General features: G+C 73.1%; 46 protein-coding genes and 1 pseudogene (1 of these 47 running past the window's edge). 19 read left to right on the top strand and 28 right to left on the bottom strand.

Annotated features, from left to right (window positions below):
* Nucleotides 1-1,851: pseudogene (locus AB0J72_RS45720) on the top strand (ABC transporter permease); the annotation flags it as partial.
* 152 nt (nt 1,852-2,003) lie between these two features.
* On the opposite strand, the gene AB0J72_RS45725 reads toward AB0J72_RS45720, so the two are convergent.
* Nucleotides 2,004-2,279: a hypothetical protein gene (locus AB0J72_RS45725; protein ID WP_363411771.1), complete on the bottom strand. Its 276-nt coding sequence runs from the start codon at nt 2,277-2,279 to the stop codon at nt 2,004-2,006.
* 20 nt (nt 2,280-2,299) lie between these two features.
* On the opposite strand from AB0J72_RS45725, the gene AB0J72_RS45730 reads away from it, so the two are divergent.
* Both AB0J72_RS45730 and AB0J72_RS45735 read left to right on the top strand, forming a co-directional pair.
* Complete coding sequence (locus tag AB0J72_RS45730; protein ID WP_363411773.1) at nt 2,300-5,335, top strand: FtsX-like permease family protein; 3,036 nt, start codon at nt 2,300-2,302, stop codon at nt 5,333-5,335.
* Between the two features lie 714 nt (nt 5,336-6,049).
* Complete coding sequence (locus AB0J72_RS45735) at nt 6,050-8,359, top strand: NB-ARC domain-containing protein (protein ID WP_363411775.1); 2,310 nt, start codon at nt 6,050-6,052, stop codon at nt 8,357-8,359.
* A gap of 87 nt (nt 8,360-8,446) precedes the next feature.
* Here the strand turns inward: AB0J72_RS45735 and AB0J72_RS45740 are convergent, their stop codons facing one another.
* Genes AB0J72_RS45740 through AB0J72_RS45750 form a run of 3 tightly spaced genes read right to left on the bottom strand, consistent with a single transcriptional unit; the run spans nt 8,447 to nt 11,497 of the window.
* Entirely contained in the window at nt 8,447-9,097 is a 651-nt protein-coding gene (locus AB0J72_RS45740) for a 4'-phosphopantetheinyl transferase superfamily protein (protein ID WP_363411777.1), read from the bottom strand.
* 12 nt (nt 9,098-9,109) lie between these two features.
* Complete coding sequence (locus AB0J72_RS45745) at nt 9,110-10,384, bottom strand: PLP-dependent aminotransferase family protein (protein ID WP_363411779.1); 1,275 nt, start codon at nt 10,382-10,384, stop codon at nt 9,110-9,112.
* Nucleotides 10,385-11,497 (bottom strand): alpha-hydroxy acid oxidase, encoded by a 1,113-nt coding sequence (locus AB0J72_RS45750; RefSeq protein ID WP_363411781.1) that lies wholly within the window; start codon nt 11,495-11,497, stop codon nt 10,385-10,387.
* 64 nt (nt 11,498-11,561) lie between these two features.
* Here AB0J72_RS45750 and AB0J72_RS45755 point away from each other — a divergent pair, with 64 nt between their 5' ends.
* The 4 genes from AB0J72_RS45755 to AB0J72_RS45770 are packed head-to-tail and all read left to right on the top strand — an operon-like array spanning nt 11,562 to nt 14,805.
* Complete coding sequence (locus AB0J72_RS45755; protein ID WP_363411783.1) at nt 11,562-12,260, top strand: SGNH/GDSL hydrolase family protein; 699 nt, start codon at nt 11,562-11,564, stop codon at nt 12,258-12,260.
* Between the two features lie 2 nt (nt 12,261-12,262).
* Nucleotides 12,263-13,198, top strand: coding sequence for an alpha/beta hydrolase (locus AB0J72_RS45760; protein ID WP_363411785.1), 936 nt, complete (start codon nt 12,263-12,265; stop codon nt 13,196-13,198).
* The gene (locus AB0J72_RS45765; protein ID WP_363411787.1) at nt 13,183-14,070 is read left to right on the top strand and encodes an aminoglycoside phosphotransferase family protein; all 888 of its coding nucleotides are present in this window, start codon (nt 13,183-13,185) and stop codon (nt 14,068-14,070) included. The genes AB0J72_RS45760 and AB0J72_RS45765 overlap by 16 nt, the downstream gene beginning before the upstream one ends.
* A gap of 30 nt (nt 14,071-14,100) precedes the next feature.
* On the top strand, nt 14,101-14,805 hold the full coding sequence (locus AB0J72_RS45770) for a hypothetical protein (RefSeq protein ID WP_363411789.1): 705 nt from the start codon (nt 14,101-14,103) through the stop codon (nt 14,803-14,805).
* Between the two features lie 209 nt (nt 14,806-15,014).
* Here AB0J72_RS45770 and AB0J72_RS45775 read toward each other — a convergent pair whose 3' ends face one another.
* The 16 genes from AB0J72_RS45775 to AB0J72_RS45850 form a co-directional block, all read right to left on the bottom strand.
* Nucleotides 15,015-15,794, bottom strand: a complete 780-nt coding sequence (locus AB0J72_RS45775) for a 2-hydroxy-acid oxidase (protein WP_363411791.1) — start codon at nt 15,792-15,794, stop codon at nt 15,015-15,017.
* 2 nt (nt 15,795-15,796) lie between these two features.
* A complete protein-coding gene (locus tag AB0J72_RS45780) occupies nt 15,797-16,081 on the bottom strand; it encodes an acyl carrier protein (RefSeq protein ID WP_344502406.1) in 285 nt (94 codons plus the stop codon).
* A 25-nt stretch (nt 16,082-16,106) separates the two neighbouring features.
* On the bottom strand, nt 16,107-17,033 hold the full coding sequence (locus tag AB0J72_RS45785; RefSeq protein ID WP_363411793.1) for a 3-oxoacyl-[acyl-carrier-protein] synthase III C-terminal domain-containing protein: 927 nt from the start codon (nt 17,031-17,033) through the stop codon (nt 16,107-16,109).
* Nucleotides 17,030-18,415 (bottom strand): hypothetical protein, encoded by a 1,386-nt coding sequence (locus tag AB0J72_RS45790; RefSeq protein ID WP_363411795.1) that lies wholly within the window; start codon nt 18,413-18,415, stop codon nt 17,030-17,032. The genes AB0J72_RS45785 and AB0J72_RS45790 overlap by 4 nt, the downstream gene beginning before the upstream one ends.
* Nucleotides 18,408-20,048 carry a class I adenylate-forming enzyme family protein gene (locus AB0J72_RS45795; RefSeq protein WP_344502403.1) on the bottom strand — a complete coding sequence of 547 codons (1,641 nt, stop codon included), beginning with the start codon at nt 20,046-20,048 and terminating at the stop codon, nt 18,408-18,410. Before AB0J72_RS45795 ends, AB0J72_RS45790 begins: the two co-directional genes overlap by 8 nt.
* Before the next feature lie 4 nt (nt 20,049-20,052).
* Nucleotides 20,053-21,045 carry a transketolase C-terminal domain-containing protein gene (locus AB0J72_RS45800; RefSeq protein WP_363411797.1) on the bottom strand — a complete coding sequence of 331 codons (993 nt, stop codon included), beginning with the start codon at nt 21,043-21,045 and terminating at the stop codon, nt 20,053-20,055.
* Nucleotides 21,045-22,010, bottom strand: a complete 966-nt coding sequence (locus tag AB0J72_RS45805; RefSeq protein WP_363411799.1) for a thiamine pyrophosphate-dependent dehydrogenase E1 component subunit alpha — start codon at nt 22,008-22,010, stop codon at nt 21,045-21,047. The genes AB0J72_RS45800 and AB0J72_RS45805 overlap by 1 nt, the downstream gene beginning before the upstream one ends.
* A 31-nt stretch (nt 22,011-22,041) precedes the next feature.
* Complete coding sequence (locus AB0J72_RS45810) at nt 22,042-22,842, bottom strand: DUF3050 domain-containing protein (protein ID WP_363411801.1); 801 nt, start codon at nt 22,840-22,842, stop codon at nt 22,042-22,044.
* Nucleotides 22,843-22,862: 20 nt separating this feature from the next.
* Nucleotides 22,863-23,780 carry a phytanoyl-CoA dioxygenase family protein gene (locus AB0J72_RS45815; protein WP_363411803.1) on the bottom strand — a complete coding sequence of 306 codons (918 nt, stop codon included), beginning with the start codon at nt 23,778-23,780 and terminating at the stop codon, nt 22,863-22,865.
* Nucleotides 23,781-23,817: 37 nt separating this feature from the next.
* The gene (hppD, locus tag AB0J72_RS45820; RefSeq protein WP_363411805.1) at nt 23,818-24,912 is read right to left on the bottom strand and encodes a 4-hydroxyphenylpyruvate dioxygenase; all 1,095 of its coding nucleotides are present in this window, start codon (nt 24,910-24,912) and stop codon (nt 23,818-23,820) included.
* Between the two features lie 59 nt (nt 24,913-24,971).
* Nucleotides 24,972-26,222: a beta-ketoacyl-[acyl-carrier-protein] synthase family protein gene (locus AB0J72_RS45825; protein WP_363411807.1), complete on the bottom strand. Its 1,251-nt coding sequence runs from the start codon at nt 26,220-26,222 to the stop codon at nt 24,972-24,974.
* A complete protein-coding gene (locus AB0J72_RS45830; protein ID WP_363411886.1) occupies nt 26,219-26,731 on the bottom strand; it encodes a beta-ketoacyl synthase N-terminal-like domain-containing protein in 513 nt (170 codons plus the stop codon). Before AB0J72_RS45830 ends, AB0J72_RS45825 begins: the two co-directional genes overlap by 4 nt.
* Nucleotides 26,732-26,817: 86 nt before the next feature.
* Nucleotides 26,818-27,978 carry a beta-ketoacyl synthase N-terminal-like domain-containing protein gene (locus AB0J72_RS45835; RefSeq protein ID WP_363411809.1) on the bottom strand — a complete coding sequence of 387 codons (1,161 nt, stop codon included), beginning with the start codon at nt 27,976-27,978 and terminating at the stop codon, nt 26,818-26,820.
* An 8-nt stretch (nt 27,979-27,986) separates the two neighbouring features.
* Nucleotides 27,987-28,190, bottom strand: coding sequence for a phosphopantetheine-binding protein (locus AB0J72_RS45840; protein ID WP_344502797.1), 204 nt, complete (start codon nt 28,188-28,190; stop codon nt 27,987-27,989).
* 38 nt (nt 28,191-28,228) lie between these two features.
* Nucleotides 28,229-28,507 carry an acyl carrier protein gene (locus tag AB0J72_RS45845; RefSeq protein ID WP_344502394.1) on the bottom strand — a complete coding sequence of 93 codons (279 nt, stop codon included), beginning with the start codon at nt 28,505-28,507 and terminating at the stop codon, nt 28,229-28,231.
* On the bottom strand, nt 28,504-30,030 hold the full coding sequence (locus tag AB0J72_RS45850) for a fatty acid--CoA ligase family protein (protein ID WP_363411811.1): 1,527 nt from the start codon (nt 30,028-30,030) through the stop codon (nt 28,504-28,506). The genes AB0J72_RS45845 and AB0J72_RS45850 overlap by 4 nt, the downstream gene beginning before the upstream one ends.
* Before the next feature lie 703 nt (nt 30,031-30,733).
* Here AB0J72_RS45850 and AB0J72_RS45855 point away from each other — a divergent pair.
* From AB0J72_RS45855 to AB0J72_RS45875, 5 genes are read left to right on the top strand one after another with little or no spacing between them, the layout of a single operon-like run.
* Nucleotides 30,734-31,642 (top strand): methyltransferase domain-containing protein, encoded by a 909-nt coding sequence (locus AB0J72_RS45855; RefSeq protein WP_363411813.1) that lies wholly within the window; start codon nt 30,734-30,736, stop codon nt 31,640-31,642.
* 5 nt (nt 31,643-31,647) lie between these two features.
* A complete protein-coding gene (locus tag AB0J72_RS45860) occupies nt 31,648-31,902 on the top strand; it encodes an acyl carrier protein (RefSeq protein WP_344502390.1) in 255 nt (84 codons plus the stop codon).
* On the top strand, nt 31,899-33,065 hold the full coding sequence (locus AB0J72_RS45865) for a glycosyltransferase (RefSeq protein ID WP_363411816.1): 1,167 nt from the start codon (nt 31,899-31,901) through the stop codon (nt 33,063-33,065). Before AB0J72_RS45860 ends, AB0J72_RS45865 begins: the two co-directional genes overlap by 4 nt.
* 14 nt (nt 33,066-33,079) lie before the next feature.
* Nucleotides 33,080-33,844 (top strand): ABC transporter permease, encoded by a 765-nt coding sequence (locus AB0J72_RS45870; RefSeq protein WP_344502388.1) that lies wholly within the window; start codon nt 33,080-33,082, stop codon nt 33,842-33,844.
* A 12-nt stretch (nt 33,845-33,856) separates the two neighbouring features.
* Nucleotides 33,857-34,810: an ATP-binding cassette domain-containing protein gene (locus AB0J72_RS45875; protein WP_360561347.1), complete on the top strand. Its 954-nt coding sequence runs from the start codon at nt 33,857-33,859 to the stop codon at nt 34,808-34,810.
* Between the two features lie 59 nt (nt 34,811-34,869).
* Here the strand turns inward: AB0J72_RS45875 and AB0J72_RS45880 are convergent, their stop codons facing one another.
* Nucleotides 34,870-36,126: a condensation domain-containing protein gene (locus tag AB0J72_RS45880; RefSeq protein ID WP_363411819.1), complete on the bottom strand. Its 1,257-nt coding sequence runs from the start codon at nt 36,124-36,126 to the stop codon at nt 34,870-34,872.
* A gap of 992 nt (nt 36,127-37,118) precedes the next feature.
* Here AB0J72_RS45880 and AB0J72_RS45885 point away from each other — a divergent pair.
* Nucleotides 37,119-38,423: a condensation domain-containing protein gene (locus AB0J72_RS45885; RefSeq protein WP_363411821.1), complete on the top strand. Its 1,305-nt coding sequence runs from the start codon at nt 37,119-37,121 to the stop codon at nt 38,421-38,423.
* 3 nt (nt 38,424-38,426) lie between these two features.
* On the top strand, nt 38,427-39,752 hold the full coding sequence (locus tag AB0J72_RS45890; RefSeq protein WP_363411823.1) for a condensation domain-containing protein: 1,326 nt from the start codon (nt 38,427-38,429) through the stop codon (nt 39,750-39,752).
* Here AB0J72_RS45890 and AB0J72_RS45895 read toward each other — a convergent pair.
* The 3 genes from AB0J72_RS45895 to AB0J72_RS45905 all read right to left on the bottom strand — a co-directional run bounded on the left by AB0J72_RS45895 (nt 39,739) and on the right by AB0J72_RS45905 (nt 43,596).
* Nucleotides 39,739-41,139 (bottom strand): FAD-binding oxidoreductase, encoded by a 1,401-nt coding sequence (locus tag AB0J72_RS45895; RefSeq protein ID WP_363411825.1) that lies wholly within the window; start codon nt 41,137-41,139, stop codon nt 39,739-39,741. The two genes, AB0J72_RS45890 and AB0J72_RS45895, sit on opposite strands and share 14 nt — an antisense overlap.
* 12 nt (nt 41,140-41,151) lie before the next feature.
* Entirely contained in the window at nt 41,152-41,877 is a 726-nt protein-coding gene (locus tag AB0J72_RS45900; RefSeq protein ID WP_363411889.1) for a hypothetical protein, read from the bottom strand.
* Between the two features lie 174 nt (nt 41,878-42,051).
* On the bottom strand, nt 42,052-43,596 hold the full coding sequence (locus tag AB0J72_RS45905; protein WP_363411827.1) for a CYTH and CHAD domain-containing protein: 1,545 nt from the start codon (nt 43,594-43,596) through the stop codon (nt 42,052-42,054).
* Between the two features lie 482 nt (nt 43,597-44,078).
* Here AB0J72_RS45905 and AB0J72_RS45910 point away from each other — a divergent pair, with 482 nt between their 5' ends.
* Nucleotides 44,079-46,481: an alkaline phosphatase family protein gene (locus AB0J72_RS45910; protein WP_363411829.1), complete on the top strand. Its 2,403-nt coding sequence runs from the start codon at nt 44,079-44,081 to the stop codon at nt 46,479-46,481.
* Between the two features lie 522 nt (nt 46,482-47,003).
* On the opposite strand, the gene AB0J72_RS45915 is transcribed toward AB0J72_RS45910, so the two are convergent.
* Together AB0J72_RS45915 and AB0J72_RS45920 are read right to left on the bottom strand one after the other, a co-directional pair.
* Entirely contained in the window at nt 47,004-47,594 is a 591-nt protein-coding gene (locus tag AB0J72_RS45915; RefSeq protein WP_363411831.1) for a VTT domain-containing protein, read from the bottom strand.
* Nucleotides 47,591-48,343: an MBL fold metallo-hydrolase gene (locus tag AB0J72_RS45920; protein ID WP_363411833.1), complete on the bottom strand. Its 753-nt coding sequence runs from the start codon at nt 48,341-48,343 to the stop codon at nt 47,591-47,593. Before AB0J72_RS45920 ends, AB0J72_RS45915 begins: the two co-directional genes overlap by 4 nt.
* Before the next feature lie 101 nt (nt 48,344-48,444).
* Between AB0J72_RS45920 and AB0J72_RS45925 the strand changes: the two genes are divergently transcribed.
* On the top strand, nt 48,445-49,224 hold the full coding sequence (locus tag AB0J72_RS45925) for a methyltransferase domain-containing protein (RefSeq protein ID WP_363411835.1): 780 nt from the start codon (nt 48,445-48,447) through the stop codon (nt 49,222-49,224).
* Here the strand turns inward: AB0J72_RS45925 and AB0J72_RS45930 are convergent.
* Both AB0J72_RS45930 and AB0J72_RS45935 read right to left on the bottom strand, forming a co-directional pair.
* Nucleotides 49,203-50,579 (bottom strand): condensation domain-containing protein, encoded by a 1,377-nt coding sequence (locus AB0J72_RS45930; protein WP_363411837.1) that lies wholly within the window; start codon nt 50,577-50,579, stop codon nt 49,203-49,205. The genes AB0J72_RS45925 and AB0J72_RS45930 overlap by 22 nt on opposite strands.
* 28 nt (nt 50,580-50,607) lie before the next feature.
* The gene (locus AB0J72_RS45935; RefSeq protein ID WP_363411838.1) at nt 50,608-52,878 is read right to left on the bottom strand and encodes an EAL domain-containing protein; all 2,271 of its coding nucleotides are present in this window, start codon (nt 52,876-52,878) and stop codon (nt 50,608-50,610) included.
* An 85-nt stretch (nt 52,879-52,963) separates the two neighbouring features.
* On the opposite strand from AB0J72_RS45935, the gene ileS reads away from it, so the two are divergent.
* The 3 genes from ileS to AB0J72_RS45950 all read left to right on the top strand — a co-directional run.
* Entirely contained in the window at nt 52,964-56,098 is a 3,135-nt protein-coding gene (ileS, locus tag AB0J72_RS45940) for an isoleucine--tRNA ligase (protein ID WP_363411840.1), read from the top strand.
* Between the two features lie 190 nt (nt 56,099-56,288).
* Nucleotides 56,289-56,525: a hypothetical protein gene (locus AB0J72_RS45945; protein WP_344502370.1), complete on the top strand. Its 237-nt coding sequence runs from the start codon at nt 56,289-56,291 to the stop codon at nt 56,523-56,525.
* Nucleotides 56,526-56,536: 11 nt separating this feature from the next.
* Nucleotides 56,537-57,671, top strand: partial view of an SPFH domain-containing protein gene (locus AB0J72_RS45950; RefSeq protein WP_363411842.1) — the 5' portion only. 5 nt of this gene lie beyond the right edge of the window; 1,135 of the gene's 1,140 nt are visible here — the first part of the coding sequence; it begins with the start codon at nt 56,537-56,539; its stop codon lies beyond the right edge, outside the window.

Consider the following 57,671-nt stretch of genomic DNA (forward strand, 5'->3'; position numbering starts at 1 on the left):
CCCGGCCGGGCCCGGCTCGGGGGCGCCGACGCCGTGCTCCGCGCGGAGCTGCCCGTGCTGGGGGCGCCGGTCGCGGCGCGGGTGCGCGAGGTGCCGGGCCGCCGGCGCGGCTGGCGGCGCGGCGCGGCCGACGCGGTGCTCGTGGTCCTCGCCGCCGTCGGCGCGTTCCAGCTGGGGCGCAACGGCTTCGCCGCCGCCGTCCCCGTGCTCGTCGCGGTGCTGCTCGCCGTGCCCCTCGCCCGGCTGCTCGGCGCCGCCGCCGACCGGGCCGGCGCGAGCGCGCTGCGCGGCGGGCGGCTGCGGCTCGGCCTCACCGCCGTGCAGGTCTCCCGCCGGCCCGGCGCCGACCGGGTCTTCGCGCTCGTCGCCGTCGCCGTCGCGGGCCTCACCGCCGCGACCGCCGCGCAGGTCTTCGGCGACACCGCCCGCGCCGACCGCAGCGGCCAGGAGCTGGGCGCCGACCGGGTGCTCACCGTCCAGGCCGCCAACCCGACCCTGCTGCTGCGGGCGGTCCGGGAGGCCGACCCGAGCGGCCGGTATGCGATGGCCGCCGTCGTCGACGACACCAGCCGCCCCCGGATCCTCGCCGTGGACGCGTCCCGGCTCGCCGCCGTCGCCCGGTGGCGCACCGCGTACGGTCCGCTGCCGGCGCTCGCCGCGCCGCCCGCCAGCTCTCCCGTGGCCGTGGCCGCCGGGCCGCTCGTCCTGCGCGCCCGCAACACCGGGGAACGGCCGGCGGCGCTGGCCGTGCACCTCCAGGACACCGCGACCGGGGCACTGAGCACGGTCACGTTCGAGCCCGTCCCGGCCGGCGAGCACGAGGTCACCGCCGCCGTCGAAGGCTGCGCCGGGGGCTGCCGCGTCACCCGCCTCGACCTGGTCCGCGCGGCCGCCGGCGACGCGCTCACCGTCGAGGCGCTGCGGCAGGCGGACCGGGCCGTGTTCGACAGCGCCGCGCTCGGCGACCCGAGGCTGTGGCGGGCGGCGGCGAAGGGACCCGCGATGTCCGTCGTCGCCCGGCAGGGGACTCTGACGCTCGCGCAGGCGCCGGCGCCGTACCGGGGCGACAGCAGCGCCTACCCGATCGCCACCGGCCTGCCGCTGCCCGTCGTCGTCGCCGGCGAGGCACCCGAGGCGTGGCGGCTCGGCGACCCGGCTGTCGACGTGTTCGGCAGCGGCGCCGTCCCGGTCCGCGTCGCCGGCACCACCGGCGTCCTGCCCGCCGTCGGCTCCGGCGGCATCCTGCTCGACCTCGACGCCGCCCAGCGGCTCGGCACCGGCGGCACCGGCGGCCGCACCGAGGTGTGGCTCACCGCCGGCGCACCCGCGTCCGTCGTCGCCGCCCTCACCACCGCCGGCCTGGTCGTCCTCGCCGACGACACCGTCACCGCCCGCGCCGACCGGCTGGCCGGGCAGGGCCCCGCCGTCGCCGCCCGGCTGCAGCTGGTCACCGCCGCGCTCGGCCTCCTCGCCGCCGCGACCGCACTCGCCGTCGCGGTCGCCGTCGAACGCCGCCGGCGCCTCACCGAGCTGCGCGCCCTGCGCCGGCAGGGCCTGCCCGCGGGCGTCGCCGTCGCCGCCGGCCGCGCGGGCTACGCCGCCGTCCTCGTCCTCGGCGCCGCCACCGGCCTGCTCGCCGCCGTCGCCGCCCGGCTCGCCACCGGCCCGCCCGGCCGCCCGTTCGTCGACGACTGGCAGGTCATGCCGGCGCCTTCCGCCCTGCCACCGCAGGCCCTGGCTGTCACCGCGGCGGTCGCACTGTGCGTCCTCGGCCTGTCCTGGTGGCTGACCGCACTCCCGCTCACCCGCCACCTCGACGCCCCCGACACCGCCCATGGCCCGTCCCGATGACACCGCCGTCGCCACCCGCCTGCCGCCCTTCGTGCTGCCGCCGCCTCTCACGGTGCCGGGGGTCCGCGCACTGTCGGTGGCTCTCGCGTTTGCCGGTGAGGTCGATCGGGGTTCGCTGCGATGATGCCGTCGTTGCTGGGCATGTCGCCTGCTCACCTCGGGCAGCCCATGGCCCTCAAGTTGCCGGCGGCCCATGCGTTGCCGGTGGTCCTCGCGTTGCCGATGGCCGTCACGCTGTCGGTTGCTGTCGGGCTGTCGATGGTGCTCGCGCGGCCGGTGATGTCCGCGGCTGCTGTCGCCGTGTGGCTGGGGATCCGGGCGTTGGGCCGGTCGGTCGGCGAAGGATGGAAGGTCTTCACCGCGGCGGTCGTCGGTGTCGTGGCGGTCGCGGTGGTGGTGTTCGGCGGATTCGGGTTGATGCGTGGCACGTTGATCGGGGTTGGTCGCGATGATGTCGTTGTTGCTCGGCATGTTGCGTGCCCGTCGGGGGCAGGCGGTCACGCTCGCGCTGCTGGCGATGTTCGCGGTCGCGGCGGCCGTTGCCGCGCCCGCCTACCTCCAGGCGGTCGACCGTGCCGTGGTGGCCGGGCAGGTGGCCACGGCCAGCCCCGCCGAGCTGTCGCTGACGGTCCAGGCCACCGTCAACGAGCAGCGGGAGCCCGGCGGGGTCTCGTTCGCGGACGTCGGTGGGGCGCTGGTCGCGGTGCCCGGGTTCACGCAGGTGTACGCCGAGGAGTTCGCCGCCATCGGGATCGAACCGGATCCCCGGGTGGCGTCGCGGCTGCTGTACCGGCAGGGTGCCTGCGCCCACCTGACGATCGTCACCGGCCGGTGCCTCGCCGCGGCGGGCGAGGTCGTCGTGGGGGAGCAGACCGCCCAGCGGCTGCACCTCGCCGCCGGTGACCTGATCACCCTCACGTACGCGGTGATCAGCACCGACCCGACCCGGCCCATCTACGTCGCGGACGGCGACGCCACGCCGCTGACCGTCGCCGGGACGTACCGAACGCCCGAGCCCGACGGGCAGTACTGGGGCGCCCACGGGTACTTCCGGCTGGACCACACCGCCCGCCCCGGCGAGCCGGTCTTCACCGGCGCCGAGACGATCCGCACCATGTCGCACGGGCCCAGCGACGTCTCCATCGACGCGACCGCCATCCCCGGCACGATCACCGAGGCGAGGCTGCCCGCCCTGCGCCGCGACCTCGCCGGGCTCGACGCCCGCGGGGAGAACCTCGGCCGGGCGCTCACCCTGACCACCGCGATCCCGCACCTGCTCGACCGGATCGACCGCAGCCGCGACCTCGCCCGCCGCAGCATTCCCGTCGGCGCGGCGCCGCTGCTGCTGCTCGCGTACGCCGTCATCTTCATCGCCGCCGGTTACGGCACCGAAGGCCGGCGACCCGAGCTCGCCGTCATCGCGCTGCGCGGCGCCCGCTGGTGGACGCGGTGGTGGCTGACCAGCGGTGAGAGCCTCGCCGCGCTCCTCGCCGGTGGGGTCGCCGGCTGCGTCGCCGGGCAGCTGCTCGTCGCCGCCGTCGTCGCGTGGCGGTTCCCCGGCGTCGACCCGCCGGTCCTCGGGCTCGACGCGCTGCGGTGGGCTCCGTGGGCGCTGCTCGGCGCGGTCGTGGCGATGCTGGCCGCCCAGCGCCGGCACCTCGTCAGCGGCGTCGCGGACCTGATGCGGCGGGTCCGGGCGCAGCTGACCGGGTGGCGGCTCGTCACCGCCGAGATCGTCGTCGGGTTGCTCGCCGTGACCGCCACCGCGCAGCTGTTCCTCACCGGCGGCACGCTGTCCGGGGTAGCCCTCGCCGCGCCCGCGCTCGTGATCGTCGCGCTGGCGGTCGGTGCCGCCCGTGGCGTCGTCCCGCTCGCCCGCGTCGCCGGTGACCGGGCGCTGCGCAGGGGCCGGCTCGGTGCCGCGCTCGCCGCGTTTCAGCTGGCCCGCCGCCCGGGCGCGCAGCGGCTGCTCCTGCTGCTCGTCGCGGCCGTCGGCGTGCTCGGCTACGCGGTCACCGCCGCCGACGTCGCCGCCCGCGACCGGGACCTCGCCGCGCAGATCGGCACCGGCGCGCCCCGCGTGCTCAGCGTCGCCCCGCTCACCCGCCAGCAGCTGCTGCACGCCGTCCGCGCCGCGGACCCGGCCGGTGACTACGCGATGGCCGTCGCCGAGCTGCCCGCCGGCGGTCCGGGGGAGGCACCGAAGCTCGCCGTCGACGCGACCCGCCTCGCGTCCGTCGCCACCTGGCGCGACGAGTACGGCGACCTCGACGCGGCCGGCACGGGCCGGCTGCTGCGGCCCGCCGCCCCGGCACCCGTCGTCGTCGCCGGGCAGGACGTGTCCGTCGACGTCACCGTCAAGGGCGCCGACGCGGCGAAACCGGTCGGCTTCAGCGTCGTGCTGTCGTCGGTCACCGGCCGCGGTACCGCCGTCGTCGGCTTCGGGGTGCTGCACGACGGCCCCTACACCTTCCAGCAGCGCTCGGCCGTCTGCGTCGACGGGTGCCGGGTCGCGGGCCTGCACCTCACCCCCGACACGACGGCCACCGGCGTGAAGCTCACCGTCGTGCTGCGCGCCATCGGCAGCATCAACCCGGTCGCCGTCGCCGCGGGCCGGGCCGACCTCGCCGACCCCTCCCGCTGGCGCTCCGACGGCGCCACGCTCACCGCCGCGCCCGACGGGCTCCGGGTCACCCTCGACGCGCCCGAAGGCCTGCCGCACGGCGCCTGGGTGCAGGCCGCCGACGTCCCCGCGCCGCTGCCCGTGGTGACGACCGCCGCCCTGCCCGACGGCACCGGCGTCGCGGGCCTCGACGGCCTGCCCGTCCAGGTGCGTGCCGCCGCCCGCCTCACCGCCGTGCCGCGGCTGGGCACGCGGGGGACGCTGGTCGACCTCGAGTACGCGGACCGCGCCGCCACCGACGCCGGCGAGGCGAAACGCCCCGAGGTGTGGCTCGGCGCCGCCGCCCCGCCCGACGCCGTCGCCCGGCTCACCGCGCAGGGGCTCGTCGTCACCGGCGACAACGGCGTCGCCGCGGCCCAGGCACGGCTCGCCGCGCAGGGTCCCGCGCTCGCCGTCTGGTTCCACGTGCTGGCCGGCATCCTGGCCGTCGTCCTCGGCGCCGGCGGTCTCGCCCTCGTCATCGCCGTGGACCGCCGCGAACGCCTCGCCGACCTCGCCGCCCTGCGCGCCCAGGGCCTGAGCCGGAGGGCGGCCGCGCGGACCCAGCTGTGGACGTACCCGGTGCTGGTCGCCACCTCCGGCGTCCTCGGCCTGGCCACCGCCCTCATCGCGTGGCGGCTGACGGGCTGGGCGCTGCCCGTGTTCGGGGAGGACATGCCGGGCTTACCCCTGCCGCACTGGCCGGGCCTCGTCCTCGTCCCGTCGACGTGGCTGCTCGCGGTGGCGCTGCTGACGACGGTTGCCGTCACCGCCGCCCGCCCCCGGCCCGCCGCACCCACGGTCGCCGCGTCCCGCCCCTGACCGCCCCCTGACCGCCCCCTGACCGCACCCTGACCGCACCCTGACCGCCCCCTGAGCGACCCAGGCCGCCCTGCCCGCGGCCGCGTGCGTCGCCGGCTTGTCCGCGTCATGGGATGGAGTGTGGTGCCAGGACGGGCCGCGCTGGCTGGTGTGTGTCGGCTGCTGGTCGCGCGCGTCGCCGTCTGGTCCGCATCGTGCGGTGGAGTGCGGTGTCAGGGCGGGTTGCCGTGGCTGGTTGCCGGTCGCCGCGGGGTTCGTCGATTGGTCCGCGCTGTGGGGCGGAGGTGGCAATAGGGCGGGTTGCCGTGGATGGTGCGTTGGCTGATGGTCGCGCACTTCGTGGATGTGGTGGTAGGGCTGGTCGCTGGTCGCTGGTCGCTGGTCGCTGGTCGCTGGTCGCTGGTCGCTGGTCGCTGGTCGCTGGTCGCTGGGTGCTGGGTGCTGGGTGCTGATCGCCGGTCGCCGGGTGCTGGTGCTGGGTGCCGATCGCGTGCGTCGCCGTGTGGCCCGCATTGTGGGGTGGAGTGTGGTGCCAGGACGGGTTGCGCTGGCTGGTGTGTGTCGGTTGCTGGTCGCGTGCGTTGCCGGTGGTCCGTGTAGTGGGGTGCCAGGATAGTTGCAAGGCCTGGTGTGTCGGTGGTGGTTGCGGGCTTCGATGGGTGGGTGTGCCGGGGCGGGTTGGTGGCGCGGCGGCGTATCGGCGAAGATCCCTGCATGCGGAGTCGGGTGGGCATCCTGCTGGCGGTCGTGTCCGGCCTGTTCTCGGTCCTCCTTGCCGTCGCCGTCAACGTGGCGACCGGTGGCACCCTGCCCGCGCCGATCGACGCGGTGGCCTGGCTGGCGTGGCCGGCCGTCGGGGTGCTCGGGGTCGCCGGGGCGGGCCTCGCGTTCTGGCAGCAGTCGGCGCAGACGCCGTCGCCGCCGCCGTTGCCGGCGCCGCCGCCCGAGCCGCCGCCGGTCCCGGTGCCCGACCCGGTCCCGGCCGAGCTGCCCGCCGCGACCCCGCTCTTCGGGCGTGACGCCGAGGTCGCCGAGATCGTGCGGGTGCTGGGCGGCGGGTCGGCGGTCGTGACGCTCGCCGCCGCGCCGGGCACCGGCAAGACGTCGCTGGCGCTCGGGGCCGCGCACGCGCTGCGGCCGAGCTTCCCGGACGGGCAGCTGTTCGCGACGCTGCGCGGTGCGTCGGCGGAGCCGGTCGCGCCCGAGGCGGTCCTCGGCCGGTTCCTGGCCGCGCTCGGCGTGCCCGAGGACGAGCGGCGCGGCGGGGTGGAGGAGCTCGCCGCGCGGTTCCGGTCCGCGGTGGCCGACCGGGCGGTGCTGGTCCTGCTCGACGACGCCCGCGACTCCGCCCACGTCGCCGCGCTCCTGCCGGGCGGTGCGCGGTGCGCGACGATCGTCACCAGCCGGCGGCAGCTGACCGGGGTCGCCAACGCGCACTCGGTGCCCCTTGCCGCGCTGCCCGAGGACGCGGCGATCGAGCTGCTCGCACGGGTCGCCGGCGCGGACACCGTCCACAGCGACCCCGAAGGCGCGCGGGCCCTCGTCGAGGCGTGCGCCGGGCTGCCCCTCGCGGTCCTGATCGTCGCCGGCCGGCTCCGGGCACGTCCACAGTGGACGCCGTCGGCGCTGGCGGAGCGGCTCGCCGGGGAGCACCGCCGGCTCGACGAGCTACGCCAGGGCGACCTTGCCGTCCGGTCGACGTTCCAGGCCGCGTACGCCGAACTGTCCGAAGTGGACCGACTCGTGTTCCGGCGGGTCGGCTCGCACCCCGGGCAGGTGTTCACCCTCGAGGCGGCGGCCGCCCGGGCGGGCGTCGACGTGCCGAGGGCGGAGGCGTCGCTGGAGCGGCTCGTCGACGCGTTCCTCGTCGAGTCGCCCGGACCCGAACGGTTCCACCTGCACGACCTGCTGCGCCTGTTCGCCACCGAGACCCTGACCGGCGACGAGCACGCGGACGCGTCGGAGCGGCTGCTGCGGTGGCTGGCGAGCAGCCGGTCCGCGGCGGACAGGGCGAGCCTCCCCGCGGTGCTTGCCGAGGGGGTCGGCACCGGCCGGCACGACGCCGTCAGTGCGCTGGTCGACGTCGTACACCAGGAGATCATCGACCCGTTCGACCGGCTCGCTGTGTGGACCGCCGCCGCGGACGCCGCCGGTGACCCGGTGGCCCGGGCCCGGGCGCTGCGCGGGGTGTCGCACGCGTGGGCGACCGCGGGAGAGGTGCAGCGGGCGCTGCCACCCGCCGACGAGGCCCTGGCACTGGCCGCCGGCGACCAGCGGGAGACCGCGCAGGCCTTCCGCCGGCGCGGCGAGGCGCTGCGCGACCTGCACCGCTTCGCCGAGTCGGAGGCGGCGCTGCTGCAGTCCCTGGACCTGTTCGTCGAGCTGGGCCCCGTCGAGGATGAGATTGAGGTACGGACGGCGCTCGGCACCCTGTACAACAACTTCCGCCGCCACGACCTGAGCCTGCCGATGATGGAACGCGCCCGCGAGCTGCTCCCCCCGGGTGAGTCGCTCCAGGGCGGCTGGGTGCGGCTGGCGCTCGGCCTCGCCTACCGGTTCGCCGGGCGCCGCGAGGAGGCCGACGCGATCACCGCCGAGGTCCCCGGCATCGCCACCCGCGCCGGCGACGACTACCTCCTGGCGTATTACCACCAGGAGGTCGCGTGGGCCGCCGAGCAGAGCGGCCGCCTGGACGACGCCGAACGCCACTTCGAGCAGATGCGCGTCCTCGCCGAACGCGTCGGCAACGGCGCCGCGGTCGCCGGTGCGCTGCAGGGCTTCGCCCAGGTCGCCGAGCGCCGCGGGGAGCCCGACGCCGCGGTCGCCCGCTACCGGGAGGCCGCCGACCGGTACCACCGCCTCGGCGACCGGATCCGCGAGGGCGAGGCACGGTTCAGGGCCGCCGCCGTCCTCAACATGCAGGGTCTGGTCGATGACGCCGTCCGTGAACGCGCCACCGCCGACGCCCTGATCGGCGATATCGACTTCCCGTGGGGCGAGGGCCTGCTGTCCCGCCTGCCGTGACGCGGACTCAGTCGCCCGCGAGAGTGCTCAGCCGTCCGTGAGGGCGTTCAGCCGTCCGTGAGGGTGCTCAGCCGTCCGTGAGGGCGTTCAGCCGTCCGTGTGCTGCGTGACGGCGAACGGCGCCGCGCCCGCGAGGGCGACCGCGGCCCGGAACCCGTCCGGAGCGACGAGGTCCTCGATCCGGAACGGCCCGTCGTGGTCGACCACCACCGGGGCGGGCCCGGCGACCGGCGTGGCCAGCCCCCGGGTCAGCCGCGCGCCGGCCGCCTTGACGAGGGACTCCTTGCGGGCCCACAGCTCGGCGAAGCGCTCATGCCCGTCGGCGCCCGTCACCAGGGCGGCCTCCGCCGGCGGGTAGAAGCGCCGAGCCATCGCGGCGCAGTCGAGGGCCGGCACGACCCGCTGCAGGTCGACCCCGACGGGGCGGTGCGGCGACACGGCGACCATGACGAGGTCGCCGGAGTGTGACAGGTTGACCTCGACGCCGGTGTACGGGCCGCTCAGCGACGGCTTGCCGTTGGCGTTGTGGGACCAGCGCAGCTCGGACGGCGGGGCGTCCAGGACCGCGCCGACGAGACGGCGGGTGACGGCGTGCGCGACGATGAACCGGCGGCGGTCGATGGCGTGCACGATCGACGCGTGGCGGCGCCGCTCGTCGGGGTCGAGCAGCGCGAGCATGGCCGGCAGCGCGGGCTCCGGCACCCGCGCGTCGGCCAGCCAGACGTCGACGGCGTCCACGATCGGAGCGGGTCAGACCGAGGCGAGGAAGCCGGCGAAGCGCCGCACGCCCTCGTCGACCTGCGCCGGTTCGAGGGCGCTGCACGACAGCCGGATCGCGTGGCTGCCACCGTCGCCCAGGTAGAAGAAGCGCATCGGGGTCCACAGCACGCCGTGCTCGCGGGCCGAGACCTCCAGCAGCTCCTCGGTGGCGTCCACCGGCACGTCGACGACGACGAAGAAGCCGCCGCTCGGACTGTTCCAGCGCACGGGCCCGCCGCTGAAGTGCCGCTCGAGGGCGGCGAGGAGGGTCCGCAGGTTCTGCCGGTAGAACTGGATCTTCGCCTGGTTGGCGCCGCGGAGGCTGAAGCCGCTGTCCAGCAGCATGCCGCCGACGACGGCCTGGGAGAGGGCGGACGTGTTGACGGTGAGCATGCTCTTCACCGTCGACAGCTCCTCGGCGAGGACGGTGCGGCGCCCGGCGGCGTCCACGACCGGCTGGTCCGCGACGAGGAACCCGACCCGCACACCCGGGAAGTACGACTTGGCGAACGAGCCGAGGTAAATGACCCGCTGGTCGGTGTCCAGCGACTTCAGCGTGGGCCGGGGCTCGTCGTCGAGGCCGAAGAGGCCGTACGGGTCGTCCTCCAGGATCAGCAGGTCGGCCTCGGCGGCGACGTCGAGCAGCGCCCGGCGGGTCGCCACCGGCAGCGACACACCCGACGGGTTGGCGAAGTTCGGCACCAGGTACAGGGCCTTCGGGGTGCGGCCACCGGCCCGTACCGCCGCGGCGACCTCACGGACCGTCGACGGTCGCAGTCCGTCGGGCGACTCCGGCACCGGCACCACGTCGATGCCGAGGATCCGGGCGGCGCCGGTGAAGCCGACGTAGCAGGGCTCGGCGGCGAGCACGACGTCGCCGGGGCCCGCGCACAGGCCGCGCAGCGCGATGACCATCGCCTCCTGGCAGCCGGCGGTCACCATGACGGCCTCGTCCGGGACGCGGATGTCCTCGTCGACGTCGAGCATGCGGGCGATGAGGCCACCGATGTGGCCGTTGGTCCGCCCGTACATGGTGAGCAGCACCCTGCTCTGCGCGTCGCTGATGCCGCTCTCGCGCAGGTGCGTCAGGTACGCCTGCAGGTGCTTGTCGACATCGGCGGCGGAGTGGAACTCGTCGAACGGGCGGCCCGCGGCGAGCGAGATCGCGTCGGGGAACCGGCCGGCCACCTCGTTGAGGAAGTTCATCGAGGTGGACACCGGGTCGGAGACCGACACGTGCAACGCCTCGCGGGACAGCTCCACCATCTACAGTTCGCCTCCAGGTCGGGCCCGCAGCACCGACCGGTCCAGGTCGGCGAGGCGCGGGCGGCCGGCGAGCGCCATCGCGTGCGCCAGCTCATCGGTCGTCGTGCGCAGCAGTCCTTCGACCCCGTCGGCGCCGCCGGCCGCGAGCCCCCACAGCGGCGGCCGGCCGAGCAGCACCATGCGGGCGCCGAGCGCGAGCGCGACGAGCGCGTCGGTGCCGCGGCGGACCCCGCCGTCGAACAGCACCGGGATCGCGCCGGCGACCGCGTCGACGACCTCGGGCAGCGCCTCGAGGCTTGAGACGGCGCCGTCGAGCTGGCGGCCGCCGTGGTTGGACACCACGACCCCGTCCGCGCCGTGCTCGACGGCCAGGGCCGCGTCCTCCGCGGTCAGGATGCCCTTGAGCACGATCGGCAGGCGGGTCTGCGACCGCAGCCAGGCCAGGTCGGCCCAGGTGACGGCGGCGTCGAAGGACTGGGCGGCGTGGTCGGCGATCGCGGAGTGGCCGACGTCGCTGTGGTGGGTGAGCGCCATGACCGCCGCGTCGATGTTGACGGCGGCGACGTCACCGCCGATCGCGAACCCGTTGCGCATGTCGCGCCAGCGCCGGCCGATGCGGGGCGCGTCGACGGTGAGCACCAGCGCCGTGTAGCCGGCGTCCTCGGCCCGCCGGATCAGCCCCGTCATCACCTCGCGGCGGCGGAACCAGTACAGGTGCAGCCACAGCCGGCCGTCGGACGCCGCCGCGATGTCCTCGAGGGACCTGCTGGCGAAGACGCTCACCACGAACAGCGCGCCGACGGCGCTCGCACCCCGTGCCGTGGCGACCTCGCCCTCGGCGTTGACGAGCCGGTGGTACGCCGTGGGCCCGACGCCGATCGGGGTCCGGTAGCCCGCGCCGAACAGCGACACGGCGGTGTCGACTGTGGACACGTCGGTCATGACCCGGGGCCGCAGCCGCAGCCGGTCGAACGCGCTGACGTTGGCGCGCAGGGTGCGCTCGGACTCGGCGCCGCCCTCGATGAAGTCCCACACGTCCGCGTCGACGAGCTCCCGGGCGAGATGCTGATAGTCGGAGGCGGTCAACACCGGCCCGGTCTGCGATCGTGTCACCGGCGCTCCATAGGCGGTAGCCTATCGGAACCACGCCACGACCGACAGGAGCCGAAAGGCTTGCATGGGCACCGACAGCATGCTGACCGCCGAAGTATCCGACCCGTTCTGCCTCGCCGCCGGGGAGGCCACCGCGCTCCTCGCGGGGCACCCGTGGCACCGGTTCGCGATCCTCGGTGACAGCGTCGCGGAGGGCCTCATCGACCCCGTCGACGGCTACCATCCGCTCGCGTTCCCCGACCGGGTGCGGGCGGAGCTGCTGCTCGAGCGCCCCGGCCTCGCGTCCGTGAACCTGGGCCGGCGCAACCTGCGCGCCGCCGAGGTCCTCGACACCCAGCTCGCCCCGGCGCTGGAGTTCCGGCCGGACCTGGCGCTGGTCATCTGCGGCGCCAACGACGCGATGCGCCCCGGCTACGAGTCGCGCGCCGACGCCGTCGACGCGACGCTGACCGCGATCGTCCGCCCGCTGCAGGACGCCGGTGCCCAGGTCATGACCGTGTCGTTGTTCGTGATGCCGCAGTACCCGTCGATGCCGGAATGGCTCGGTCCCGCGTTCTCCCGCAGGATGACGCTGCTCGGCTGCCGCACCGCCGCGCTCGCCGCGACGCTCGGCACCATCCACGTCGACCTCGCCACGCACCCGGCGATCGCCCTCGGTGAGGTCCTCACCGGCGCGGACGGGCTGCACGGCAACGGTCGCAGCCACGCCATCGCCGCGGCGGAGATGATCCGCCGCCTGTCCCGTGAGATCCAGGGAGCGTAGAGATGCCACTCGACCCGCAGCTGCAGGCGATGCGTGACCGGCGCGAGCGCGACGGCGCCACACCGCTGTACAAGATGACCCTCGAGGACGCGCGCATCGAGGACCTCGCGTCCATCAAGGCCGGCGGCGGCGACCCCGAGCCCGTCCACGAGGTCACCGACCACTGGATCGACGGGCCCGGCGGCCGGATGCAGGTCCGCGTGTACCGCCCGTCCGCCGACCGCCCGTTGCCCGTCCTGATGTACTTCTACGGCGGCGGCTGGGTCCTCGGCACGATCGACACCGCCGACGGGATCAGCCGCACCCTGGCCAACAGCGCCGGCTGCCTGGTCGTGGTCCCCGAGTACCGGCTCGCGCCCGAGCACCCGTTCCCGGCGGCGATCGAGGACTGCTGGGCGGCCGTGCAGTGGGTCGCCGGCAACGCCGGGACGCTCGGCGCGGACCCGGCCCGGATCGCGGTCGGCGGCGACAGCGCCGGCGGCAACCTGGCCGCGGCGGCGACCCTCATCGCGCAGGAGGCCGGCGACCTCACCCTCGCCGGGCAGCTGCTCGTCTACCCGAACACCGACCAGCTCGCCGACGACGACTCCATGCGGGACAACGCCGACCCGTACCAGTTCAACCACCACTCCGTCGCCTGGTACCGCAAGCACTACCTCATCGACGCCGACGACGCCGAGAACCCGCTCGCGTCGCCGCTGCGGGCCGAGACGCTGCAGGGCCTGCCGCCCGCGCTCGTCATCACCGCCGAGTATGACCCCCTGCGCGACCAGGGCGAACGCTACGCGAAGCGGCTCGCCGACGACGCGGTCCCCGTCACGCTCGCCCGCTACGACGGCATGTCCCACGGCTTCTTCACGATGGCCGGCACCGTCGACGGCGCCCGCGTCGCGCTGGCCCAGGCCGCCGCGCAGCTGAGGGCGTGGTTCGGATCCTGACCGACCCCACTCTGTTCCGTAACGTCACCGGCGTCTGGGGAATCGAGGGCGAGCGCTGGCTCGCCGGCCTGCCCGCCCTGCTCGACGGTCTCGCCGCCGACTGGGAGCTCGTCCTCGAAGCGCCCTACGACCTCACGTTCCATTACGTCGCGCCGGTACGGCGGGCCGACGGCACACCCGCGGTCCTGAAGGTCGGGTTCGAGCTGGAGGTCGAGGCGGCCGCCCTGGGGGCGTTCGACGGCCGGGGCGCCGCCCGGCTGCTGCGGTCCGACGCGCGCCGGGGCGCCCTGCTGCTGGAGCAGGTGACCCCCGGCCACCGCCTCCGCGACCTGGTCCCCGCCGACGACCCCGCGGCGATGACCGTCCTCGCGGACCTGATGCGGCAGCTGCACGTCCCGCCGCCGGCGTCGCTAGGCCTGCCGCCGGTGCTGTCGCAGGTCGGTGCCCTGGACCGGCACCGCGGCCCGGTCCCCGCCGACCTCGTCTCGCAGGCCGCGGCCCTCATGCGGTCCCTGTGCTCGTCGGCCTCCCGGGAGGTGGTCCTGCACGGCGACCTGCACCACGACAACGTCCTCGCCGGCACCCGCGCACCGTGGCTGGCGATCGACCCGCACGGCCTGGTCGGCGACCCCGGCTACGAGGTCGGCTCGATCCTGTTCAACCCGCACCCCGACGACCGCGACCCGGCGCTGACCGCCCTCGTCCCGGCCCGCCTGCGCCAGCTGTCGGCGGCGCTCGGCGAACCCGAGGACCGCCTGGCCGCGTGGGGCTTCGTCAAGGCCGTCCTGTCCTCGGTCTGGACCGTCGACACGGGCGGCCAGTTGTCCCGCGCCCTCGACGTCGCCCACCTCCTGCGCCCATCCGTGGCCTGATCCCGCGTTGCCGCAGCCGGGAGACGCGTCGTGAATGCCCGCCACTACGCGCTGGCGCTACCCCATCCGGACGTGTTGCGCGACCGCTGCCGAGCGGTGGCGACGCTGGAGGCCATCCTCTCGCCGGAGCAGGAGTGGCGGCACCACTCCTTCAACGCGGCATGGTCGGACCACGAGGAGATGGCCTCGGGGCACAACGGCAGTGGCGATGACTGGTCGATCGTCTTCGGTCCTGACGGTGTGTTCATCCGCGGCTTCGACCACGAGTCCCCGATGAGCCCCGCCGGCAACGGCGGTGAACTGTGGCCCGGCCTGCTCGACGGACTGCCGGACGTGTTCCGGAAGCAGGTCCGGGAACCCGCCTTCCTGCTCGGGGACACGCGGCCCCGGTGGAGGCCGGCGCGGCGCCGCGCCCGGCTCCGTGCCACCTTCGTGTTGTGGCGCACCGACGACGACACAGCCTGGCAGACAGGCGAAGGCATCACATTCCCAGCCGTCCCACACCTCACTCCAGACGGGACGGACCAGTTGCAGATCCTGTGCGCTGAGGGCACCGCCGCCTTCATCGCGTTCGCGACGGACTACTACGAGCTGGACCGACTCGACCCCGCGGCGGTCGAACACGTCTACGCGCTGCGTCCGTTGACGACGGCGGTGATCGCCGCACTCAACCCCGAGCTGACCGTCGACGACCTCGCGCACGACGTGGCGGAGATCGGCTACCCAACTGGCTGAGGCTCCACGTTCCCGACGACGACGTCCTGCCCCGAAACTCAGCCGCCGCCGGCGTCCGCGCGTGGCGCAAGCCGGAGGCCGCCGCGCAAAGCCTCAGCGGCAGTTGCCGCGCCCTTGTGGCGCGACGACACAAGGCCGTGTCGGCCGGAAGCGACGCGCGGCTCAGTCAAGGCCGCCGCGCACGTTTCCGGAGGTCGCCGCGCACAGGTTCAGCCGAAGGTCGCCGCGCACAGGTAGTGCAGGGTGGGGTCGTGGTCGGCGACCGCGATCCGGCCCGCCGTCGCCAGGTCGAGCCCGGCCAGGGCCTCCCACACGCCGGTCATCGGTTGGGCGGGGTCGGCGAGGACGACCCGGTCGGCCTTCACGTCGTCGGCGAGCGCCGCCAGGCCGCCGCCGAGGATCACGGTCGTCGCGGACAGCCCGTCGAGCACGCTCAGCGAGGGCGCCGCGTCGGGCAGGGTGGTGACCGTCGTGAGCGGGGCGGGGGAGGAGGCCGACAGGTGCAGGGCGATGCCCGCGTGGGCGGCGGGCAGCGACAGCGGCACGCCCGGGTCGTAGGGCAGGTCGGCCTGCTCGACGGCGATGAGCAGCGCCCGGGGGTGGGTGGCGGCGTACGTCCGCATCAGCGACAGCGCGGTGAACGCCGCCGCGCGGCCCTGGTCCGAGACGGCGAACGACATCGGTTTGCCGGGGCACACGTGGGTCAGGTAGGTGCTGACGGCGCGGCCGGGGGAGACGTCCGGCACGTCGTAGGCGAGCACCAGCAGGTCGACCGGCGAGGACGGCAGCAGCTCGACGGCCATCTCGCCGTACGACTGGGCGCCCTCGGAGGTGCGGGCCAGGGTGAGGTCGTACGGGGCGAGCAGGTCGGTCAGGTACGTCGACAGCCGGGCGGCGTGCCCGGGGTCGGCGGCGAGCGCGGCCGGCGACGGGTACCGGCGCGACACCGCGCGCCGGAGCCCCCAGCGGTCGTCGTGGAGAGCGGGCATGCTCACTCTTCCGGCAGCAGGTTTCCGGCGACGTAGTCGGCGAGGCTGCCGACCGTCTCGAAGTTGTCGCGGCCCATGTCCTCGACGCTGATCTCCCGCTCCAGCTTGTCCTCCAGCTCGAGGACCAGCTCCAGGCCGGTGGTGGAGCTCATGCCCAGGTCGTCCATGAGCGTGGTGGTCTCCGACGCGCCGGTGACCTCCCGCTTCAGCACGCGGGGCAGCAGCTCGCAGATCGTGTCGACGACCTGCTGGCGCAGGTCCGGGTCGATGGTCGTGGTGTCGCTCATGACAAACCCCTTCAAAATCCAGAACCTAGTGCGTGAGGACCATTGCGGAGAAGGTCGCGCCGCGGCCGGCGCCCGCGGCGGCGATGACGTAGTGGTCGCCGGGGCGCAGCAGCGAGCGCTGCACGGCGGTGCGGTGGTTGAGGAACGCGTCGGCGCAGAAGACGTGGCCGTAGTCGGCGACGTGGTCGAGGAGCACCTGGTCGAGCGGGTAGCCGATCCGCTTGCACACCCGCTGCCAGGCCACCACGTTCACGTTGTGCGGCAGGATCAGCGCGATGTCCGGCAGGGTCAGCCCCGCCCGCTCGACGGCGGACGTCACGGCGGCGCCCAGCGCGTCGTGGTAGATCCGCTGGAACTCGCCCGCGACCTCCTCCAGCTCGCCGTCGAACTCGCCGCGCAGGTCCGCCACGTAGGACAGCAGCCGGTCGCTCGGGCCGGCGGCGGAGACCAGGCAGGCCGCCGCCCCCTCGCCGAACATCGACGTCTCCGGCACGAACCGGGCCTCCCCGGTGAAGGCCTTCTCCCCGGTGAGGATGAGCGCGAGCGCGGACGGGTCAGCGGATGCGAGCAGCCGCCCGGCGAGGTCGACGGCGAGCAGCCCGGAGGCGCACGCGTGGTGCCCGACGGCGAAGGCGGTGGCGTGCTGCAGCCCGAACGTCCGGCACACCTCGTGCAGCGGGTTGAACGGGTAGGGCGCCACGCCGGGGAACGTCCGCGCGTAGAGCACGTACCGGATCCGCGCCGTCTGCTCGGTGGTGAGCCGCAGGTCGGCGACCGCCAGGCCGAGCAGCTCGGTGAGGGACAGGTCCGGCGCCTGCGCGGCGGAGCCGAGCTTGTGGTAGCGGCGGAACACCCGCAGCTGCATGGGCGTGAGCTCGAACTCGTCGGCGAGCGACTCGATCGGCACGCGGTCCGGGGGCACATAGGTGCCGATGGCGGCGAGAGCGGTCACGGCGTCTCCGTTCCGGCGAAGTTTTCCAGTGCCGTCAGCGCCTCTTGTACGGCGAGCGCCTCGACCGCCCGGGCGAGCGCCTCCACGCGGGCCGGCGGCGTGCGCCACGTGTCGGTGAACCAGGTCAGCTGGAACTCGCCGGGCGCGTCGTCCACGTCGATGTTCAGCGGGTCGTAGGGGTCGTCCTGCGCGACGGTCCAGGTGAACACGCCCGGCGCGGCGTCGCGGACCTGCTCGGCGGTGGGCACGGAGCCGGGGAACATCTGCCTGCTGATGGTCCGCCGGTCGTTGAACCAGACGCCCGCGTCGAGGTCGACGTCCAGCGTCGCGGCCAGCGCCGCGACCGCCGCCGGGTCGTGGTAGGCCCACTTGTAGGCCAGCATCGCCGCGATCCCGGTCCTGCGCATGGCCTCCTCGTACGGCAGCCCGGCGACGTCCGCGACGCAGATGCCGTGCTGTGCCACCATCGCCACGACGTCGCCGAGCCCGCGGCGGAACCGGTTGTCCACCATGGGCCGGATGATCGCGGGCCGCCCGTCACCGGCCTGGGCGGTGACGGCGAGCGCGAGGAACGTCATGAGGACCTGCGACGTGTCGATGTCGAAGACGACGGACACCGCGTGGGTCGCCCGGTACAGCGCCGCCGAGACGAACGTGCCCCGGTGGAACCGCGGCCCGGGCCGGGAGTCCAGCGGCGTCACCGGTGGCAGCTGCCGCAGCATCTTGTCCCAGTGCCGCAGCGCCTTCTCCGACTGCTTCCGCCCTTCCGGCGACGCCTGCCACTGCGCCTGGGCGAGCGGCTGCAGGCCGCTGGTCGGCCCGGGCGGCCCGGGCGGGTCGGTGCGGCGGGCGGCGACCTCGCGGAGCATGAGCAGGCCGCCGAACCCGTCGGTGACCAGGTGGCAGGTGACCGTCGAGAGGTAGGCGGGCACGCCGTCCACCCGGACGACCCCCATCCGCACCGGCCACTCCTCGACGAAGTCGTAGGGCCGCGCCCGGTACTGCGCGTCGACCGACGCCGTGAACTCGGCCGGGTCGGCGCCCGGCGGCACGTCGAACACGTCCAGCCCGATCGTGCCCCACCCGGCCACCGCCTGCAGCGGGGCGCAGTCGGCGGTGAAGCGCAGCCGGGTGCGGAACGTCGGGTACCGCCGCATCGCCCAGCGCAGGTCGTCGGCGAGGTCCTCGACGCTCGCCCCGTCGGGCACGGGTGCCCAGCCGCCGATGGGCAGCCAGGAGCGCTGGCGGACCATGTCCTGCCAGATCCCGAGCTGCCCCCACGACAGCGGCCCGGTCCCGGCCCCCTCGCCGTCGAACCGCACCGGGATCCGGGTGGTCGCGACCAGCGAGGAGGACGGGGCCGGCAGGTACGTGTCAGGCATTCGCCAGCTCGGCGAGATGACGCTGCCGCATCAGGAACTTGCGGACCTTGCCGGTGGGGCCGGTGACGATGTTCTCGTCGGGGAACACGACGACCTTCCGCAGCGTCGCCGCCGCGGCCGGGGTGAGCGCGGCGGTCACGGCGGCGGTGTGGTCGGCCGTCGGGTCGGCGCTCTCGTGCAGCGACAGCAGCACGTCGGACACGACGCCGGCGCCGGTCTTGAACGACACGATGGTGCAGTCGCGCACGTCGGGCACCGCGCGCAGGATCTGCTCCTCCGACATGGCGGTGTAGAGCCAGTTGCCGCCGCCGAGGTCGACGGAGTCGACGGCCCGGTCGACGTGGTAGTAGTAGCCCTCCGCGTCGCGGAACATCAGGTCGCCGGTGAGGTAGTAGCCGTTGAGCCGGTGCTTGTACGTGTTGGCGTGGTCGTTCCAGTAGCCGGGTGCGAGCGTCGGGGACTTGAGGCCGAAGTGGCCCACCTGCCCGACCGGCACCTCCTCGCCGGTCGTGGTGTCCAGCAGCGCCACGTCGGCGAAGACGTGCGGCACGCCGACGCACCGACCGTAGCGCTCAGTGTCCGGGCTGTGGGTGATGTGGAACGCGGAGTGCCCCATCTCGGTCGAGCCGAGCCCGTCGACGAAGCTGGAACCCTTGACCCGCTGGACGACCGGGCGGCCCTCGGCGGAGCGGGTGACGGTGTTGTGGCTGCCGACGTTCACGAGGTTGCGGATGTGCGGCTCGTGCGCGCAGTCGCCGGTGTTGAACCACAGCGACACCGAGTCCATCTCGTGCTGGGTCAGGTCGAAGCGGGCGAGCTCCGACCAGGTGACCGCGAAGCCGAAGACGCCGGTCGGCTTCCACCGCTCGATCGCGTCCAGCACCGCGCCGCCGTCGCTCTGCTGCGACAGGAACAGCAGGTCCGACCGGTTGCTCAGGGCATGGTTGATGGTCATGATGCCGGCCGCGTGCGGGGCTGGCAGGGCACTGAGGATCCGCTCGGTGCCCTGGGCCCTCGGGCCGCTCAGCCGGATCTTGCGGGTGGCGTGGAACAGGCTGGCGTGCGAGTGCACGACGGCGGTCGGCATGCGGGTGGTGCCGGAGGAATGGGTGATGGCGATCGGGTCGTCGGCGTGGTGCCGGAACGGCGCGGGCGCCTGCGCCGGGTCGCCGGTGCCGGTGTCGGCGGCGTCGATGACGGGGATGCCGACGTCGGCGCCGGCGAGCCGCTCGAGGTGGGCGGCGTCGGTGACGAGCGCGGTCGCGCGGAGTTTGGCGATGTACTGCACGGCGATGTCACCGGCGATGTTCGGGTTCATCAGCGCGGGGATCGCGCCGAGCCAGACCAGTCCCATCCAGTTGAGGAAGCAGTCGGCGCTGCTGGTCACGTAGACGGCGACGGGGTCGCGCCGGGTGATGCCGTTGGCCTGGAACCAGGCGGCCCTGGCCGCGGCGCGGTCGCGCAGCTCGCCGAGGGTGAGGCCCTGCCAGGCGGGGAAGCCGTCGACGTCGACGTCGAACGCGATGCCCGGCCCGTCCAGCGCCGCGCCGTGCTCGATGAGCTTGTGCAGCACGTTGCCGGCACCGACGTCGGGGTCGGCGGCGAGCGCCGCCCGGATGCTCGTGGACGCCATGGGTCTACTCCTCGGTCTGCGTGGGGAACGAAAGCTTCGCCACCTGCTCGACGGCGGTGCGGATCTGCGCGCGGGTCGGCTGCAGCGCCAGGTCCAGCTCGCGGGCGAACGGCAGCACCGCGCCGTCGGGGCGGGTGATCCGCTTCGGTGGCGCGATGAGGCGCATCTGCTCCGCGGCGGTCGCCAGGATCTCCCCGCCGATGCCGCAGGAGCGGTTGGAGTCGTCGACGACGACGAGCCGGCCGGTGCGCTCCAGCGACGCGGCGAGCCCGGCCCAGTCGAACGGGTGCAGCGTCCGCGGGTCGAACACCTCCACCGACACGGTCCCGGCGAGCTCCTCGGCGACGGCGAGCGCGTCGTGCACGAGGTGGCCGACCGCGACGACCGTCACGTCGTCGCCGGGGCGGTGGACGCGGCCGACGCCGAGCGGCACCGGCGCGAGCGTGGCGAAGTCGACGTCGTCGCGGACCCCGATCGCGCCCGCGGGGGCGAACACGATGACGGGGTCGTCGTCGCGGATCGCGGTCAGCAGCAGGCCGTAGGCGTCGGCGGGGGTCGCGGGCACGACCGTCTTCACGCCGACGTGGGCGAAGAGGCTGTACGGGTGGTCGGAGTGCTGCCCGGCCCAGCCGCCGCGGGAGCCGGAGCTCGGCAGCAGGTAGGTGACCGGGACGTTGATCTGCCCGCCGGTCATCAGCGAGAACTTGTGGGCCTGGTTGGCGATCTGCTCGAACGCGAGGAACAGCAGCGCCGGGATCTGGAACTCGATCACGGGGCGCTGGCCGGCCATCGCGGCGCCGGTCGCGAAGCTGGTGAACCCCTGCTCCGAGATCGGCATGTCGACGACCCGTTCGGGGCCGAACTTCTTGAGCAGGCCGGTGGTGACGTTGCTGACCGCGACGCCGACGTCCTCGCCGAACACGACCACGCTCGGGTCGGCGGCCATCTCGGTCGTCAGCGCCCGGTTCAGCGCCTTCAGGTACGACAGGTTCGGCATCAGGAGACCCCCGCCCTGGCCCGCAGGCCGTCCGCGTACAGGTGGTCGAGCGCGCCGGCCGGGTCCGGCAGCGGGCTGTCGACGGCGAACCGGACCGCCTCGTCGAGCAGCGCCTCGATCTCCGCGTCGATCCGGTCCCGGTCCGCTTCCGGGATGCGGGAGCCCTGCAGCGCCACCGGGTCGCGCTGGACACCGAGCGCGACCTCGTCGTCGGTGCGGTACCGCGGCCGCGCCGCGTGCTCCCAGGTGTGGTGGGCGTCGAAGCGGTAGGCGACGCACTCGATGAACGAGGGGCCGCCGCCGGAGCGGGCCCGCTCGACGGCCTCGGTGGCCGCGGCGAGCACCGCCTCCGGGTCGCTGCCGTCCACTGTGGACGCCGGGATGCCGAACGCCTCGGCCCGGCCGGTGATCGAGCCGGCCACCGCCTGCTCGACCCGGGTGGTGGTGGCGAAGCCGTTGTTCTCGCAGACGAGCACCACCGGCACCTTCCACAGCGACGCGAGGTTCATCGTCTCCAGGACGACGCCCTGGCTGACCGCGCCGTCGCCGAAGTAGGTGACGGCGACGAGGTCCTTGCCGGCCCGCCGCGCCGCCCACGCCGCGCCCGTGGCGATCGGCACGGCGGCGCCGACGATCGCGTTGGCGCCGAGGATGCCGAGGCCGAAGTCGGCGGCGTGCATGGAGCCGCCCCGGCCGGCGTTGAGGCCGGTCGCCCGGCCCGCCAGCTCGGCCAGGGTCCGGGCCGGGTCGGCGCCCTTGGCCAGGACGTGCCCGTGGCCGCGGTGCGTGCTGGTGATGACGTCGCCGGGGCGCAGCGCGGCGCAGGTGCCGGCCGCGATCGCCTCCTGCCCGATATACGGGTGGATCCCTCCGACGATCGTGCCGTCCCGGACGAGCTCGATCGCGCGTTCCTCGAACCGTCGGATGAGGCGGACCGTCCGGTACAGCCCGGCGGCGTCAGTCACGTGGTACTCCTTCAGAACAGAGAGCCGCGGGCTAGGCCGCGAGGACCTTCTCGTCGATCTTGGCGAGGATGCCGCTCCAGAGCTTGGCGCGGGCGACGAGGGCGAGGTTGATCGTCTCCACGCACTCGTTCCACTTGTTCTCGTCGTCGCCGCACAGGTCGGTGACCATCTGCATGGCCATCGGCGTGTGGAACTCGCCGTCGACCTCGATGTGCCGCTCCAGGTAGTCGACGAACGTGCCGAGCTGGCCGCCCTGCTCGTTGACCTTCACGACCTGCTGGAACATGTCGGGGATCAGGTCCTCGCGGCCGAACGCGAACGCCGCCGCCTGGCAGTGGATCGGCGCGGTGTCGATGAGGTGCCAGGTGAGCCCGACGAACTCCGCCGACGCCTCGGGCACGCCCGCGGCCGCCATCGCCGCCGGCACCGGGGTCTTGTCCCGCAGCAGCTGGATGAAGGCGTCGATGACGGTCGTGTCGGCGCCGGCCTCCTGCATGCCGAGCAGGTACAGCTCGAAGTGGCTGATGAAGCCGCCGCGCAGCTCGTCGCTCTCCTCGACCAGGACGATGTCGTTGATGAGCCGCCGGCTGCCGGTCGGCCCGGTCGGGATCCACGGCACCTCGACGCAGGTGAGGTTGCGCTGCAGCGACTTCAGCAGCGACATGAAGTCCCACACGGCGAAGACGTGGTGCTCCAGGAACGTCTGGATCGCCGGCAGGCTGTCCAGGCGGGCGTAGATGGGGTGGGTGACGACGTCGGTGCGGGCGTCGGCGATCAGCGCCTCGAGCCGGTCGATGCCGGGGTGCCGCTGACCCCAGTCGTATCGGGACATGTGAGCCTCCTGAAAGTGTGTTAGGCCGTACGCCACAGCACGGGGCAGTACTCGGGGTCGGAGTAGTCGGGACGGCCGTCCTCGGTCCGTCGCACCAGCACGTCGTGGTTGTAGGCCACGAGATCCCCCGTGCTGAGCTGGAACGGGCGGAACGCGTTGGCGCCGTCCTGCAGGTGGAAAGAGATCGCCCGCCGCGGCCGGTCGCTGCGGTTGGCGCCGCTGCCGTGGTACGTGCGGCAGTGGTGGAAGCTCATGTGTCCCTTGGGGATGATCATCGGGACCTTGGTGACCTTGGCGTTGTTGTACGCGGCGTTGTCCGCGAGCATCACTTCCAGGTCGTCGTTGTCGCGCTCGGCGAAGTGCCGGGTGGTGGTGTCGTCGGCGCCGATCTCCTCCCAGCGGTGGGAGCCGTCGACCATCGTGATGGTCCCCATCTCCTCGTCGCAGTCGTGGAAGGGGATGAACGCGGTGAGCATGTTCTCCGACGTGCACGAGGCCCAGTAGTGCCGGTCGAAGTGCCACGGCACGACGTTGCTGGGCTCGCCCGCGATCGGCGGCTTGTAGATCAGCGTCGACTGGAAGACGCGGATCTCGTCGGCCTTCGCCAGCCGCGCGGCGACCGCGCCGAGCAGCGGCTTGCGCAGGATCCGCGCGAGCGGGTCGCTCTCGTAGTGCACGTAGTCGTTGTGCCGTTGCACGTCGCCCTTGGACGGCTCCCAGTAGGCGAGGCGCGGCGGCCGGGCCGGTAACGAACGGGACCGCTCACCGGCGTAGTACCGCTCGCTCGCCGCGACGAGCTCGTCGACCTCGTCGTCGGTGAAGATCTTCTTGGACAGGTACCAGCCGTGCTGGGCGTAGTGCTCGACGTCGTCGTCCGACGGCAGCAGCGCGAGCTCGTCGTCGGTCAGCGCGAACGCCTGCGTGGGCGAGATGGTCAAGGTCTATGTCCTTTCAGGAGTAGGACTGGGGGAGGGGTCAGCTGCGCAGGCCGTCTGTGGTGTCGCGCACCGCGGCGAGCTCGCGCTCCTTGGCCGCGTACAGCGCGGGGATGTTGCTGGTGCCGAACGTCCGGGCGCCGTGCCGGTCGATGAGCTCGAGGAAGTACGTGCGGCGGATGTGCGTCGACTTGGCGAAGATCTGGTACATCTGCCCCCAGTGGTCCCGGTCGACGAGGATGCCGAGCGGGCGCAGCTGGTCCACGGGCACGTCGACGGCGCCGAGGCGGGACTCGAGCACGTCGTAGTAGCTCGCCGGGGTCTGCGCGAACTCGACGCCCTTGGCGCTGTACGCGCGCACCGCGTGCACGATGTCGTGGGTGCTGTAGGCGATGTGCTGCACGCCGGCGCCCTCGTGCCACGACAGGAAGTCGTCGATCTGGCCGGCGCGGCGGCTCAGGTCCGGCTGGATCAGCGTGAACGTGACGCCGCCCGACGGGCTCTGCACCACCTTCGACTGCATGCCCTGCTCGCCGACCTCGATGTACTCCTGAAAGATCATGGTGAAGCCGAAGACGCGCTCGTAGTACTGGACCGTCGCGTCGAGCTCGCCGGCCTGCAGGCAGATCGCGGCGTGGTCGATGGTGTGCAGCAGGTCCGCGTCCGTCGGCGCCGCGGGCGCGCCGGTCATGTCGACCGCCCCGGGCAGGAAGGCGCCGTCGCCGGCGGTGCGCTGCACGAGCCGGTGCGTCACGTCGCCGAAGCCGGACACCTCCGCGGTCACGACCGTCGAACCGCCCTGCTCGAACCGCTGCGGCGGCTGGATCGGGGTGGCGCCGGCGGCGACCGCCTCGGCGTACGCGGTCTCCACGTCGGCGCAGCCGAACGCGATCACGGCGACACCGTCGCCGTGGCGGGCCACGTAACGGCTCGCCCGGTGTTCGCCGCTGAGGCCGGAGGTGAGCAGGATCCGGATGTCGCGCTGCCCCAGCAGCACGCTGCGCTGACCCGTGAGGCCGGTTTCGGGGCCGCCGTGGCCGTAGACGTGGAAGCCGTACGTCTCGCACAGCTGGTGCGCCGCCTGGCGCGCGTCGCCGACGAACATCTCGATGTGGTCGGTGTCGAGGATCTGCATGGCCTGCTTCCCTTTCGGGTTCTGATCGGTCGTTCCCAGGGGTCTGTGACGCGCTGGCGTCACGCCGTGCGTGTCCAGGCGGACTCCGGCCGGCCGAAGACGAGGCTCACGTTGTGGCCACCGAAGCCGAAGGAGTTGGACAGGACGTGGGTCACCTGCGCGGGGCGGGGTTCGCGGAGGTGGTCCAGGTCGCAGGCGGGATCCGGCTCGTCCAGGTTGTGCGTCGGCGGGAGCAGCCCGCGGAGCATGGCGTGGACCGACACCGCGGCCTCCACCACCCCGGAGGCGCCGAGCATGTGGCCGGTCACGCCCTTCGTCGAGCTGACCGGCGGGGCATCGGCACCGAAGACCGCGCGGATCGCGGTCGACTCGGCCACGTCGCCGAGCTTGGTGCTGGTGCCGTGCGCGTTGACGTAGCCGACGTCCCCGGGAGCGATCCCGGCATCGGCGACGGCCCGGCTCATGCAGGCGGCGGCGGCCGACCCGTCGGGGCGCGGGGTGGTGGGGTGGTGTGCGTCGTTGGTGGCGCCCCAGCCGACGATGTCGGCGTACCGGCGGGCCCGGCGCGCCTCGGCGTGCTCGGCGCGTTCGACGACGAAGACCCCGGCGCCCTCGCCGAGGACGAGCCCGTTGCGCCGCCGGTCGAACGGGCGGCTGGCGGCGGTCGGGTCGTCCCAGCCCCGGGCGAGCGCCCGGGCGTTGCCGAACGTGTCGGCGAGGGTCGGGAAGAGCGGCGCCTCGCTGCAGCCGGCCACGACGACGTCGGCCTCGCCGGCGCGCAGCAGCCGCACCGCCTCGCCGATCGACTGGGCGCCGGCGGCGCACGCGGTGCCGATGGAGGAGCTGTACCCCTGGATGCCGTGGCGCATCGCGACCCGGGCCGCGCCCATGTTCGGCAGCATCCCGGGCAGCAGGTAGGGGCTGACGCCGAGGCGGCCCTTCTGCGAGCGCAGCACCGCCTGCGCGTCGAGGGTCGCCAGGCCGCCGGTGCCGGACAGGATGATGGCGATCCGGAACGGGTCGACGTCGCGCCCGACCTCGATGCCGGCGTCCTTGAGGGCCTGCTCGGCGGCGGCCATCGCCATGATGATGTACCGGTCGACGACGCGGGTCTCCGGCGCCGGCAGGACCGACGTCGGGTCGATCGGCGGCGAGAACGCGGCGACGTCGGCGGACCCTGCCAGGGGGTGGTCGGCGGGGGGCCGCACGAGCCCGGACCGGCCCTCGCACATCGCGTCGAAGACCTCGGCGCCCGTGCCGCCGACGGGGGTGACGAGCCCGATCCCGGTCACCGCGACGGATCTGCTCATGCTGTACCCCTTTCGACCACGACGACCGCGGACGCGGTGTCGTGGCTGGTTCCGGTGATGGCCTCGGGCACGGTGGCCTGTTCGAGGAGGACGAGGAGGACCTCGCCGGCGTCGCCGTCGGCGAGCAGCAGCCGGGCCACGTCCAGCCCGGCGTCGGTGCTGTCGACGCACACGACCGGGCCGGTCAGGCCCCACTTCGCGGCGACGTGCCCGGCGACGGCGTTGGGCACCGACTGGAAGAAGAACAGCGGCCCGATCCGGCCGCCGGTGTCGACCGCGGTCGCGACGTGGGCCGCGCTGGCCGCGTCGCCGGTCGAGGTGACGAGCACGATCGCCGTCACCGCCGGTGGAGCGCTCTCAGCGCGGCGCTGCAGGCAGCGGCCGGCGGTGGCGGCGACCAGCGGGTTGAACGACGAGTGGACGAACCCGGCGAGCTTCGGCAGCTCCTCGTCGCCCGGTTCCGGCCAGTCGGCGGCGGCGACGACGTCGAGCCCGGCGCGGGTGGCCAGGGCGGTCAGCGGCGGGATCTCCTCGACGAACAGCTCCGCCGTACCGAGACCCTGCTCCCGCTCGTTCGGGTCCAGTACTAATCCGGTCATGCCGATCCCACCAGCAGCGCGGTGTTGGCGCCGCCGAACGCGGCGTTCAGCGACAGGGCGTAGGACGGGGTCGCCGCGGTGAACCCGTCGAGGACCAGGTTCAGCGGGCAGTGCTCGTCGGCGGCGAGGAACCCCGCGTTGACCGGCAGCCGGCCGGTGCGCAGCGCGTGCAGGGTGACGATCAGCTCGAGGACCCCGGACGCCTCGAGGGCCTGGCCGTGCAGCGACTTCGTGGAGGAGACCGGCACGGTCGCGGCGTGCTCGCCGAGCGCGGTGCGCAGCGCCGTGGCCTCCGCGACGTCGCTCTGCGCGGTGCCCGAGCCGTGCGCGTTGACGTATCCGAGGTCGCCCGCGCCGATCCCGGCCCGCTGCAGCGCGGCGGTGATCGCACGGGCGAGCCCGTGGCCCTCCGGGTGCGGCTGGCACGGGTGGTACGCGTCGCCGGCCCGTCCCCAGCCGGCGAGGCGGGCGAGCGCCGGCACGCCACGCTCGCGGGCCGCCGCGGCGGACTCCACGACGACCGCGCCGGCACCGTCGCCGAGCAGCAGGCCCCGGCGCCCGTCGCTGAACGGGCGGACCTGTCCGTCAGTGGACAGTGCACGGCCCGCGTCGAAGAGGGAGAACTGATCGGCGTCCACGAGGTACCCACCGGCCACCACGATGCGGTCGAGCTCGCCGCGGGCGATCGCCGCCGCCGCGTCCGCGACCGCCGTGCTCGCCGCGACGCACGCCGAGGTGTACGCCCGGATCCCCGCTCCCAGCGGCAGGTCCCCGGCCAGCCCGGTGCCGGCGGCGAGCGCGGCGGTGAACGCGGTGCTGCTGTGCCGGCGGCGGTCGGCCTCGGCCACCCTGGCGAGGGCCGGATCGCCGTGCAGGGCGAGGAAGAGCGGTGCGCCCGCCCGCTCGGCCGTGCTGAGCTTGGCCTCGTCACAGGCCTCGTCGACGACGCGCACCAGCTCGTCGGTGAAGACAGGGGAGCCGGGCATGGCCGCGGCCACCCCGACCCGCCGTCCCGTCACGTCGAAGCGGTCCACCGGCTGGAACGCGGGAGTGCCGGCGTCCAGGCCGTCGGCCAGGGCGGTCATGCCCCGGCCGAACGCGCTGAGCACGGCCGCACCGGTCAGCACCACCTCACCCGGACCGCGCCGAACGGTCATGGTGGCGGTCATCGTGAACCCGTCTCGACCTTCAGTTCCTGGAGGACCTCGAGCGTCCCGCTCACCGTCGACATGCGGGCGAGGGCGTCGTCATCGAGGTCGAGCGGCACGCCGTAGTGCTGTTCGAGCTGGTGGACGAGCCAGGCGAGCTCCAGGGAGTCGATCCCCTCGGCGACGTCCGCGGGCGACCGGTCGCCGTACGTGGCGAGCATCGCCACGACGTCGTCGCGGGTTGGTGCAGCGGCCACGCTCAGCTGCCCGCCGTGGCAGCGGCGGACCGGCGCTCGGCGACGGCGGCGATGAACTCGCCGACGGTCATCCCGGCCAGCTTCTCCGCCTCGTCGTCGTCGAAGCGCACGCCGAAGCGGTCCTCGACGCGGACGGCGAGCTCGGCGAGCGACAGCGACTCGAGGTCGGCGCCGGCCGGGCCGAGCGCGGTGTCGTCGTCGATGTCCTCGACGCTGTAGTTCATCTCGGTCAACGAGTCCAGCAGGAACTGGCGAATCTCCTGGTCGGTCGTCTCGCTCATCGTGCGTGGTTCCCTTCCTTGACAGGTGCCGGCGCGACCGGGTCGGTCGCGCCATCGGTCACGTCTGTTCCCACCCGCTGCGCCGGGATGGCGCCCGCGGTCGAGCCCGGGGCGGCGGTCGCCGGGGCCGAGGCGGCCAGCAGCGCGGCGCGGTCCCGGACGAGCTTGCCGGTGGCGGTCCGGGGCAGCTGCTCCACGACCTTCAGCACGCGCGGGCGCTTGAAGCCGGCGAGGCGCTCGGCGAGCCGGTCCTGGACCTGCGCCGCGGTGGCGCCGTCGCGCAGCATCACGTACGCCTCGATCGCCTTGTCGTAGGTCACGACGGCGCTGGCGACGCCGGGCAGCGCGGCAAGCGTGTGCTCGACCTCGGTCAGGTCGACCTTGAGGCCGCCGACGGAGACCTGAGAGTCGCGCCGGCCGTGGATGCGCAGCCTGCCGGTGGCCTCGTCGACGCTGCCGGCGTCCTTGGTGTGCAGCCAGCCGTCGGCCCAGCGGGCGGGGTCGACGAGGCCGAGGTACGGCGACGCGGGCAGCGACACGAGCAGCTCGCCGGCCTCTTCACGGACGGTGAGACCGGGTGCGGGGGTGAGGGAAGGGCGGTGCTCGCCGAACAGGTCGGTGGCGATGACCCCGACCTCGGTCATGCCGTACATGTTGCCGAGCCGGATGTCGTAGCGGTCGACGAAGCCGGCGTAGACCTCGGCACGGACCAGTTCCCCGCCGGTGGTCATGCCGGTCAGCTGGGGGAGCCTGGGCGGTGTCTGCACCGAGGAGAGCAGCTCGATGTGGAAGGGGACGCCGAGCAGGGTGGTGGGCTCGGGCCCGGCGGCGACGGCGGACAGGATGCCGTCGGCGGTCATCCGCGCCGGCACCACGAGCTGAGCGCCGGCGTGCAGGCCGTAGAGCAGGCCGCCGACCAGACCGAGCACGTGCACCATGGACGCGAGCGAGACGATCCGCTCGCCGCCCTGCGGCACCCCCGCGCCGATCTTCACATAGCGTTCGATCTCCTCGACGAGGTTCGCCGCGGTGCGGGCGATGACCTTCGACGGGCCGGTCGAGCCGGAGCTGAGCTGGATGAGCGCGTGCGTGGTGTCGGCGGGCCGCCCCGGGTAGGTGGCGACGCGCTCCTCGATCTCGACGAAGCCGCGCAGCGGCCCGCCGGTGACGTGCTTGGCGGTGACGACGACCTGCGGTGCCAGTCGCTGCAGGGCGTTGTCCGTCTCGTACGCGGTGAGCCGGTGGTCCAGCAGGGCGGCGCGGGCGCCGAGGCGCCAGGCGGCGAGGAGGTTCGTGACGAACGCGAGCGACGGGGCGAGGGACAGCGCGACGGACCCGCCGGCGCCGAGGCCGGCGGCGGCGAGCACGGACTGCTTGGCGGCGACCAGCGTGCGCAGGTCCGCGCGGGTGACGGGGGTGTCGAAGACCAACGCGACCTGGTCGGCGGGGCCGGCCAGCAGCACCTCGTCGACCCAGGACGGGTCGAGCGGGGCGGGCTGGGTTTCGAGCACGGCGTCGGTCACCGGCGAACCCCTTTCTCCGCGCGCGGCCGCGCCGCCGACCGGTCGGCCCGCGTTGGCCGGCGATCAGCGTGTGCAGCCCCCGATTGAACACACTGGCGAGAGCCGGGAGCAGGCCTGCGGTCACCGGCACGAATCACGCCCGGACACAATGCGCAGGAAATAGTCACCCCGACTAGCCATAGACCTTACGCAATCAAAGCCGTTTTACAAGAGTGCACAACCCGACTGTGCCGCTGTTTGTCCGTTCTGCCATGCCTACGTCCGCTAAGAATCGTTTGCTTCGATACGTTCTCCATTCGGGCAGGTCACTGGCGTGTTCTGTGGAACTCCCAGGTCAATCCAAGTTCGGGGGACACCTGACCAGTGCCAAAAAGGGCATTACGCGCAACTGGCGGCGCACCGGATAGAACCGGTATCTAACCTGAGAACACTCGCCTCCCGCCCAAGCTAGTGCGCTACGGTGCGTAAACGCCACGATTGACCCGCGTCGACGTCGGGTCGGGCCGATATACCGATTCGCCATGTATGGCGACATGATGAGGCTCCTGCTGCGCGATCTCCGACAGGCCAGGCCACGGCCTGTCCCGGACGATGTAACGTGCATTGACAAGCGTCGGCGCGCCGCCCATACAATGGCCGGGCTCCGTGCGTGCCTATCCAGGAACGCCCCATAGCTGGTGATCCCATTCGGAGATTTGCGACTGTGAAAGCAAATGCCAGTTCCGCATACCCGTCCGCACCGGCCGGGGCCGGGCTGAACGCCGCCGTCGAGCGGTATTACGACACCACCCTGGACCTGTACGAGGACCTGTGGGGCCAGCACGTGCACCACGGCTTCTGGGACATCGGTGAGCGCCCCGGCAACGACGACGACCGGCACGCCGCGACCGACCGTCTGGTGCGGGAGCTGGTCGACTTCGCCGGCATCCCGGCCGGCGCCCGCGTCCTGGACGTCGGCTGCGGCATCGGCGGGCCGGCGATGCACCTGGCCGGGCCCCTGGGCTGCGCCGTCGAGGGGGTCACCCTCAGCGCCGCGCAGGCCGCCCGCGCCAACGAGAAGGCCGCGGAGCTGGGCCTCGGCGAGCGCACCAACTTCCGCCAGTGCGACTTCATGGCCAACGACTATCCGGACGCGTCGTTCGACGTGGTCTGGGCCGTCGAGAGCCTCATGCACATCGCGGACCGGGAGGCGTTCTTCGCCGAGGTCCGGCGGGTGCTGAAGCCCGGCGGCATCGTCGCGATCGCCACCTGGTCGGTCCGCGACGGCGAGCTCACCGCCGAGGAGGCCCGGGTCGTCGACCAGATCCTGCGCCACCAGGTCATGCCCAGCTTCTCCTCCCTGGAGGAGCACGAGCGCCTCGCCGCCGCCGCCGGGTTCGCCGACATCGCGATCGTCGACTGGAGCGGCAACGTCGCCAACTCCTGGGAGCCCGGGTTCGCCCAGGTCAAGGAGCTCGACAACGGCCGGTCGATGATGCGTGACCTGGCCCGGGACCGGGGCGTCGACGTGCTCGGCTTCTTCTACGCCGGCCCGCTGATGCTCAAGGGCTTCGAGACCGGCGCGGTGACCTACGGCGCCGTGCGCGCCACGAAGCCGGCGGCAGAGGACTGATCATCGTGGCCGCGTCCCACCAGGAGATCGTCGAGCTGCTGCGCCAGGTGACCGGCGAGGACGAGGACTGGGCGGCCGGCGTGACCCCGTCCACCCGCGTGGACACGGACCTGTTCATCGACAGCCTGGAGATCGTTGAGCTCGGTGCGCGGATGCGCGACGTGTACGGCGTGGACCTCCCCTCGTACATCGGCGGCCTCGACCTGCAACAGCTCATCGACCTCACCGTCGCGGATCTCGCGGAGCTGACTGCCGCATGAGTCGGTTCCTGTTCCTGAGCCTGCCGCTGACCGGCCACGTGAACCCGATGGTCGCGGTGGCGAAGGTGCTGCTCAGCCGGGGGCACGAGGTGCTGTGGGCCGGCTCGGAGTCGTTCCTGCGACCCCTGGCCGGGCCCGACGCGGTGATCCACCCGATCCCGCTGCGCGCCCACCGCGGCCAGGCCGAGCGCGGCCTCGACGCGACCCGCTCGCGGTGGGAGGGCTACATCCTGCCGCACACCAAGTACACCCGCAAAGGCGTCGAGGCGGCCGTCGAGGCGTTCCGCCCCGACCTGCTCGTCGTCGACCAGCACGCGATCGCCGGCCCGATCGTCGCCCACCGGTTCGGCCTGCCGTGGGCCACCGTCGCGTCCAGCGCGATGGAGCTGACCAGGCCGTTCGCCCGCGGGCTGCCACAGGTCGAGGCGTGGATCCAGGCGCGGATGCGGGAGGCGTGGACCGTCGCCGGCCACGACGGCGAGCCGCCGTGGGACCTGCGGTTCTCCCCGGACCTGCTGATCAGCTTCCTCGGCGAGGACCTCCTCGACGACCCGTCGCAGCTGCCGCCGAACACCGTCACCGTCGGCCCGTCCCTCGCGGAGCGCGCGCCCGACCCGGACTTCCCGTTCGACTGGCTCGACCCGGACCGCCAGCACGTGCTGGTCACCATGGGCACGCTCAACATGGACCAGGCCGCGCACTTCTACCCGCGCATCCTGGCCGCGATCGAGCCGCTCGGCGAGCGGCTGCAGGCGGTCGTCGTGGCCCCGCAGGGCACCATCACCGGCGAGCCGGGCCACGTGCTGGTGCGCCGGCCCGTGCCGGTGCTGGACCTGCTGCCGCACCTGCACGCGGTGGTCGGTCACGGCGGCGCCAACACCGTCAACGAGTCCCTCGTGCACGGCGTGCCGCTGCTCGTCGCCCCGATCAAGGGTGACCAGGCGCTCATGGCCTCGGCGGTGGCGCGGGCCGGCGCCGGGCTGCGGGTCTCCATCGACCACGCCCGGCCCGAAGCGCTGCGCGCCGCGCTGCTCGACCTGCTCGACGACCCCCGGTACGCAGAGGCGGCGCGGGTGACGGGCAAGCGACTGCTCGCGGGCGGTGGCGCCGAGGCCGCCGCGACGGCTCTGACCCAGCTCCTCCCCCTCCAGCACCACGTCTGAAAGCGAGCAAGGCTGTGAAACTCCTGCGTGACACCTGGTTGATCTTCCAGCGGCACATGCTGCTGATGCTCCGTTCGCCGTTGTGGGTCGTCCTCGGCGTGGCCCAGCCGGCGGTCTACCTGATCCTGTTCGCGCCGCTGCTCAAGCCGGCGCTCGCGTCGGTCGGCGCCAACTCGATGAGCGACGCGTACAAGATCTACGTGCCCGGCATGCTGATCGCCCTGGCCCTGGCCGGTGGCCTGTACGTCGGCTTCGGGCTGCTCGGCGACCTCGCCAACGGCGTCATCGAGCGGTCCCGGGTGACCACGGTCAGCCGGGTCGCGCTGCTGCTGGGCCGGTCGCTGCGCGACGTCGTCACCGTCATCGTCCAGTCGATGATCATCACGATCCTGTCGCTGCCGTTCGGCGTGTTCGTCAACATCGGCAGCCTGCTGCTCGGCTACGCGATCCTCGCTCTGTGCGCGCTGTCGTCGGCGTCGATCTCCTACGGCATCGCGATCCGCGTCGCCAACCCCAGCGTGCTGGGCCAGGTCGTCAACAACATCGCCCAGCCGCTGATGCTGCTGTCCGGCACCCTGCTGCCCCTCGCGCTCGCGCCGCTGTGGCTGCGCACCGTCGCCGACTTCAACCCGTTCAACTGGGCGGCCAAGGGGCTGCGGGCGCTGTTCATCGGGCACACCAGCGACCCGGCCATCTGGCAGAGCATCGCCATCACCGCCGGCCTCATGGTGATCGCCGTGATCTGGTCGGCCCGCACATTCTCGCGCTCGGTCCGGTAAGGGAGCACTCTCATGATCAAGATCAAAGGGTTGAAGAAGGTCTACAAGTCCGGCCGGGGCAAGAAGGCGACCAGCGTCGAGGCGGTCAAGGGCATCGACCTGGACGTCGCGCAGGGCGAGATCTTCGGCTTCCTCGGCCCGAACGGCGCCGGCAAGACCACCACGCTGCGGATGCTCGCGACCCTGATCTCCCCCGACGACGGCGAGGCGACGATCGCGGGCGCGAACCTGCGCGCCGAGCCCGAGGCCGTGCGGCGCGTCATCGGCTTCGTGGCCCAGGGCGGCGGCACCACCGACGACGTCAGCGGCCGCGAGGAGATCGTGCTCCAGGCCCGCATGTACGGCATCGGCAAGGCCGAGGCGGAGAAGCGCGCGGAGGCGGCCCTGGCCGCGTTCGAGCTCACCGAGTTCGCCGACCGCAAGTGCAAGACCTACTCCGGCGGCCAGCGCCGCCGCGTCGACATCGCGATGGGCATCATCCACCAGCCGCAGGTGCTGTTCCTGGACGAGCCCACGTCGGGCCTCGACCCGCAGAGCCGCGCGCACATGTGGGACGAGATCCGCCGGCTGCGGGCCGAGGGCATGACGGTCTTCATCACGACCCACTACCTCGACGAGGCCGACGCGCTGTGCGACCGCATCGCGATCATCGACCACGGCGAGATCGTCGCCGAGGGTACCCCCGCGGACCTGAAGCGCGAGATCTCCGGCGACGTCGTGACCGTGGTCGTCGGTGACGAGGCCGAGCGGGCCGGTGAGCTGCTCGGCAAGCAGCCGTTCGCCAACGGTGTCGAGGTCCGCGAGGACAACGAGCTGCGGCTCAACGTCGAGTCCGGGGACTCGGCGATCCCGCAGATCATGCGGACCCTGGAGGGCGCCGGCATCAAGCTCGAGACGATCGAGCTGCACCGGCCGACCCTCGACGACGTCTTCCTCACCAAGACCGGACGGTCGCTGCGCGACTGATCCGCCCATGCACGAGCAAGGGGGCGCGGCCTGTACAGGCCGCGCCCCCTTCGCCGTTCTCAGAACCGGTCGCCGCCGAGCGTCTGCGCGAAGCAGTCCTGCATGGTGGTCATCACGGTGTTCACCGAGTCGCGGTCGAAGCCGGACCGGTTGACCCGGAACATCAGGTTGAGCGAGGTCAGGCCCCGCACGATGAGGTAGAAACCGGGTCCGGTGGTGCGGCCGTGGTCGAAGAAGTCGATCTTCGGCGCGACGAGGTGGTCGTCGGACGGGAAGCCGGGCGGGGCGAGCATCGGGTTGTAGTAGAACCCGCGGTCCGCCGGCGGGTCGAGCTTGGCGTGCTCGTCGCGGATCTGCCAGATCGCGTCCGGTGAGCAGACGCCGTTCTTCAGCGCGTTGAACGCCTTCCAGTGCACCTTCGGCAGGATCTCGGTGAACGGCTCGGCCGGGTCGAGGTCCAGCAGCAGCGGCGCCCACTGGTTGAGGCTGGTCACGACCCTGGCGTGCTGCTCGTCGAAGCGGTTCGCCGACATCGGGAAGAGCAGCACCTCCTGCTCGCCGGTCGCGGCCTGGATGCCGCGGTAGTACGCGGCGAGGATCAGGCTGGCGAGCGTGACCTCGAACTTCGCCATCGCCTCGTGCGCCTGCGGCATCGGGATGCCGGTCTGCAGCACCGCGCCGACGGGGTCGAGCTCGCCGGTCTCGTGCCGCCGGGGCGCCGCGGCGATGGTGCGCCGCCAGTACCGCTCGGCGTTGCGCAGCCGGCCGCTGCCCTCGCCGGTCTGGTTGAGGGCGAGCTCGAGGGGGCCGGGCGCCGGCGGCAGGTCGGTGCCGCCGAGGATGGTCTCGAAGTCCTCGCGCAGCACGACCGAGGCGACGCCGTCGCCGGCCATGTGGTTGACCACGACCAGCACCTGCCGCGGCGCGTCCCCCTCCAGGAGGATCCACGCCCGCCAGGGCAGCTCGGAGAGCGCGTCGATGGCGCGGCGGATCTCCGCGGCGTCCTTCTCCTCGCGCTCGGCGACGTCGGCGGTGCCCTGCCTGACCTGCGCGAGGACCTCATCGGCGGTGTGCGCGGCGATCCGCTGCCGGGGGAAGCCCTCGGGGTCGATGACGTAGGTGGTGCGCATCGAGGCGTGGCGCATGGCGACGGCGCCGAGCGCGGCCCAGACCTGCTCCTGCGTCCAGTCGCCCTCGGGCAGGTCCCAGACGAAGGACAGGTTGGCCTCCCACAGCCGGTCGGGTGGGAACCGCTCGATGTCGCGCCAGACGGACAGCTGCCCGACGGTTGCTGGGTACGTCTCATCGCCGGACACGATGTGCCTCCAGATGGTGCTCGTTGCGGTGGTCGATCGCTTTCGTGGGGGGAGCCCGCCCGGTGGGGCGGCGCGGCGCCCATGCCCGTCGGGTGCCGTCCCGTCCTGACCGGCGCGGGCTCCCTTTCCTCATTCGGTGCTGTGGTGCTGTGTCATGTGATGCGGGGGGCTGGATCAGCCACCCGACACGACGCGGCTGGAGACGACCCGGCTGGAGACAACCCGGCTGGAGACGACGCGGCTGGAGACGACGCGGCTGGAGACAACGCGCATGAAGTTCACCTCCTCATATCGTTTGGCACATCACAGTGCGATATGGAATGGCAGAGCACACCACCTCCGTCGCCTTCACGACGAATCAGCGGAAGGGCCCTGCGGTCATTTTGAACGACCGAAGTCTATGACCGCCAGAAGCATCACCCCGACTGTGGATCGTGTCAACCGTTCACGTTACCGCTTTGGAAATTTTCAATGCGTTTCGTATCTCCCGGGCGCTTCCGCGAAAATCGGACATAACGATCGTTAAAATTCGGACCTTCAGGCATTGATTGGATGAGATCAATATTCGCCTCTTTCGTCAGGTAGAAGACAGCCGATAGGCTTCGAAGCAGTGCTTGCAGGGTGGGCCCGCGGGATCGTGCGGGTCCGAACAGGTCGGGATCCTGACAACGTGCAGATGGTCCCTTTCGAGCACTCTCCAGTGACCTGGCGAGGGAGGTGCGAAATGAAGGCTGCTCAGCTGCGTGGCAACAACGCCCAGCTCCGGAACGCTCGGCTCTAATCCTGTTGTGGCGGCCGGTCGGCACGGCGCAGGCGTCGCCGACCGGCCGCCACGCAGTCAGGGGCCGATGTGGCCTGCGCGTACATCGACGATCGCGAGGCGAGAGATCATGGCGGAGACTGCAACGGCGCAGCGGATTCCCGTGCACTTCGAGGGTGCGGGATCGGGTGTCGAGGAATTGACCTGGGGTCAATGGGCTGCATGGCGATCCATGGAGCTCGGCGGTGGCCGGGTCGACTGGGCCGGCGGCACGATGCCGTTGCTCGACGGCCAGACGATCGATCAGATCGTCATGGAGATCGCGTTCCTCATGAGCCGGCATCAATCCCTGCGCACCAGGTACCGCATCGGCGAGGACGGCCTGCCCCGGCAGGTGCTGGCGGACACCGGCGAGCTGTTCATGGAGATCGTCGACGCGGGGCAGGACGACCCGGCCGACGTCGCCGAGGCCCTCGACGCCGCGTACCGCGACGCGCCGTTCGACAACGCCGAGGACTGGCCGGTGCGCGTCGGGGTCGTGTGCCGCGACGGGACCCCGGCGTGGTTCGTCGCGCTGTACTCCCACATGGCGATCGACGCCTACGGCATCGAGGCCATCATCAACGACCTGCCGAACCTGGACCGGGCCACCGGCGAGCACCTCGCCCCGGTCGCCGGCGTCCAGCCCGCCGACCTGGCCCGCCAGCAGCGGGCGGGCGCGGCCCGGCGGCAGCACACCGCGTCGCTGCGGCACTGGGAGAAGCAGCTGCGCGAGATCGCGGCCCAGCGCTTCCCGGCGGTCGAGGCGCCGCCGTCGCCGCGGTACTGGGAGGCCAGCTACTCCTCGCCCGCCGCCTACCTCGCGCTGGGCCGCATCGCCGAGCGGACCAAGGCGCACAGCAGCACGATCCTGCTCGCCGCGTACATCCTCATGCTGGCGCGGGTGTCGGGCGATCCGACCACCGTGGTGCGGATGCTGGTAAGCAACCGCTTCCGGCCCGGCTTCAAGGAGTCCGTCGCCGGCCTGGCGCAGAGCGCCCTGTGCGTCGTGGACACCGCCGATGTAAGTTTCGACGACCTCGTCGCCCGCGTCTGGAAGGCGCAGCTGACCGCCGGCATGCACGCCTACTACGACCCCCGCGACCTGTGGGACATGATCGCCCGGGTGGGGCAGGAGCGCGGCGAGGCCCTCGACCTGCAGTCCTACTTCAACGACCGGCGCCGGACCATGGCCGTCGCCGAGGTCCTGCCGCAGGCGAGCCCGCAAGACATCAACGAGGCCCTGTCCAGAAGCCGACTGCGGTGGGGCTCGAACAACGACGATCCCGCGGCGACGGTGTTCTTCCTGATCAATCCCGTGCCCGACACGGTCGACATCGGCCTGCGCGTTGACACCCGGCGGGTGGCGCCGGACGATCTGGTGGCGATTCTGCGGGGGATCGAGGAACTGGTGGTCGCCGCCGCGCTCCAGGACGAGTCTCCGGAAGAGCTTCAGGACGAGCCCCAGGACGAGCCCCAGGACGAGCCTCAGGAGTAGCCGATGCACGTCGCCACATCGCGGACCGCCGTCGCCTTCGACGGCGCCGACGCCGGCACCGGGCCACTGACCTGGGGCCAGCGGGAGATCTGGCAGACGATGCGACGCACGGGCAGGACGTTGAACATCGGCGGCACCGTCGCCCTCGCCCCGGGCACCACGGTGGACGGGCTCGCCGCCACCCTGGGCCGCCTCGTCGGCCGTCACCAGGGGCTGCGCACCCTGTTCGACCTCGACGGCGCCGAGCCGCGGCAGACCGTCCACGCATCGGGCACGGTCGACCTGGAGGTCGTCGCGTCCTCGGAGGAGGGCGCGGAGGCGACGGCCGAGGCGTTGCGCAGCCGGTACGAGTTCACGCCGTTCGACCTCGCGCGCGAGTTCCCCGTCCGGTGGGGTGTGGTGACGACCGGCGGCGTGCCGAGCCACCTCGTCGTGCAGTACTCCCACCTCGCCGTTGACGGGTTCGGCATCGACGCCCTGGTCCGCGACCTGCCGAACCTGGACGAGCCCGTCACCGGGGTGCGCGCCCTCGAGCTCGCGCACCGCCAGGCGCTGCCCGCCGAGCGCCGGCACAGCGCGAAGTCCCTGCGGCACTGGGAGGCGTCGCTGCGGGACCTGCCGGCGGAACGCTTCGGCTGGTCCGACGACCCGCGCACGCCCCGCTTCTGGGAACTGGTCTGCCACTCACCGGCGCTGCACCTGGCGCTGCAGGTCGTCGCCTGCCGTACCGGCGTCGAAACGGGACACGTCCTGCTCGCCGCCTACGGCGTCGCCCTGGCAGAGGTCACCGGCCGCACGCCGAGCGTCGCGCAGGTGCTCGTCAGCAACCGCTTCCGCCCCGGCTTCGCCGACGCCGTCTGCCACCTCACCCAGCCCGGCATCTGCGTCATCGAGACCGGCGGCGACCTGGACACTGTGGCGCGGCGGGTGTGGCGGTCCGCGACGAGCGCCTACCTGCACGGCTACTTCGACCCCGCCGAGCACCGGGCGATGCTCGACCGGCTCGCCACCACCCGCGGCGAACCGGTCGACGTCTCGTGCTTCGTCAACGACCGCCGCGGCCCGGCCGGCGCGGTGCCGGAGGTCCCTCCGACGGCCGAGCGGATCCGGGCCGCGCTGCCGCGCACCACGCTGCGCTGGGACCGCCGGCTGCCGACCTACGACGGCACCTTCTACCTGCAGGTCGACGCCGAGCAGGACGCGATCGGCCTCGCGATCTGGGCCGACACGCACCGGCTCTCCCCGGCGCAGGTCGAGGCCTGCGCCCGCGGCATCGAGGCCGCCGCCGTCGGCGCGGCGCTCAACCCGCCGCCCGTCACGGCAGCTTGATCGACTGCGGCGTCGAGAACACGTCCTCGGGGTCGTAGCGCAGCTTCACCTGCTGCAGGCGCGGGTAGTTCGCACCGTAGTAGGCGCCGGCCCAGTCGGTCAGGTCCCGGCTGGCGTAGTTCTGGTACACCTCGCCGGTCAGGTGCGGGGAGAGCTGCTCGACGAACCCGTCGATCCACGCCACGTTGCGGTCCGTGTCCTCGTCGCGCTGCCACTGCGCGATGACGGAGATGTAGTGCAGCGGCGCCCGGTGCACGAACGCGGTCGCGTCCGGGGTGACCCGGCCGATCTCGCCGCCGCCGAGCAGGTCGAAGCGGACCATCGAGTAACCCGACGGCATCCGCCGGAAGTTGTCCAGGATCGTCGCGAACGCCGGCTCGTCGAACCCGTCGGCCGTGAAGTAGCCGCCGAGCCACTTCGACTGCAGCCCGTACACGATCTCCTCGCCCATGCCCTGCATGAGGTCGAAGTAGGAGGTCTCGCCGATGGAGCTGAACAGCGGCTCGCCGAGCGCCTCGATCGGCTTGAGCGCCTCCGCCGCCTCCGCGGGCGGCCCGACGTACAGGCCGTACATGACGACGACCTGCTCACCGTCCGGGTACGGCTCGGTGGTCAGCAGCAGGCAGAACGCGAGCCGGTCGTCGTTGCGTTCGGCGTACAGGTCGCGGTAGGCGCGGAACACCTCCTCGGCCCGGTCGACCGGCCACGCCACGACACCGCCGACGACCGTCTTCGGCAGCGGGTTCAGCCGGTACGTCAGCGACGTCACCACCCCGAAGCCCGCGCCGCCGGCGCCCCGCAGGGCCCAGAACAGGTCCGGGTGCTCGTCCTCGGTGACCCGCAGGATCGTCCCGGACGCGTCGACGACCTCCGCGGCGACGATGTGGTCGCAGCCCAGCCCGTACGTCCGGCCGAGCGGGCCGTAGCCGCCGCCGAGGCTGTAGCCGGCGTTGCTGACGGTCGGGCACTCGCCGCCGGGCCCGGCGAGCCCGTATTCGAGGCCGTCGTCGCCGGTGAACGAGTGCTCGACGTAGGTGACCTTGTCGATGTCGCGCCAGCCCACGCCGGGGCCGACCGTCACCGTGCGCGCCTGCGCGTCGAGGCTGACCGACCGCAGGCCGCCGACGTCGATCACGACGCCGTCCTCGACCAGCGACAGCCCGGTGGCGTGGTGCCCGCCGCCGCGGACGGCCAGGGGCAGGCCCTGCTCCCGGGCGAACGCGATCGCGGCGGCGACGTCGCCGGCGTCCGCGCACTGCGCGATCAGCGCCGGCCGGGTCCGCACCCGGGTGTTGAACAGGACCCTCGCGGCCTCGTAGCCGTGGTCGTAGGGGGTCACCAGGGTGCCGTGGAAGCTGTCGCGAAGTCGCGCAAGATCGAGCCGCACCCGCAGATCTTGTCATCGACCGGATTCGTCGGCAAGCAGCCGCAGGACGGCCACCTCGCCGAGTGCCTGGTCGCTCGCCGCCCGCTCGGGGATCGTGATGCCGTCGCCGTACAGGTCCAGGACCCGCGGGTCCACATAGGACGCCCTGGCGACGGCCGGTGTGTTGCCGAGGAACTCCGACACCTCCCGCATCACGCTCGGCACGGCTCGCCCTGTGACCTTCGGCTCCCGCGCGAGCAGCCGCGCCGCGAGGACCGTGCCGTGCCACGTGCGGAAGTCCTTCGCCGAGATCTCGGTCCTGCCGATGTCGCGCAGGTAGTCGTTGATGTCGCCGCTGCGCACGTCGACCCGCCGCCGCCCGTCGCGGAAGGCCAGCAGCCCGCCGCCGTCGCCGTCGCACTCGCCCTCGCACTCGCCCTCGCACTCGCGCTCGCGCTCGCACTCGCGCTTCATGAGCTTCTTGACGACGGCCCGGACGTCCGCGTCGGCGACGTCGACGGACCGTTCGATGCCGCCCTTCGCCGGGTAGCGGAACCGGACCGCGCCGCGGGGCAGCGCGACGTGCTCGCGCAGCAGCGTCGCCAGCCCGAACGTGCCCGCCTCGCCGGTCGCGTACGCCTCCCCGCCGATCCGGAAGCGGCCGAGGTCCAGCAGCCGCACCGCGGCGGCGAGCACCTTCTCCCGGCCGAGCCCCCGCCCGCGCAGGTCCGCGGCGACCCGGTCACGGATCGCCGGCAGGCGCGCGCCGACCTCGAGGACGTGGCTCCGCCGGGTCGGTCAGGGCGGTGCCGTCGGCGCGGTGGTAGGTGAAGCCGCGGCCCCGGCCCTTCCTCCGGTAGCCACCCTTGCCGGGTGTGATGCGCCGCAGCCGCATGCCTCCCCCTGTCTCCCGCTGCCGCTCGTTTCGGTCGCTTATGAGAGCCAGTCGCGGACCTTCCGGCGGGTGGCGCGGCGGCGGGCGCGGGGGAGCTGGGCGAGGGCGATCCGGCCGTGCTCGGCCTGACGGGCGTGCAGCAGCCCGTACGTGAACGCGTTCTCCCGCTCGCCGAAGGCGTGCATGCCGTACTCGCGGAGCAACTCGGCGGTCACGTTGGCGTCCTGGTGGGCGCCGAGCACGTCCTGCAGGTCGGTGAGCCGGTCCGCCAGCTTCGCCGCGGGCTTGCCGGCGACGGGGGTGGCGAGCTCGGCGGCGTACCGGGCGCGCTTGTACGCCTTCCGCGCCTCGTGCAGCCGTTCGTCGCGGAGGCGCCCCGGCGGGGGTGCGGTGCCGCCCACGGCCCCGGCGGTGGTTTCGGGCGTGTTCACGGCGGTGGTCAGGCGGCGGTCGGCGCGGCGGACCGCCCGGCGCGCGAGGTGCCGCAGCTCCTGCTTGGCGACCCTGCCGGAGCCGCCGACGGCCGCGACCAGCGCGTCCAGGTCGTTGAGGAGGGTGATGTACCGCTGGCTGTCCAGCCCGGCGATCAGCCGCCGGCGGGCCTGCGCGGTCCGGGCCGCCAGCAGCTGGGCGATCCGCGCCGCCACCGGCCCGATGACCAGCTCCGGCGGCTCGGCGGCGAGCAGCTCGGCGAGGCGCTGCGCCATGACGTCGCTGTCGCGGACCTCGCCGAGCAGCCCGGTCAGCCACTTGATCTCGTCGTGCAGCCGGTCCAGGTCGCCCTCGGAGGCGTCCATCAGCGGCGCGAACGTGCGCAGCGTCGAGCGCAGCCGCCGCGTCGCGACCCGCATCTTGTGCACCGCCTCGGCGTCGCCGGCGCGGGCCTCCGGGTCGAGGGCGACGACGGCGTCGCGCTGGGTGCGGACGTAGTCGACGACCGCCCGTCGTCCCGCGCTCTTCACGCGGGACTCGGTGACGGGCGCCGGGTGGTCGGGGCCGAGCGCGCGGGACAGCTTCGACGGCGACGCCGACGGGCGGGCGCCGGCCGCGCGCAGCGCCTCGTCGATGCGGGCGAGGTCCTCGGGTGAACCGTCGACCAGCTCGACCTCCAGCTCCCGCCAGCGCTGCGCGACCCCGGCACCGACGAGCGACTCGGTGGCGACGGTGTCGTCGGCGACGAGCGCGATCGTGGTGCCGTCCGCGGTCTGCAGGCCCTGCTCGACGCGGTGGGTGCGGATGCGCGCGACGGGGCGCAGCGGCTCGCCCCGCGTCAGCGCCCGGATCTGCGTCGCGACCTCGGCCGGAGGCGTGCGCTGCTTGGCCGTCGCGGGCACCTGCAGTTCGCTGCGCTCCCCGCCGGACGGCCGTTTGAGGTGCCAACCGGCGTCGTTACCACCGGTGCGGCGGCGCAGCGTCACCTTGCTGGAAGTGAGGCGCAGCCCCGCGGTGTCGTAGTAGGTCGCGTCCAGACGCTGGTCGTCGGGAGCTGTAACCGTGGCCACATCAGCGATTCCGATCATCGAGGGCATCGCGAAGTCGTCGGGCAGCTCGTACTTCCGTTCCACCTCAAGCTTTTCGGCCATGTTCCAAGCCTATCGACAGAACTCCGTGTGGCGAAAAGGTAAACAGGAAGCCAAGAAAAGATGGCTCAGACCCTGTCGGTTCGAAGGTTTGGCCGCTACGGTGTTGGCAGCGCAAGGTTTTCGGGCCACTCCGGTCCGCGGACGCGCTTCCCACGGAGAGGAGTGCACCCCATGGCGAAGAAGTCGAAGAAGGACAAGAAGAAGGACAAGAAGGGCAAGAAGAAGTAACTCGCCCGCTCTGTGTCGCCCCCGCCCGTCACCCGGTGCGGGGGCGACAGTGCGTTGTGGGCCCGGTGCGGTGTGGGCGCGGGCGGGTGTGACGTGGGTCAGGTGTGTGGTGTCGCGGTGTGGTGTCGCGGTGTGTGGTGGCGCAGGTGTGTGGTGGCGCAGGTCACCCGCCTTCACCCGCCGGCATGAGCCTACCCAGCCTGAGGTGTTTCGTTGCGAATTCCGCGCAATCGACGGGACGTAACCTAGGTCAGGTGAGCTGGCTGGTGCGCGCCGTGACGTCGTCCGTGATCGGGCAGCGGGTCCGTTTCGCCGCGCGGATGCTGCGCGACTGGCGGCTCACCGTCGCGTGGGGCAAGTCGCTGCTGCGCAGCGGCGTGACCTCCGTCGTCGTCCTCGCCGTCACGTTCTGGCTGCTGCCCGGCGTCACCGCGACCGGCGGCCCCTGGGCGCTGGTGGAGCTCGCGGTGCTGCTCGCCCTCATCGGCACCCTCATGCGGCTCGTGCTCTTCGGCGTCGCCGTCGTCGTCGGCGGGCTCGGCGTCCTGCTCGTCGGGGTGCTGCTGCAGACCGCGGTGATGTTCACCGCGCTCCAGGTCGCCGAGGGCGTCTCCGTCGGCAGCGTCATCGACGCGTGGGTCGCCAGCTGGACCGCCGCCGTCCTCACCGCCCTCGTGAACTGGCTCGCCGACGCCGGCAGCGACGACGTGTTCCTCGGCCAGACGCTGCGCCAGATGGTGCGGCGCAACCAGGACCACCGCGCCACCGCGCCAGGGGTGCTGTTCGTGCAGCTCGACGGCCTGTCCGCGCCCCTGCTGTCGTGGGCCGTGAAGGCCGGCAACCTGCCCAACCTCGGCAAGTGGCTGCGCACCGGCACCCACGCCCTCGTCCCCTGGCACACCGGCCTGCCCGCGACGACCCCGGCGAGCCAGGCCGGCATCCTGCACGGCAGCGAATCCGAGGTGCCGGCGTTCCGCTGGTACGAGAAAGCCACCGGACGGCTCGTCGTCACCAACCGCCCCAAGGACGCCGCGGACGTCGAGGCCCGCATCTCGACCGGCCGCGGCCTGCTCGCCGACGGCGGCGCCAGCATCAGCAACGTCTTCTCCGGCGACGCCCCGACCAGCCTGCTCACCTTCAGCAACGCGGGCCTGCCGGGCCGCACCGCCCGCGGCTACCTGGCGTTCGTCGCCAGCCCGTACGGCTTCGCCCGCGCGATCGTCCTGTCCGTCGGCGAGATGCTCAAGGAGATCCAGCAGGCCCGCCGGCAGCGTTTCCGCAACGTCTACCCCCGCGTGCCGCGCACGGGCGCCTACGTGGCGCTCAGGGCCGTCACGAACGTCCTGCTGCGCGACCTCAACGTCTCCCTCATCGCCGAGCAGATGACCCGTGGCGCCCCCGCCATCTTCTGCGACTTCGTCGACTACGACGAGGTCGCCCACCACGCCGGCCCGCTGCGCCCCGAAGCGATGCAGACCCTGGAGGGCCTCGACCGGGTCCTGGGCACCCTGCACCGCCTCGCCCAGGTCGCCGGCCGCCGCTACGAGATCGTCGTCCTCTCCGACCACGGCCAGAGCCAGGGCGCGACCTTCTCCCAGCGGTACGGCCAAACCCTCGAACAGGTCGTCGCCGACATCGCCGGCCACGTGGCCGCCTCCACCCCGGGCCCGAACGACGACGAGCGCGCCCGCGCGCACAACCTGCTGCTCGCCGTCGCCGGCAAGCCCGACCGCACGACCCCTCCACCACCGCCCGCCCCGGTCGTCACCGTCGCCTCCGGCAACCTGGCCATGCTCTACCTCACCGAACACCCCGGCCGCGCCACCGTCGAGGACATCGGCGTCGCCCGCCCCGCCCTCATCCAGGGCCTTGCCGAACACCCCGGCATCGGCCTCGTCGTCGGCCTCTCAGCGGTAGACGGCCCGGTCGCCTTCGGCCCCGCCGGCCGCCACCGCCTCCGCGACGGCCACGTAGACGGCACCGACCCCCTCCTGCCGTACGGCCCCCACGCCGCCCGCGACCTCCTCACCCACCAGGCCATGACCAACGTCGGCGACCTGGTCCTGATCAGCCGCGTCGACCACGGCACCGACGAGGTGGCCGCCTTCGAGGAACTCGTCGGCTCCCACGGCGGCATCGGCGGCTGGCAGACGGAGGCCGTCCTCGTCCACCCGGCCGGCTGGTCCACCCCTGCCCCCACCCCGACCGGCCCCGCCGCAGTCCACCGCCAGCTGGTCCAGTGGCTCACCGACCTCGGCCTGCGCACAACCCCCGCCCCCGACGCCCTCGCCGCTTCGACCCCCGCCGCCCTTGGCAACGCCGTCCCCGCCGCCGACGCCTCCACCCAGGCCGCCCCCGCCCCCGCCCCCGCCGCCGACGCTTCCGCCCCCGCCGCCGACGCTTCCGCCCTCGACGCCGACGCTTCAACCCCCGACGCCGACGCCGACGCTTCCACCCACGCTGCCCGCGGCAACGCCGTCCCCGCCGCCGACGCCTTCACCCACGCCGCCCCCGCTGACGGTGCCCCCGCAGCCGGCGCCCCTGCCAACGATGCCGCAGGCAACGATGCTGCCACTCACGCCCCTGGCGGCATGCATCCTCTTCCCGAGCCCCGCGACACTGACCGCCGGTCAAGGGCCGCTGAGATCTTGGACTGAATGCCCGCTGCTGGGCATGCTCCGGGCTTACCCACATCGTCCCGGGAAGAGTGGGCGTCGGTCGCCGCTGGTCGGCTGCACCGCACGCAGGTCTCCGCTGCACCGCCGCCGCCGTCGCTCCTGCGAGATCCTGGACCGAAAGGGCTGCTGCTGGGCAGACTTCCCGGGCCCGATCAGGCGCCGGCCCGCATGCGTCGCCTCGTCAGGCTTGATGCGTTGCCTCGTCGGGCTTGCCTGCATCGCGCGCTGGGCGCTCCACCGCGCGCAGGCCGTAGGCTCCCGCGCGCAGGCCGTAGGCTCCCGCGCGCAGGCCGTAGGCTCCATCGCGCGCGCAGGTTATCGCGCGCGGGTCGTGGGGCGTCGCTGGTTGGTCTCGGGTCGGTCCGCTGGACGGGCAGGTCAGAGCGGGCGGGGCTGGTTCGGGGTGGAGGTCGGCGGTGGTGCCGGGCCGCTTGCTGCACCTTACCCCACCGAAAGAAATCGATCTTCGGCTTCTCGCTGTCCGTAGTCTACTGCGTTCGCTCAGGCGTCAAGGTGTCTCTGGGGGCGGTCGCGGCGGTGGCGGAGCCAGCTGGCCAGCTGGGTGGCGCTGAGGGCGATGACGAGGGCGGCCACCACGCCCTGCCAGGGTTGCGGGAAGACGCTGCGGCCGAGGAGGCCGATCGCGGCGTACGTGACGGACCACAGGGCGCAGGCGGCCACGTTCGCTGTGGCGAAGCGGCGCCAGGAGAGGCCGACGATGGCGGCGGTGAGCAGGACCGGGATGCGGCCGCCGGGGACCAGGCGGGAGACGAGGAGCGCGCTCACCGGGTTTTCGGTGAGCCGCTGCTTGACGGTCTCGGCGAGGTGCAGCGGCTGGCGCAGGATGCGCAGCCGGCGGGTCAGCGCCTCGCCGCCGGCGCGGCAGATGGCGTAGGTGCCGGCGTCGCCGCAGTAGGCGCCGGCGGCCCCCGCGCAGACCACGAGCAGCACCGCCAGGGGGCTGCGGTGCGCGGCGACGACGGCGGTCGCGCTGACGGCGGCGCCCGTCGGCAGGATCGGGACCGTCGAGCCGGCGGCGACGACCGCGAAGAGGCCGGCGAGGGCCGCGAGCAGGGCCCCGAAGGTGGTCACGCGGTCACCGTGAGGGACTCGCCGGGGGCCAGGACGTGCACGTCGGTCTTCGGGGCGGCGGTGGCGGTCAGCGCGGCGAACTCGTCGCCGGGGCGGTGGAAGCGGTCGGGGCGGACACGGCCGCAGCCGACGGGCCAGAGGGTGCCCCAGTGGATCGGGACGGCCTGCGCCGGTTTGATGATGCGCATCGCCTCGGCCGCGCCCGCCGGGTCGAGGTGGCCGGCGCCGAGGGTCCAGCCCCAGCCCCACACCGGTACCAGCGCCAGATCCAGCGGACCGAAGGACTTCATGTCGTCGAACAGCCCGGTGTCGCCGCCGAACCAGGCGGTGCGGGTGCCTTCGAAGACGTAGCCGAGGGCGGCCGCCCGGATGCGGGACGAAGGGTTACGGCGGCCGTCGTGCGCGGCCGGCACCGCGCGGACGCGCAGGGAGCCGACCTCGACGGACTCGCCCGCGGAGATCTCCACGATGTCGCGCGAACGGGGGAGGCGGGAGCGCAGGAAGGCGCCGGCGCCGCGCGGGGCGATGATGCGCGTGGAGGGCGGCAGCATGCGCAGGGACGGCAGGTCGCAGTGGTCGCCGTGCAGGTGGGAGATGACGACCGCGTCCGGCGCCGTGTCGAGGACGGGCCGGGGGCCGCGCCGGCGCTGCAGGTGCGCCAGCCGGTTGCGCAGCACCGGGTCGGTCAGGATCGTGGTGCCGTGGTCGGCCACCGCCACCGTGGCATGCCCCCACCAGGTGATGTTCATGGTGCCAATCTTGCCCGACGGGCTGTCACCCTCCGCTGCTTGTAGGCCACAGCACGACATGTTTAGATCAATCAACTTTTCTGTGGAGGGACTCCGTAACGATGTCAACCGATGCAGCGGCCTTAGCCTGGGACTGGGAAGACCCGCAGGGGATCGAGGCGGTGGTCGACTCGTTCACCGCCGACCTCGGCAGGTGCGAGAAGCTGGAGCTGCTGCTCAAAACGGACCTCATCACCCGGGAGCAGCTGGACCAGCTGGGCATCACCGGCATCGAGTTCGCCGCGTTCAAGACGGACCACCCGCAGGCGCTCGGCACCGATCTGGTGGCGGTCAGCAGCCCGGAGCTCACCTCCGAGCGGGGGAACATCTACCGGGTCGACGGCTCGGCGTTCTTCGCGGAGATGGACATCTCCCAGCCGCTGCCCATCGTCGACGACGCCGTGGACTGGGTGTACGCGGAGCACCTCATCGAGCACGTGTCGATGAAGGTCGGCATCGCGTGGCTGAAGGAGGTCAAGCGGGTGCTCAAGCCGGGCGGGTTCGTCCGGATCACCACGCCCGACCTGAAGATCTACGCGCAGAGCTACGTCAACGGCGACGGCTTCTTCGGCAAGCACCGCCGCCGGGTCGACCGGGCGCTGACCGGGGTCGCGCCGAAGATGCCGCCGCGCGGCGCGTTCATGTTCAACCAGCTGTTCTACGTGTACGGGCACCGCTGGATCTACGACCTCGAAGAGCTCCAGTACGTGCTGACCACGGCCGGCTTCGACCCGGAGGGCATCGCGGTGCGCTCCTACCGCGAGGGCGCCCGCCAGGACGTCGCCGACCTCGACCAGGTCCTGCGCAACGACGAGAGCATCTACGTCGAGGCCACCGCCTGATCCAGCGCGCCGGCCTGACCGAGCGCCGCCACCGAATCCAGCGCGGCGGCGACGGCGAAGGCCTCCATCGCGTTCAGCATCCGGTGCAGGTCCTCGACCGCGAGGTGGTGGGTGTCGACCTCGACGGTGAGCTGCACCGTGTCCACGACGTCGTCGACGTTCACCATCAGCTGCTCGTTGAAGAACGGCAGCGGCCGCTCCGACACCAGCGCGGTGAGCGGCCGCGCCGCCTCGACGTCCGCCGCGGTCGGCACCTCGGACACGGGGCCTTGCGCCTCGAGGATGCCGACCCGCCGGTCGTTGTAGAAGACCGCGAGGTCGACGCCGCCGAGCCGGTCGAAGAGGGCCAGCCGCGCCGCCGGGTCGTAGTAGGCGTGCTTCGAGGCGTTCAGGAATGCGCGGCGGGCCCGGTCGACCGCCTCACCCGCCGGGACCCCGCTGACGTCCAGGACGGCGAGCCCGTTCTGCGCGAGCGGGCTGATGACGTCGGCCAGGCCGGGCCGGAAGCGGTTGCTGACGATGACCTGCGTGGCGAACGGTGCTGTCCGCCCCGTCACCTCGTTGCAGGCCACCGCGTACGCGGCGAGCAGCACCGAACCGGTGTCGGTGCCGAGCAGCGCGGCGGCCCGCTGCGAGGCCAGCAGCAGCGTGGTCGAACGCCACACGACCTGCCGCCACCGGGGCTCACCGCGGTCCACGGCGGCCGGTAGGCGCCGCGGCGGCAGCGGGCGCAGGGCCGCCTCCCAGTAGCGCATCGCGGCGTCCGTCGTCCGGGTGGACGAGCGCTGCGCCGCGACGAGCTCGAGGGGCTGCGTCGCCGTGTACGGCGACTCCCGCGAGAACAGTGAACGGATCATCGTCCCGAGCGCGCTGCCGTCGGCGACGAGGTGGCTGATCTGCACGACCACGTGCGTGACGGCGCCGCCCTGGCGCACCACGGCCTCCCGGATCGGCCACTCGTGCGCGTAGTCGAAGTTGCGCGCCTTCCACGCCGCGAACAGCGCGCCGGCGATCTCGGCGGGGTCCTCGTCCGGTCCGGCGTCGTGCACCTCCAGGACCGCCGTGCCCTCCGCCGCGATCTCCTGCTGGACCAGGTGGCAGGCGTCGACCGAGGTGGCGTGCCACGGCTCGGTGAAGACCAGCCGGGAGCGCAGCGCCGCGTAGCGGCTCATGAGGAAGCTCAGCTCGGCGGCGATGTCCTCGACGGTGCGGCCGTCGGTGACCGGCACGGCACCGCCCATGCTCATGGAGGTGCCGACCTCGACGATCGCCCGCCACACCTGCTGCTGCCCCCAGGCGAGCCCGCCGGTGCCGGCGCCGGCACCCTCGAAGGAGACCTGGATGTAGGAAACCACGACCGCCCCCAATCAAGATTGACGGTGATCATATCGATGGATTGCGGCCCGCAAGGGCTGGAGCGGACATTGCGGCCACCTCGCCCGGCGGGAGTGGCCGCGCGTACAGATAACCCTGACCGAACCGGTAGCCGAGGTGCCGCAGCATCCGCGCCTGTTCCTGCGTCTCGATCCCCTCGGCGACCGCGGCCAGGTCCAGTGCCTGCGCCATGCGGATCACGGCGGTCGCGACGGCCTCCTGCCGGGCGACGGTGGTGATCCCGGCGACGAACGTGCGGTCCAGCTTGAGCGACGTGACCGGGCACGTCAGCAGCAGCCCGAGTGACGAGGCGGCGGTGCCGAAGTCGTCGAGGGCCAGCCTCACGCGCAGGCCGCGCACCGCCTCCAGGGCCGCGACCGCCTCGGCGCTGTCCAGCACCGCCGTCTCGGTCACCTCCAGGGTGAGGTGCCGCGCGTCGAGGCCCGCGTCGCCGAGGGCGGCGACGACGTCGGCGACGAACTGCGGGTCGGTCAGCTGCCGGCCGGCGACGTTGACGCTCACCGACTGCGGCGCGGCCGTGCCGAGGTCCCGCAGCCACGTCGCCTGCTGCCGGCACGCCTCCCGCAGCACCCAGCGGCCCAGCGGCACGATCAGGCCGGTCTGCTCGGCGGCGGGGATGAACTCCAGCGGCGGCACGACGCCGCGGGACGGGTGCCGCCACCGCACGAGGGCCTCCGTGGCGGCCGTCCGCCCGTCGTCGAGGCGCACGATCGGCTGGTACAGCAGGAACAGCTGGCCCGCGTCGATCGCGTCGCGCAGCTGGGCGCCGAGCTCGGCGTGCGCGACGATCCGGGTCGTCATGCCCGGCACGTACACGAAGTGGCCGCCCTTGCCGCGCTCCTTCGCCGCGTACATGGCGAGGTCCGCGTTGCGCAGCAGCGTCTCCAGCACGTCGCCGGGCGTGGACGTCGCGACGCCGACGGAGGCGTGCATGAGCAGCTCGTGCCCGGTCGTGTGGATCGGGGTGCCGAGCGCGTCGTGGATGCGGCCGGCGACGTCGACGGCGGGCACGGCGTCCACGTCGCGCAGCAGCATCGCGAACTCGTCGCCGCCGAGCCTGGCGACCACGTCGTCGTGGCGGACCGCCCGCCGCAGCCGCTCCGCGACCGTGACGAGGACCTCGTCGCCGACGCCGTGGCCGAGCGTGTCGTTGATGACCTTGAAGTCATCGAGGTCGATCAGGAGCACCGCGACCGGCCCCTGGCCGACCAGCGCCGAGGTGAGCAGCTCGGCGAAGCAGGCGCGGTTCACCAGCCCGGTCAGCGCGTCGTGGCTGGCCTGGTACCGCATCCGCTGCTCGTGTCGGCGGACGGAGTCGAGCAGCCGCGTGTTGTCGCGCAGCGCGACCAGCTGCCGCAGCCCGACGGCGGCGCTGACGGCGATCGCGCCGGTCGCCACCGGGCCGACGTCCGTGTGGTCGCCGTAGGCGACGGCGGCCAGCAGCAGCGACGTCGCCGCAACCGCGAAGTACGGCAGCTTGCTGTACGGCGCCGCCCGAGCCGCCGGCGCGGCCCCCACGGACACCGCGACGGACCCCGCGAACGCCACCAGCAGCGCCTCGACGAGGGTGATCATCGGCTGGAGACCCACCCACCGGGGCGACGCGATCAGCGGCGACCCGAGCCCGCCCACGAGGACCGCCACGGCCATGAGCCGCATCGAGCGCGGGCTGACCGGCCCGCTGCCGAGCAGCACGACCTTCATCACCGCGACCAGGGCCACCAGGCAGGTCATGGACAGCAGGAGCAGGCCCAGCGCGAGCCGCACGTCGGTGTGCCGCTCCAGCATCGGCCGCAGCGCCAGGTGCCACAGGAACGTGGCGGTGCTGATGAGGACCGTCAGCCCGTCCAGCCCGAGCCTGATCCACTCGCCCCGGGTCATGCTGCGGGTGGGGAGCCGCAGCAGCGCGTACAGCGCCAGCCCGACGCCCGCGACGAGCGCCGGCGCCGAGGCCTGGACGGTCCGCAGCGCGTCGGGATCCTCAGGGTGCAGCCTGGCGTGGCCCATGATCGTCGCCCCGACGCCGATGAGCGCGATCGAGGCGGTCATGAGCCGCCAGAACCGGCGGCCCGCCGCGGGCAGTCCCGGTGCGCGGGCGGCGGCGCGGGCGATGAGCGCGGCCAGGCCGAGCGCCAGGGGGACCGTCAGCAACGCCAGCACCTTGGGCACCGGCACCCCGGCCGCGAACAGCGCCGTCCACAGCACCTCGGCGAGCAGGCAGGCGGCGACCGCCGCGACGAGGCGCCGCGACGATGACACCGGTGACTGCTGCTCGATCATTCCGCTTGCACATCGGCAGCGCCCGCCCGGAGCTGAGCCGACCCGGCCGGTAGGATGCCCTGACATGTACCGGCCCGTGCCCGCGCAGGTGGACCTGCCCGCCCTCGACCATGACGTGCTGCGGTTCTGGCAGCGTGAAGGCATTTTCGCCCGCAGCCTCGAGCAGTCCCGCGGCCGTCCCGAATGGGTGTTCTACGAGGGGCCGCCGACCGCCAACGGGATGCCCGGCGCCCACCACATCGAGGCGCGGGTCTTCAAGGACGTGTTCCCGCGGTACCGGACGATGAAGGGCTACCACGTCGAGCGCAAGGCCGGCTGGGACTGCCACGGCCTGCCGGTCGAGCTGGCGGTGGAGAAGGAGCTCGGCTTCAGCGGCAAGCAGGACATCGAGGACTACGGCATCGCCGCGTTCAACGCGAAGTGCCGCGAGTCGGTGACCCGGCACACCGACGCGTTCGCCGAGCTGACCCACCGCATGGGCTACTGGGTCGACATGGACGACGCGTACCGCACCATGGACCCGCCGTACATCGAGTCGGTCTGGTGGTCGCTCAAGCAGATCTTCGACAAGGGGCTGCTCGTCGAGGACTTCCGGGTCGCGCCGTGGTGCCCGCGCGACCAGACCGCGCTGTCGGACCACGAGCTGGCCCAGGGGTACGAGACCGACGTCGACCCGTCGGTGTTCGTGCGGTTCCCGCTCACCTCCGGCCCCCTCGCGGGCCGCGTGTCGCTGCTGGTGTGGACGACGACGCCGTGGACCCTCGTGTCCAACACCGCGGTCGCGGTCAACCCGGACGTCACGTACGTCGTCGCGACCGACGGCACCGAGCAGCTCCTGCTCGCCGAGCCTCTCGTCGCGACCGTCCTGGGGGAGTCCGACAAGGAGGCCTGGACGCTCACCGGCGAGTCGTACAGCGGCAAGGACCTCGAACGGTGGACCTACCGGCCGCCGTTCGAACTGGTCGACGTGCCCGACGCGCACATCGTGATCCTCGCGTCGTACGTGACCACCGACAGCGGCACGGGCCTCGTGCACCAGTCGCCGGCGTTCGGCGCCGACGACCTCGCCTCCTGCCGCGCGTACGGGCTGCCCATGGTCAACCCGGTGCGCCGCGACGGCACGTTCGAGCCGCAGCTGGACCTGGTCGGCGGCATGTTCTTCCGCACCGCGAACGGCCCGCTCGTCGACGACCTCCGCGAGCGGGGGCTGCTGTTCCGGCACGTGCCGTACGAGCACAGCTACCCGCACTGCTGGCGCTGCCACACGGCACTCATCTACTACGCGCAGCCCTCCTGGTACGTGCGGACCACGGCCGTCCGCGACGACCTGCTGCGGGAGAACGAGCGCACCAACTGGCAGCCGGCGAGCGTCAAGCACGGCCGCTACGGCGACTGGCTCGTCAACAACGTCGACTGGGCGCTGTCCCGGCAGCGGTACTGGGGGACGCCGCTGCCCATCTGGCGCTGCCCGGAGAACCACCTGACCTGCGTCGGCTCCCTGGCCTCGTTGAGTGAGCTGGCGGGTCGTGACCTGGCGGACCTCGACCCGCACCGGCCGTTCATCGACGAGGTCACGTTCGCCTGCCACTGCGGCGCGACCGCGACCCGCGTCCCGGACGTCATCGACGCCTGGTACGACTCGGGGGCGATGCCGTTCGCGCAGTTCGGCTACCCGTACCGCAACGCCGACGTCTTCGAGCGGCGCTTCCCGGCGCAGTTCATCTCCGAGGCGATCGACCAGACCCGCGGCTGGTTCTACACGCTGATGGCCGTCAGCACGCTCGTCTTCGGCCGCTCCTCCTACGAGAACGTCGTCTGCCTCGGCCACATCCTCGCCGAGGACGGCCGGAAGATGTCCAAGCACCTCGGCAACATCCTGGAGCCGATCCCGCTGCTGGACCTGCACGGCGCCGACGCGGTGCGCTGGTTCATGGCCGCGGTCGGCTCGCCGTGGTCCGCGCGGCGGGTGGGGCACACGACGCTGCAGGAGGTCGTGCGCAAGACCCTGCTGACGTACTGGAACACGGTCGCGTTCCAGGCGCTGTACGGGCGCACCGCCGGCTGGACCCCGTCGCCGTCGGACCCGGCGCCCGCCGACCGGCCGGTCATGGACCGCTGGGTGCTGTCCGAGCTGCACACCCTGGTCGGCCGGGTCGACGCCGCGATGGACGCGTTCGACACCCACGAGACCGGCAAGCTCCTCGCCGCGTTCGTCGACGACCTCTCCAACTGGTACGTGCGCCGCAACCGCCGCCGGTTCTGGCGCGGCGACCCCGCGGCGCTCGCCACCCTGCACGAGGTCGTGACGACGGTGACGCTGCTGCTCGCCCCGATCGTCCCGTTCATCACCGAGCGGGTCTGGCAGGACGTCGTCGTGCCCGCGTCCCCCGAGGCGCCGCCGTCGGTGCACCTCGCCGCGTTCCCGCCGGTCGCCGCGGACCTGATCGACCCGGCGCTGTCGGGGCAGATGGCGCTCGCCCGCCGGCTCGTCGAGCTGGGCCGCGCCGCCCGCGCCGACTCCGGAATCCGCGTCCGCCAGCCGCTGTCGCGGGCCCTCGCCTCCGCGGCCGGCTTCGACCAGCTGCCCGCCGAGCTTCTCGCGGAGATCGCGGCGGAGCTCAACGTCGGCTCGATCGTGCCGGTCGGCGCGGCCGGCTCGTCGCTCGTCGACGCCACCGCCAAGGCCAACTTCCGGGCCCTCGGCAAACGCTTCGGCAAGGGCGTCCAGGACGTCGCGAAGGCGGTCGCCGCCGCGGACGCCCTGGCGCTGCGGGATGCGCTGCGGTCCGCCGGCACCGCCACCGTGGTCGTCGACGGCGCGCCCGTCGAGCTGACGCCGGACGAGGTCTTCATCACCGAGACGCCACGGGAAGGCTGGACCGTCGCCGCCGACTCCGGCGCGACCCTCGCCCTGGACCTGCGGCTCACCCCGGAGCTGGAGCGGGCCGGCCTGGCCCGCGACGTCGTCCGGCAGGTCCAGGAGGCCCGCAAGTCCAGCGGCCTCGAGGTCGTCGACCGCATCGAGCTGGCCTGGACCACCACCCGCGACGACACCGCCCTCGCCCTCGCCGAGCACCGCGACCTCGTCACCGACGACGTCCTGGCCACGACGTGCGCCGAGGGCGAGCCGTCCTGGCCCGGCGCCGTGCCCTTCACCGACGACTCGCTCGGCCTCACCTTCTGGCTCCGCAAGGCCTGACCGACCCGAACAGGGGGTGGCATCCCGCCGTCCGCGGGGTGCCACCCGGGGGTGTTCCGGGTGTTCCGGGGTGTCTCGCAGGACACACCTCGCCGGGTCACACGGGGTGGTGCGACAGGAGCAGAATCTGGATCGCACACGTCACGGCACGCGATGGGCGCGGAGCGGTCGACGGGGTTGGGAGCAGCCGGTGCGTGGTCAGTCGCTGGTCGGCAAGGTCGGCGTGGTGGTCACCGCGGTCCGCGGGGGAGACCGGCCCGGGGAGATCCGGGTCGTGGTCCAGGGCGTGCCGCACCACTATCTGGCCTACGCCGCCGAGTCGCTGCCGGCCGGCGCTCACGTGCTCGTCATCCACTTCCGCGGCGCGCGTCAGGTCGACGTCGAACCGTGGCCGCCGATGCCCGGTGACCACACCACCCCTGGCTGAGAGAGGCCACCATGTTCGGTTACCGTGTGCCCGCCCCCAACGAAGCGCTGCTGATCAGCGGCCGGCGGCAGCGGGGGGTCGATGCCCTGCCGTTCAAGATCGTCACCGGGCACGGCGCGTTCGTCGTCCCGATCTTCTCCAAGGCGTCCCGGCTGACCCTGGCCATGCAGGAGGCCGAGGTCGAGGAGGACTGTTACACCCAGCAGGGCCTCACCCTGCACGTCCAGGCCGTCATCGCCTTCAAGGTCGGCGACGACCACGAGTCGATCGCGGCCGCGGCCCGCCGCTTCCAGGGCGACCAGACGCAGATGCCCGTCCTGGTCGGCCGGATCTTCAGCGGGCACCTGCGCAGCATCATCGGCAGCATGACCGTCGAGGCGATCATCCGCGAGCAGCAGACCCTCGCCGACGCGATCGTCGACGCCAGCAAGACCGAGATGGCCCGCATCGGCCTGGACATCGACTCGCTGCAGATCAGCAGCATCCACGACAAGGGCGTCGGCTACATCAAGGCCCTGGCCGCCCCGCACCAGGCGCGGGTCAACCAGGAGGCCAACGTCGCCCAGGCCGTCGCCGACCAGGCCAGCGCGATGGCGCAGCAGGAGAGCAAGCGCAACCAGGCCGAGTATGCCCGGCAGACCGCCATCGCCCAGGCCCGCTACCAGGCCGAGATCGACCAGGCCCAGCAGACCGCGGCGCAGGCCGGCCCGCTCGCCGCCGCCCAGGCCCAGCAGCACGTCCTCGTCGAGCAGGCGATCGTCGCGGCGAAGCGCGCCGAGCTGCGCCAGGCCGAGCTCGTCGCCGAGGTCATTCGCCCGGCGGAGGCCGAGGCCGAGCGGATCCGCACCCTGGCCCGGGCCGACGCCGACGCCACGAAGCTGTCCGCGGAGGCCGCCGCCGCGCAGGGCCGCATCGCCCTCGACCAGATGATGATCGAGCAGCTGCCGGACCTGCTCCGCGCCGCCGCGGAGGGCCTGCAGGGCGCCAACCTCACCGTCCTGGACGGCGCCGAGGGCCTCAACAGCGTCGTCGCGTCCCTCGCCGCCCAGGGCACCGCCCTGCTGGACGCCGTGCGCAAGGGTATGACCGCCGTCCCCGCCGCCGAGCCCGCCACCCCGTCGACCGCGCTCGCCCGCCGCGAAGCCG

The organism is Dactylosporangium sp. NPDC049742 (assembly GCF_040674675.1).
Classification (GTDB): domain Bacteria; phylum Actinomycetota; class Actinomycetes; order Mycobacteriales; family Micromonosporaceae; genus Dactylosporangium; species Dactylosporangium maewongense.

Excerpts from the sequence above, each read along its gene's own strand:
- AB0J72_RS45730 (WP_363411773.1), top strand. The coding sequence starts at position 2,300 with ATGATGTCGTTGTTGCTCGGCATGTTGCGTGCCCGTCGGGGGCAGGCG.
- AB0J72_RS45735 (WP_363411775.1), top strand. The coding sequence starts at position 6,050 with ATGCGGAGTCGGGTGGGCATCCTGCTGGCGGTCGTGTCCGGCCTGTTC.
- AB0J72_RS45745 (WP_363411779.1), bottom strand. The coding sequence starts at position 10,384 with ATGGTGGAGCTGTCCCGCGAGGCGTTGCACGTGTCGGTCTCCGACCCG.
- AB0J72_RS45755 (WP_363411783.1), top strand. The coding sequence starts at position 11,562 with ATGGGCACCGACAGCATGCTGACCGCCGAAGTATCCGACCCGTTCTGC.
- AB0J72_RS45760 (WP_363411785.1), top strand. The coding sequence starts at position 12,263 with ATGCCACTCGACCCGCAGCTGCAGGCGATGCGTGACCGGCGCGAGCGC.
- AB0J72_RS45775 (WP_363411791.1), bottom strand. The coding sequence starts at position 15,794 with ATGCCCGCTCTCCACGACGACCGCTGGGGGCTCCGGCGCGCGGTGTCG.
- AB0J72_RS45780 (WP_344502406.1), bottom strand. The coding sequence starts at position 16,081 with ATGAGCGACACCACGACCATCGACCCGGACCTGCGCCAGCAGGTCGTC.
- AB0J72_RS45790 (WP_363411795.1), bottom strand. The coding sequence starts at position 18,415 with ATGCCTGACACGTACCTGCCGGCCCCGTCCTCCTCGCTGGTCGCGACC.
- AB0J72_RS45795 (WP_344502403.1), bottom strand. The coding sequence starts at position 20,048 with ATGGCGTCCACGAGCATCCGGGCGGCGCTCGCCGCCGACCCCGACGTC.
- AB0J72_RS45800 (WP_363411797.1), bottom strand. The coding sequence starts at position 21,045 with ATGCCGAACCTGTCGTACCTGAAGGCGCTGAACCGGGCGCTGACGACC.
- AB0J72_RS45810 (WP_363411801.1), bottom strand. The coding sequence starts at position 22,842 with ATGTCCCGATACGACTGGGGTCAGCGGCACCCCGGCATCGACCGGCTC.
- hppD (WP_363411805.1), bottom strand. The coding sequence starts at position 24,912 with ATGCAGATCCTCGACACCGACCACATCGAGATGTTCGTCGGCGACGCG.
- AB0J72_RS45825 (WP_363411807.1), bottom strand. The coding sequence starts at position 26,222 with ATGAGCAGATCCGTCGCGGTGACCGGGATCGGGCTCGTCACCCCCGTC.
- AB0J72_RS45835 (WP_363411809.1), bottom strand. The coding sequence starts at position 27,978 with ATGACCGTTCGGCGCGGTCCGGGTGAGGTGGTGCTGACCGGTGCGGCC.
- AB0J72_RS45840 (WP_344502797.1), bottom strand. The coding sequence starts at position 28,190 with ATGCTCGCCACGTACGGCGACCGGTCGCCCGCGGACGTCGCCGAGGGG.
- AB0J72_RS45845 (WP_344502394.1), bottom strand. The coding sequence starts at position 28,507 with ATGAGCGAGACGACCGACCAGGAGATTCGCCAGTTCCTGCTGGACTCG.
- AB0J72_RS45865 (WP_363411816.1), top strand. The coding sequence starts at position 31,899 with ATGAGTCGGTTCCTGTTCCTGAGCCTGCCGCTGACCGGCCACGTGAAC.
- AB0J72_RS45875 (WP_360561347.1), top strand. The coding sequence starts at position 33,857 with ATGATCAAGATCAAAGGGTTGAAGAAGGTCTACAAGTCCGGCCGGGGC.
- AB0J72_RS45885 (WP_363411821.1), top strand. The coding sequence starts at position 37,119 with ATGGAGCTCGGCGGTGGCCGGGTCGACTGGGCCGGCGGCACGATGCCG.
- AB0J72_RS45890 (WP_363411823.1), top strand. The coding sequence starts at position 38,427 with ATGCACGTCGCCACATCGCGGACCGCCGTCGCCTTCGACGGCGCCGAC.
- AB0J72_RS45905 (WP_363411827.1), bottom strand. The coding sequence starts at position 43,596 with ATGGCCGAAAAGCTTGAGGTGGAACGGAAGTACGAGCTGCCCGACGAC.
- AB0J72_RS45920 (WP_363411833.1), bottom strand. The coding sequence starts at position 48,343 with ATGAACATCACCTGGTGGGGGCATGCCACGGTGGCGGTGGCCGACCAC.
- AB0J72_RS45925 (WP_363411835.1), top strand. The coding sequence starts at position 48,445 with ATGTCAACCGATGCAGCGGCCTTAGCCTGGGACTGGGAAGACCCGCAG.
- ileS (WP_363411840.1), top strand. The coding sequence starts at position 52,964 with ATGTACCGGCCCGTGCCCGCGCAGGTGGACCTGCCCGCCCTCGACCAT.